This is a genomic window from Terrimonas ginsenosidimutans, from assembly GCF_022012415.1.
Classification (GTDB): domain Bacteria; phylum Bacteroidota; class Bacteroidia; order Chitinophagales; family Chitinophagaceae; genus Terrimonas_A; species Terrimonas_A ginsenosidimutans.
Genome location: NZ_JAKLTR010000026.1, coordinates 1 through 57671 on the forward strand (window position 1 = coordinate 1; position 57671 = coordinate 57671).

51 protein-coding genes and 1 pseudogene (1 of these 52 running past the window's edge) are annotated in these 57671 nt (G+C 46.1%); 31 read left to right on the forward strand and 21 right to left on the reverse strand.

What is annotated here, in order from left to right; all coding sequences use genetic code 11:
- Positions 1–202, forward strand: a 202-nt coding sequence (locus LZZ85_RS26035) for a hypothetical protein (RefSeq protein WP_237876616.1), incomplete at its 5' end; no start/stop codon positions are given.
- A 17-nt stretch (positions 203–219) separates the two neighbouring features.
- Here the strand turns inward: LZZ85_RS26035 and LZZ85_RS26040 are convergent.
- Entirely contained in the window at positions 220–564 is a 345-nt protein-coding gene (locus LZZ85_RS26040) for a HesB/IscA family protein (RefSeq protein WP_237876617.1), read from the reverse strand.
- 193 nt (positions 565–757) lie between these two features.
- Here LZZ85_RS26040 and LZZ85_RS26045 point away from each other — a divergent pair, with 193 nt between their 5' ends.
- From LZZ85_RS26045 to LZZ85_RS26060, 4 genes are all read left to right on the forward strand, one after another.
- Positions 758–1270, forward strand: a complete 513-nt coding sequence (locus LZZ85_RS26045; RefSeq protein WP_237876618.1) for a DUF7935 family protein — start codon at positions 758–760, stop codon at positions 1268–1270.
- Positions 1271–1335: 65 nt separating this feature from the next.
- The gene (locus tag LZZ85_RS26050) at positions 1336–2901 is read left to right on the forward strand and encodes an acyl-CoA mutase large subunit family protein (protein WP_237876620.1); all 1566 of its coding nucleotides are present in this window, start codon (positions 1336–1338) and stop codon (positions 2899–2901) included.
- Between the two features lie 174 nt (positions 2902–3075).
- Complete coding sequence (locus LZZ85_RS26055; RefSeq protein WP_237876621.1) at positions 3076–3288, forward strand: hypothetical protein; 213 nt, start codon at positions 3076–3078, stop codon at positions 3286–3288.
- A 132-nt stretch (positions 3289–3420) separates the two neighbouring features.
- Entirely contained in the window at positions 3421–5235 is a 1815-nt protein-coding gene (locus tag LZZ85_RS26060) for a WG repeat-containing protein (protein WP_237876622.1), read from the forward strand.
- Between the two features lie 138 nt (positions 5236–5373).
- Here LZZ85_RS26060 and LZZ85_RS26065 read toward each other — a convergent pair whose 3' ends face one another.
- The 3 genes from LZZ85_RS26065 to LZZ85_RS26075 form a co-directional block, all read right to left on the reverse strand.
- Positions 5374–7044, reverse strand: a complete 1671-nt coding sequence (locus LZZ85_RS26065) for a glutamine--tRNA ligase/YqeY domain fusion protein (protein WP_237876623.1) — start codon at positions 7042–7044, stop codon at positions 5374–5376.
- A gap of 59 nt (positions 7045–7103) precedes the next feature.
- Positions 7104–8570 carry a M28 family peptidase gene (locus tag LZZ85_RS26070; protein ID WP_237876625.1) on the reverse strand — a complete coding sequence of 489 codons (1467 nt, stop codon included), beginning with the start codon at positions 8568–8570 and terminating at the stop codon, positions 7104–7106.
- Between the two features lie 305 nt (positions 8571–8875).
- A complete protein-coding gene (locus LZZ85_RS26075) occupies positions 8876–9565 on the reverse strand; it encodes a DUF6496 domain-containing protein (RefSeq protein ID WP_237876626.1) in 690 nt (229 codons plus the stop codon).
- A gap of 286 nt (positions 9566–9851) precedes the next feature.
- Between LZZ85_RS26075 and LZZ85_RS26080 the strand changes: the two genes are divergently transcribed.
- The 4 genes from LZZ85_RS26080 to LZZ85_RS26095 all read left to right on the forward strand — a co-directional run bounded on the left by LZZ85_RS26080 (position 9852) and on the right by LZZ85_RS26095 (position 14932).
- A complete protein-coding gene (locus LZZ85_RS26080; protein ID WP_237876627.1) occupies positions 9852–11165 on the forward strand; it encodes an amidohydrolase family protein in 1314 nt (437 codons plus the stop codon).
- 183 nt (positions 11166–11348) lie between these two features.
- A complete protein-coding gene (locus LZZ85_RS26085) occupies positions 11349–13613 on the forward strand; it encodes a cation:proton antiporter (RefSeq protein ID WP_237876628.1) in 2265 nt (754 codons plus the stop codon).
- Between the two features lie 94 nt (positions 13614–13707).
- Positions 13708–14118: a hypothetical protein gene (locus LZZ85_RS26090; protein ID WP_237876630.1), complete on the forward strand. Its 411-nt coding sequence runs from the start codon at positions 13708–13710 to the stop codon at positions 14116–14118.
- A gap of 319 nt (positions 14119–14437) precedes the next feature.
- Positions 14438–14932, forward strand: a complete 495-nt coding sequence (locus LZZ85_RS26095) for an energy transducer TonB (protein ID WP_237876631.1) — start codon at positions 14438–14440, stop codon at positions 14930–14932.
- Between the two features lie 10 nt (positions 14933–14942).
- Here the strand turns inward: LZZ85_RS26095 and LZZ85_RS26100 are convergent, their stop codons facing one another.
- Positions 14943–16271 carry a GntP family permease gene (locus LZZ85_RS26100; protein WP_237876632.1) on the reverse strand — a complete coding sequence of 443 codons (1329 nt, stop codon included), beginning with the start codon at positions 16269–16271 and terminating at the stop codon, positions 14943–14945.
- A 287-nt stretch (positions 16272–16558) separates the two neighbouring features.
- Here LZZ85_RS26100 and LZZ85_RS26105 point away from each other — a divergent pair, with 287 nt between their 5' ends.
- Positions 16559–19474, forward strand: coding sequence for an FAD-binding and (Fe-S)-binding domain-containing protein (locus LZZ85_RS26105; protein ID WP_237876634.1), 2916 nt, complete (start codon positions 16559–16561; stop codon positions 19472–19474).
- Between the two features lie 111 nt (positions 19475–19585).
- On the opposite strand, the pseudogene LZZ85_RS28885 reads toward LZZ85_RS26105, so the two are convergent.
- A pseudogene (locus tag LZZ85_RS28885) lies at positions 19586–19915 on the reverse strand (hypothetical protein); the annotation flags it as partial.
- Between the two features lie 76 nt (positions 19916–19991).
- Here LZZ85_RS28885 and LZZ85_RS26110 point away from each other — a divergent pair.
- The 5 genes from LZZ85_RS26110 to LZZ85_RS26130 all read left to right on the forward strand — a co-directional run bounded on the left by LZZ85_RS26110 (position 19992) and on the right by LZZ85_RS26130 (position 26161).
- On the forward strand, positions 19992–20510 hold the full coding sequence (locus tag LZZ85_RS26110) for an RNA polymerase sigma factor (RefSeq protein ID WP_237876635.1): 519 nt from the start codon (positions 19992–19994) through the stop codon (positions 20508–20510).
- Entirely contained in the window at positions 20507–21082 is a 576-nt protein-coding gene (locus LZZ85_RS26115; RefSeq protein ID WP_237876636.1) for a hypothetical protein, read from the forward strand. The genes LZZ85_RS26110 and LZZ85_RS26115 overlap by 4 nt, the downstream gene beginning before the upstream one ends.
- Entirely contained in the window at positions 21051–22037 is a 987-nt protein-coding gene (locus LZZ85_RS26120) for a DUF4097 family beta strand repeat-containing protein (protein WP_237876637.1), read from the forward strand. Before LZZ85_RS26115 ends, LZZ85_RS26120 begins: the two co-directional genes overlap by 32 nt.
- A gap of 259 nt (positions 22038–22296) precedes the next feature.
- Complete coding sequence (locus tag LZZ85_RS26125; RefSeq protein ID WP_237876638.1) at positions 22297–24240, forward strand: DUF3857 domain-containing protein; 1944 nt, start codon at positions 22297–22299, stop codon at positions 24238–24240.
- Positions 24241–24256: 16 nt separating this feature from the next.
- Positions 24257–26161, forward strand: coding sequence for a DUF3858 domain-containing protein (locus LZZ85_RS26130; RefSeq protein ID WP_237876640.1), 1905 nt, complete (start codon positions 24257–24259; stop codon positions 26159–26161).
- A 69-nt stretch (positions 26162–26230) separates the two neighbouring features.
- Here LZZ85_RS26130 and LZZ85_RS26135 read toward each other — a convergent pair whose 3' ends face one another.
- From LZZ85_RS26135 to LZZ85_RS26175, 9 genes are all read right to left on the reverse strand, one after another.
- On the reverse strand, positions 26231–26620 hold the full coding sequence (locus LZZ85_RS26135; RefSeq protein WP_237876641.1) for a hypothetical protein: 390 nt from the start codon (positions 26618–26620) through the stop codon (positions 26231–26233).
- A gap of 4 nt (positions 26621–26624) precedes the next feature.
- On the reverse strand, positions 26625–26984 hold the full coding sequence (locus LZZ85_RS26140) for a hypothetical protein (protein ID WP_237876642.1): 360 nt from the start codon (positions 26982–26984) through the stop codon (positions 26625–26627).
- Positions 26985–27285: 301 nt separating this feature from the next.
- Positions 27286–28035: a head GIN domain-containing protein gene (locus LZZ85_RS26145; RefSeq protein WP_237876643.1), complete on the reverse strand. Its 750-nt coding sequence runs from the start codon at positions 28033–28035 to the stop codon at positions 27286–27288.
- A 65-nt stretch (positions 28036–28100) separates the two neighbouring features.
- Positions 28101–29939 carry an STN and carboxypeptidase regulatory-like domain-containing protein gene (locus LZZ85_RS26150; RefSeq protein ID WP_237876645.1) on the reverse strand — a complete coding sequence of 613 codons (1839 nt, stop codon included), beginning with the start codon at positions 29937–29939 and terminating at the stop codon, positions 28101–28103.
- Between the two features lie 14 nt (positions 29940–29953).
- Entirely contained in the window at positions 29954–30922 is a 969-nt protein-coding gene (locus LZZ85_RS26155; protein WP_237876646.1) for a FecR domain-containing protein, read from the reverse strand.
- Positions 30923–30968: 46 nt separating this feature from the next.
- Complete coding sequence (locus tag LZZ85_RS26160) at positions 30969–31583, reverse strand: RNA polymerase sigma-70 factor (RefSeq protein ID WP_237876647.1); 615 nt, start codon at positions 31581–31583, stop codon at positions 30969–30971.
- Positions 31584–31763: 180 nt separating this feature from the next.
- A complete protein-coding gene (locus LZZ85_RS26165; protein ID WP_237876649.1) occupies positions 31764–32396 on the reverse strand; it encodes a superoxide dismutase family protein in 633 nt (210 codons plus the stop codon).
- A 34-nt stretch (positions 32397–32430) separates the two neighbouring features.
- Positions 32431–32946, reverse strand: a complete 516-nt coding sequence (locus tag LZZ85_RS26170; protein WP_237876650.1) for an outer membrane beta-barrel protein — start codon at positions 32944–32946, stop codon at positions 32431–32433.
- A 169-nt stretch (positions 32947–33115) separates the two neighbouring features.
- Positions 33116–33571 (reverse strand): DUF1801 domain-containing protein, encoded by a 456-nt coding sequence (locus tag LZZ85_RS26175; protein ID WP_237876653.1) that lies wholly within the window; start codon positions 33569–33571, stop codon positions 33116–33118.
- 487 nt (positions 33572–34058) lie between these two features.
- Between LZZ85_RS26175 and LZZ85_RS26180 the strand changes: the two genes are divergently transcribed.
- The gene (locus LZZ85_RS26180; protein WP_237876655.1) at positions 34059–35408 is read left to right on the forward strand and encodes an OmpA family protein; all 1350 of its coding nucleotides are present in this window, start codon (positions 34059–34061) and stop codon (positions 35406–35408) included.
- 344 nt (positions 35409–35752) lie between these two features.
- On the opposite strand, the gene LZZ85_RS26185 is transcribed toward LZZ85_RS26180, so the two are convergent.
- On the reverse strand, positions 35753–36784 hold the full coding sequence (locus tag LZZ85_RS26185; protein ID WP_237876657.1) for a transglutaminase domain-containing protein: 1032 nt from the start codon (positions 36782–36784) through the stop codon (positions 35753–35755).
- 96 nt (positions 36785–36880) lie between these two features.
- Between LZZ85_RS26185 and LZZ85_RS26190 the strand changes: the two genes are divergently transcribed.
- The 3 genes from LZZ85_RS26190 to LZZ85_RS26200 all read left to right on the forward strand — a co-directional run bounded on the left by LZZ85_RS26190 (position 36881) and on the right by LZZ85_RS26200 (position 39448).
- Positions 36881–38602, forward strand: a complete 1722-nt coding sequence (locus LZZ85_RS26190; protein WP_237876660.1) for an amidohydrolase family protein — start codon at positions 36881–36883, stop codon at positions 38600–38602.
- 203 nt (positions 38603–38805) lie between these two features.
- Positions 38806–39279, forward strand: a complete 474-nt coding sequence (locus LZZ85_RS26195) for a DUF1440 domain-containing protein (RefSeq protein ID WP_237876662.1) — start codon at positions 38806–38808, stop codon at positions 39277–39279.
- Positions 39280–39292: 13 nt separating this feature from the next.
- Entirely contained in the window at positions 39293–39448 is a 156-nt protein-coding gene (locus LZZ85_RS26200; protein ID WP_237876664.1) for a hypothetical protein, read from the forward strand.
- A gap of 257 nt (positions 39449–39705) precedes the next feature.
- Here the strand turns inward: LZZ85_RS26200 and LZZ85_RS26205 are convergent, their stop codons facing one another.
- Positions 39706–40131 (reverse strand): DUF2141 domain-containing protein, encoded by a 426-nt coding sequence (locus LZZ85_RS26205; protein ID WP_237876666.1) that lies wholly within the window; start codon positions 40129–40131, stop codon positions 39706–39708.
- Between the two features lie 211 nt (positions 40132–40342).
- On the opposite strand from LZZ85_RS26205, the gene LZZ85_RS26210 reads away from it, so the two are divergent.
- Together LZZ85_RS26210 and LZZ85_RS26215 are read left to right on the forward strand one after the other, a co-directional pair.
- Entirely contained in the window at positions 40343–40768 is a 426-nt protein-coding gene (locus LZZ85_RS26210; protein ID WP_237876668.1) for an META domain-containing protein, read from the forward strand.
- Positions 40769–40840: 72 nt separating this feature from the next.
- Entirely contained in the window at positions 40841–41257 is a 417-nt protein-coding gene (locus LZZ85_RS26215) for an SET domain-containing protein (RefSeq protein ID WP_237876670.1), read from the forward strand.
- Positions 41258–41259: 2 nt separating this feature from the next.
- On the opposite strand, the gene LZZ85_RS26220 is transcribed toward LZZ85_RS26215, so the two are convergent.
- Positions 41260–41982: a LytR/AlgR family response regulator transcription factor gene (locus LZZ85_RS26220; protein WP_237876672.1), complete on the reverse strand. Its 723-nt coding sequence runs from the start codon at positions 41980–41982 to the stop codon at positions 41260–41262.
- Complete coding sequence (locus LZZ85_RS26225; RefSeq protein ID WP_237876674.1) at positions 41979–43031, reverse strand: sensor histidine kinase; 1053 nt, start codon at positions 43029–43031, stop codon at positions 41979–41981. Before LZZ85_RS26225 ends, LZZ85_RS26220 begins: the two co-directional genes overlap by 4 nt.
- Positions 43032–43232: 201 nt before the next feature.
- Here LZZ85_RS26225 and LZZ85_RS26230 point away from each other — a divergent pair, with 201 nt between their 5' ends.
- The gene (locus LZZ85_RS26230) at positions 43233–43877 is read left to right on the forward strand and encodes a dioxygenase family protein (RefSeq protein ID WP_237876676.1); all 645 of its coding nucleotides are present in this window, start codon (positions 43233–43235) and stop codon (positions 43875–43877) included.
- 33 nt (positions 43878–43910) lie between these two features.
- Here LZZ85_RS26230 and LZZ85_RS26235 read toward each other — a convergent pair whose 3' ends face one another.
- Positions 43911–44558: a YggS family pyridoxal phosphate-dependent enzyme gene (locus LZZ85_RS26235; protein WP_237876678.1), complete on the reverse strand. Its 648-nt coding sequence runs from the start codon at positions 44556–44558 to the stop codon at positions 43911–43913.
- A 96-nt stretch (positions 44559–44654) separates the two neighbouring features.
- Complete coding sequence (locus LZZ85_RS26240; RefSeq protein WP_237876680.1) at positions 44655–45809, reverse strand: acyl-CoA dehydrogenase family protein; 1155 nt, start codon at positions 45807–45809, stop codon at positions 44655–44657.
- 370 nt (positions 45810–46179) lie between these two features.
- On the opposite strand from LZZ85_RS26240, the gene LZZ85_RS26245 reads away from it, so the two are divergent.
- The 9 genes from LZZ85_RS26245 to LZZ85_RS26285 all read left to right on the forward strand — a co-directional run.
- Positions 46180–46605 carry a cytochrome c maturation protein CcmE domain-containing protein gene (locus LZZ85_RS26245; protein WP_237876682.1) on the forward strand — a complete coding sequence of 142 codons (426 nt, stop codon included), beginning with the start codon at positions 46180–46182 and terminating at the stop codon, positions 46603–46605.
- A gap of 42 nt (positions 46606–46647) precedes the next feature.
- On the forward strand, positions 46648–49116 hold the full coding sequence (gene ccsA, locus LZZ85_RS26250) for a cytochrome c biogenesis protein CcsA (RefSeq protein ID WP_237876684.1): 2469 nt from the start codon (positions 46648–46650) through the stop codon (positions 49114–49116).
- A gap of 82 nt (positions 49117–49198) precedes the next feature.
- On the forward strand, positions 49199–49891 hold the full coding sequence (locus LZZ85_RS26255) for a DUF4294 domain-containing protein (RefSeq protein WP_237876687.1): 693 nt from the start codon (positions 49199–49201) through the stop codon (positions 49889–49891).
- 118 nt (positions 49892–50009) lie between these two features.
- Entirely contained in the window at positions 50010–50747 is a 738-nt protein-coding gene (gene bshB1, locus LZZ85_RS26260; RefSeq protein WP_237876689.1) for a bacillithiol biosynthesis deacetylase BshB1, read from the forward strand.
- A 307-nt stretch (positions 50748–51054) separates the two neighbouring features.
- Complete coding sequence (locus LZZ85_RS26265) at positions 51055–52149, forward strand: fatty acid desaturase family protein (protein ID WP_237876691.1); 1095 nt, start codon at positions 51055–51057, stop codon at positions 52147–52149.
- Between the two features lie 1619 nt (positions 52150–53768).
- Complete coding sequence (locus LZZ85_RS26270) at positions 53769–54644, forward strand: carbon-nitrogen hydrolase (protein ID WP_237876693.1); 876 nt, start codon at positions 53769–53771, stop codon at positions 54642–54644.
- Between the two features lie 217 nt (positions 54645–54861).
- A complete protein-coding gene (locus LZZ85_RS26275; RefSeq protein WP_237876695.1) occupies positions 54862–55929 on the forward strand; it encodes an agmatine deiminase family protein in 1068 nt (355 codons plus the stop codon).
- Between the two features lie 178 nt (positions 55930–56107).
- Positions 56108–57169, forward strand: coding sequence for an agmatinase family protein (locus LZZ85_RS26280; protein WP_237876698.1), 1062 nt, complete (start codon positions 56108–56110; stop codon positions 57167–57169).
- Positions 57170–57291: 122 nt separating this feature from the next.
- Positions 57292–57671, forward strand: partial view of a hypothetical protein gene (locus tag LZZ85_RS26285; RefSeq protein WP_237876700.1) — the 5' portion only. It continues 169 nt past the right edge of the window; the window shows 380 of its 549 coding nt (coding positions 1–380); its start codon is at positions 57292–57294; its stop codon lies beyond the right edge, outside the window.

Consider the following 57671-nt stretch of genomic DNA (forward strand, 5'->3'; position numbering starts at 1 on the left):
AAAAGCGCCCTTGCCCGTCCGGCAAAAAAAGTATACGGAGTCTTTCGACCTCCCGTCGAAAGGAGCATTGCCCTCCGGCAAAAAATGCAAACAGAGTCTTCACGGCACCACCTCGAAAAAAAAGCGCCCCTTTGCCCGCCCGGCAAACCTCCCACTCATAACAAGAAAGCCCTCCAATCAAAGACTGGAAGGCTTTCTTTAAAGTAAAACACAATGTTTTTAAACTGCAAAGCTGGTACCGCAGCCGCAGGTATTGCTCGCATTCGGATTTTTAAATGTAAACCCACGGTTGTTCAACCCATCCAGCCAATCAACCTGCATTCCGTACAGGTAAATCTCATGCGAACGGTTCATTACGCACGCTATTCCTTCGATCTCAAACTCCTGGTCATTCTCCTGCTTTTGATCAAACCCTAGTATGTAGGACATGCCTGAACAGCCGCCGCCTTTTACACCAACCCGCAACACCTGGGTTTTATCAAACCCGTCCTCACCCATCAAACGATGTATTTCTTTAATTGCACCGGCAGTAAGGCTTACCGGCGTTATTGTTGTTGACTCCATGGCACAAAAATAGTTAATTAAGCTACGTCGATCACACAAAACGGCCACTGTTAATACCAAACACGCCGTGTTTAACGAATATATGACAGTCGAAACAAGATTTTCTTTTTTAAAACGTTATGGTTCACGCAGTAAGATTATTCACTACATTCATCTTCTGAGTATCTTTATCACCTGTTAAAAACCAATCCCGATGGATCAGAATGCAATCACTCTTCTTGTAGCCGTGCTGGCCCTCTTAATCTCGTTCTATTCTTTTTTTCTTGTAAACAATCTCAGGAAAAAAAATGCGGCAGCAGCAGAGAAAGAAAACTTCTCCTCACGTCCATTACAGCTTCAGGCCTATGAGCGCCTCGTGGTGCTTTCTGAACGGATCTCCATTCCCAATCTGGTAAGCCGCGCCAATCAACCCGGCTTTAATGCGCGTGATATGCAGATGCTGCTGATCGAAAGCATCAAACAGGAATTTGAATACAATGCCTCCCAGCAGATCTATGTAAGTCCTGTCGGTTGGGAAGCGGTGAACAATCTCAAAGAACAGAATATGCTGATCATTAACCAGGTCGGCTCTACCCTTCCCCCTGACGCCACCGGCATCGAACTCAATAAACGCCTTCTTGAATTCGTGATGACACAAAAGAAAGGCACCTTGCATACGATCGTGCTTGAAGCGCTTAATTTTGAAGCGAAGAAGCTGATGAAGTGAGCGTGCATTGACCGTTGACCGTTCAGCGCACACACTGCTAACAATCACTCAGAAACCCTTAACCCATGTCCGAAGAAAAAAAAGTGCAGACTGATTCAGGGATTGAGATTGACCGCCTGTACACTGTCGATTCGCCACATAATAGTCCTCCGGCCGATCAGCCCGGAGAATACCCTTTTACACGCGGTGTTCAGCCAGACATGTATCGGGGTAAGCTATGGACGATGAGGCAATATGCTGGTTTTTCTACCGCTGAAGAAAGTAATAAACGATATCATTATCTTCTTTCACAGGGTGTGATGGGGTTGAGTGTTGCATTCGATCTCCCAACTCAGATCGGGTATGACAGCGATCATGCGCTGTCGGAAGGCGAAGTGGGAAAGGTAGGTGTAGCGATCGATAGCATTGAAGACATGGCAACCCTGTTCAAAGGGATCCGGCTGGAGGATGTTTCCACCTCCATGACGATCAATGCGACCGGCTACATCCTGCTTTCATTGTACGTAGCGCTTGCCAAACAGCAGGGGGCCGATCTGAAAAAGATCTCCGGCACCATTCAGAATGATATCCTGAAAGAATATGCCGCCCGCGGCACTTATATCTATCCGCCAAAACCTTCCATGCGGATCATAACCGACATATTTGAATGGTGCGCATCCGATCTTCCCAAATGGAACACGATCTCTATCTCCGGATATCATATCCGTGAAGCAGGCTCAACAGCCGTGCAGGAGATCGCATTTACCCTCAGTAACGGGAAAGCCTATGTGCAGGCCGCGCAGGAAAAGGGACTTGATATAAATGTTTTTGGCAAACGCCTCTCCTTCTTTTTCAATGCACACAATAACCTGTTTGAAGAAGTCGCCAAATTCCGCGCCGCGAGACGCATGTGGGCAAAGATGATGAAGAGCCTTGGTGCGACCGATCCGAAAGCCATGATGCTGCGCTTTCACACACAGACCGGAGGCAGCACCCTAACGGCCCAACAACCGATGAATAACATTTCAAGGGTAACCATACAAAGCCTCGCCGCTGTATTGGGCGGCACGCAGTCACTTCACACCAACGGGTATGACGAAGCCCTGAGCCTTCCAACGGAAGAGGCTGCACGGATCGCATTGCGTACCCAGCAGATCGTCGCCTTCGAAAGTGGCGCTCCTGACACGGTTGATCCGCTGGCCGGTTCGTATTTCATAGAATCAATGACCAATGAAGTCGAAGAAGCTGCGTGGAAGCTGATCGAAAAGATCGACGCAATGGGCGGAAGTGTGTCTGCCATTGAACAGGGTTTCATCCAGGATGAGATCGCGCGAAGCGCATATGAATACCAACGCCAGATCGAATCAAATGAAAAGATCATCGTTGGTGTAAATAAATTCCAGGTAAAAGAAGACGGCTCCATTCCCATTTTCAAAATTGATGACAGCATAAGAACCTTACAGAGTGAAAAACTTGCACAGTTACGCGCCAATCGCGACAATGCAAAAGTGGATCAGTGCCTTCAATTACTCAATGACCATGTTGTGAGCGGGCAAAACATCATGCCGGCTGTCATAGAAGCGGTGGAAAATAAATGCACTCTCGGGGAGATCGCGGATACGCTGAGGGAGGTGTATGGGGAGTACAGGTGAAGTTTGAGAGTTCAGGAGGTTCCATAAGTTCCATAGGTTTCAGAGGTTCCATACGTTTTATGCCCGGGATATTATTCTCTCATCGGCGCTAAAACTTATGGAACCTCTGAAACTTATGAAACCTTGCAAACCTTTTACGGCTCATCATTTGCATTACCTCCCCAAACTTCTACTATGAAAGCATTTGGCATTATCCTCATCGTTGTGGGTATTTTCATGCTGATCTACCGCGGATTCAGTGTGCAAACTGAAAAGAAAGTGATCGATATCGGGCCTGTTGAAGTGAATAAAAAGGAAAACAAATGGATCGGTTGGCCGGTATATGCCGGGGGATTGGCCATTGTGGCGGGTGTACTGATAGTTGTCGGGCAAAGTAAAAAGAAGTAAGGCCGATCTTCTGGCCAGCATATACCGCTCCGTATCCACGGTAGAGAGCGGTGTTCCTGTTTTTTGATCGTTCGAGGTTATATTTGTCCGGCCCTTCAGGGGTGTTCATCCGTTAATCACAAATTGAATCCCGTGCGTTCAACATTCATCAGCGGCTTTCTTGCTGTCAGCCTTTTATTTTGCGTCAATGCTGAGGCCCAGCTTACTCAATATAAAGACCCGGCAGGCACTTTCCGGCTGACCCATCCGGCTGAATGGAAAACCGGCTCGCCGAAAGGTAATGCCCGCCTATCCTTACTGCTGCCTTCCGGAGAGAGCAAAAAAAGTGATGCACCCATCGTTCAGGTGACGGTTATCAACCTCGGCGCGGGATACGAGGATATTTCAGTGAGAGAGCTTGCATCCATAGAGGAAAAAATGGTCAGATCACAAAGTATCCAGGGAGTGAAAATTGAGGTATTAAAGTCTTCATTTAAAACCATTAATGGCCGCGAATGGTGGCTGCTTGAATACTCACTTCAGAACGGTAAAAAGAATAACAGGAGCGCTGTTTATAAAACGATCTTTAATAAAAATGCGTATGAACTCGTGTACAATGCACCGGAAGATGAGTTCGCTGCTTTTGCCGGACAGGTAAATGAAATACCACAGAGCTTCCTGTTTGGCACCGATGATCTGACAGCATCTGCCGGAAAGACATCTTCACCTGTTCAGGGGACCCCGCTGCGGAACCCGATCATTATTTCGCCGGCGGTGAAGATGATCGATGCTGACAAGGCCAGCCCGTTCGTGTTAGGTTATGCCGTGATCGAAAAAGGAATGGAGCAGGCAGTAATCGACCGCCAGGGCGAAATGATCCTTCCATGGGGCTACTATAGTTTTAACAGCTCTACGATCGGCTATCGCTCAGGCGAAGTACCTCCCACCCACTTTTTCAGCTTCTATGATCTGAAGCAGGGTAAGCTTGGGTTTATCACCAGAAGCGGGCAGGTGGTGAGAACCGACCTCTTTCAATTTGATACTTATTTTAACGCAGAAGGAAAGGCCATCGCCTCTGGCCATCCCTCACAGGGAAATGATAGGTTCATTATCGATTCTACCGGAAAAAAAATACCCTTCCGAAAGCTTGCGCCTGATAGCACAGAGTCAATGTCATGGGACATAAGGGATTTCCGCACGCCGTTCCCCTTCCGCCCGGCAACCACCAAACCGGGTGATAAGAAGTTTGGATATATGGATGTAGTGACCGGAAAATTCATGATCCCTCAAAAGTTTGACACTGCTACGAAGTTTGATGAAGGGCTGGCAATGATTGCCCGGCGTGATCAGGCTGGTAATATGAAATGGGGAATAGTTGATCGTAAAGGCAATATGATCGCAGAACCGCAATACGCAAGCGAGCCCAGGCCCTACTCTTCAGGACTGTCACTCCTTGTGCCGATCGATAAGACCGAATTCTGCGCTGCATTTATTGACGTAAAAGGTGGTATTAAATTCAGGCTGGAAACAAAAGAATACGGAGCGGCTGTTGTAAGATCCTTATCGAATGGCTATACAACCTTCAGGGGACGAAATGAGGAAAGTTTCGTGCTAGATTCCACCGGAACAGTTTACACGATCGATGCGTTTCTGAAAAAATTGAATGTTCCCTCAGATATCCCCCAATTATACATCCATGAATTTGCCAACGACCGGCTTTACCTGATGGTGAATGGTCACTCAGATCAACTTCCCGGCACAATGGTCGTAAATGTTCAAACAGGAAAATACCAGGTGTTTGAGACAAGGCAGATCCGTGGTCATGAATTCGATCCCGAATCCAGGTTGAGGTATTATACGCACTATGAAAGGTCCGCAGACGGCAGGCGTATGGAAAAAATTGCCGAAGGTTATGTAAACGAAGACAATCAGATCGTAATTCTGACAGGTAAGAAAGTTGCCCGGTAATCGGTGAGCGCTCATTCGCGCACCACATACGCATGTTTTAGCGGATCAGCGCAGGCTGCAGCTCCTTTGCTGTGTATCCAACGAAAAAGGGTGTTCCGGTTCACCCTGAAACACCCCTTTCCTATTCTTGACAATTACTTATTTCCCCTGCGGCTTCCAACTGTCTTTCAATCCAACGGTACGGTTGAAAACCATTCCACTCGTGCTGCTATCCTTATCCAGTACAAAATATCCTTTACGGATGAACTGATAAGCTTCATTAAATTTTGCATTTTTCAATGCCGGTTCCGCGTATACAGATTTGACCACCTGCAATGAATCGGGATTGATATAATCTTTAAAGTCGCCTTCTTCATTTGCCGGATTCTCTACCTTGAACAACCTGTCGTACAACCTGATCTCGGCTGTCACTGCATGTTTTACACTAACCCAGTGCAGGGTGCCTTTCACATTGATCCCGGATGTATCCTCCCCGCTTTTACTCTCAGGAATATACGTACAATGCAGTTCGGTCACATTACCCTCAGCATCTTTGATCACCTCTTCACATTTGATGATATAGGCAGATTTAAGGCGTACCATTTGTCCGGGTGCCAGGCGGAAATATTTCTTGGGAGGATTCTCCATAAAATCTTCACGCTCGATGAATATCTCTTTGCTGAATGGGATCTCTCTTTCGCCAGTCGCCGGATCTTCCGGGTTATTCTCACTCTTTAAAAACTCTTCATCCTTTGTATAGTTGGTGATCACCACTTTGACCGGATCAAACACCACCATTCTGCGAAGGGCGCTCTTATTGAGATCTTCTCTCACAAAAAATTCAAGTAATCCTACATCAACAATATTATCACGCTTGGCGATACCTGCGCGATCACTGAAGTCACGGATACTTTGTGCCGTGTAACCTCTGCGTCTCATACCGGAGATCGTGGGCATACGGGGATCATCCCAACCGGACACGTGTTTCTCATTGACCAGCTGCAGCAGTTTACGCTTGCTCATCACGGTATAGGTGAGGTTACGTCTGGCAAATTCGTATTGCTTACTGGGGAAGATCTCCAGTTTATTGATCAGCCAGTCATACACTTCCCTGTGGGGAACGAATTCCAGTGTACAGATCGAATGCGTAATGTTTTCGAGTGAATCACTTTGCCCATGTGCAAAATCATACATCGGGTAAATGCACCATGCATCTCCGGTGCGATGGTGATGCGCATGTTTGATACGATACAGGATCGGGTCACGCATCAGCATGTTTGACGATTCGATATCGATCTTCGCCCGCAGCACTTTTTCGCCGTCTTTATATTTGCCGGCACGCATATCTTCAAACAGTTGAAGGTTCTCTTCAATGCTGCGATCCGCATATTTATTACGATGACCCGGCTGGGTCGGTGTTCCTTTTTGCTGTGCAATTTCTTCCGATGAGCTGTCATCCACATAAGCCAGACCATTTTTGATCAGCTTTACTGCGTATTCAAACAATTGCTCAAAATAATCCGAAGCATACAGCTCATTCTCCCATTCAAAGCCCAGCCAGCGTACATCATCCTTAATGCTTTCGACGTACTCAGTTTCTTCTGTGGTTGGGTTGGTGTCATCAAAACGGAGATTGGTCGAACCGCCATATTTTTTAGCGAGACCAAAGTTGAGACAAATACTGGAAGCATGACCGATGTGCAGATAACCGTTGGGCTCCGGTGGGAACCGCGTCCTTATGGACTTATACTTACCGGCAGCAAGATCCGCTTCTACTATTTCTTCCAGAAAATTGAGGCTTCTTTCTTCTTTCTTTTCTTCGTGTGACATAGGTCTGCAAATATAACAAAAACGCGAATGGAACGCTAATGGCCGCGAATAAACGCGTTCTATTCGCGCCAACGCCATTCGCCAGCAATCTGCAGCGGCTCTTTCAGGTTTGATTTCAGCATCAATTCTTTTGTTTCTGTATCTGAAAGTCTTTTTGCTTCAATTGTTGTTGCGTCGGCAAGGCCGTATACAAGCATCGTATTAAAACGAACCGTATTCTTCATACCTTTTTCATCAACGAGGCTGAAGTTATCACAGTCGGCATGATAGCAAGGTCCGGCATTATTCGGAAGGCTTCCCCCTCCTGCCCCGCCTGTAGGAACACCATGGAGCATGAATGGCTGGTGATCGCTGTGCAGACCCGCGCCCGCCCTGAATGTATTTTTAAAGCTGGTATCGATAGATTGTGCGATGGTTCCGATGGCCTGGAACAATGATTTGCTGGCATCAGTCGTCGCTGAATATCCTTTGGGATCATTGGTCATATCGTAGTTCAGCATGAAGCGGATCTTATCAATGCTTTTGTCTTTTAATGCTTCGCGAACATAACTTTTTGAACCAAGCAGCCCTTCTTCTTCTCCCATGAACATAACAAACTCGATCGTTCTTTCTGGTTGCAGATTGAGCGCCTTGAAAGTCCTGGCCATATCCAGTACGGAGAATGAGCCAATACCGTTATCGATCGCTCCTGTTGCAAGATCCCAGCTATCGAGGTGTCCGCCCACAACGATCTTTTCATTGGGTTTTGTTTTGCCCGGAATGGTAGCGATGACGTTCCTTGCTTTGATCATACCCGAGAAATTCGTAAGCTGGATGCGGGTAGACAGTTTTCCTGTTTTCAGTTTCTCACGAAGCGCGAGACCATCTTCTTTACCGATGCAAACCGCGGGGATCGGGATGAGTTTACCCGTAACAGAGGCCGTGCCTGTGAGCAGTACTCCGTTTGCCGCGGTATTGATGATAATGATCCCTTTTGCGCCATATTTGGTAGCGAGTGCCGTTTTCTCAGAGCGATGCAGGTTCTTCGAACCTTCCGGGGAACCCGGTAGAATACCCAGATATACGAGTGCGATCTTGCCTTTCACTTTTCCCGGGGCAGCAAGATAATCTGCTTCCAGGCCGTTTCCGATCTCTACCAGTTCGCCACTCACGTCGGATTTTACGGGTGCATGTGCCAGGGATACAGATTTCACAGGAGCAAGGCTCTGCGCATCGGGTCCGATCGAAACCTGAATGGTATTTCTGCTCCAGCTTTCCACTTCAAAAGGCTGGAATCTTACATTCTCATATCCATATGATTTCAGCAGGTCAAATGCATATTGTTCCGCTTTTTTACCATTTTCTGAACCGGTAAGCCTGTGTCCGATCTTCGTTATAGCATCGCCCAGTGAGGAATAAGCTTTCGAATTCGTCAGCACCTCCTGGTTGATCTTTTCGAATACCTGGTTCCATTCCGGTTTAGATTGAGCTGTAGCAGTCAGCAGGCCAAAGCACGAAACTGCACCGGCCAGTAATACATTTCTCATGAAGTGGGGTTTAAATGAGGGTCGAATATATTGATAAATGGTCAGTTTTCGTTGCCCCTTATATGTCGGCCACCGGGATGATGCGTTTCCCCGCTAAAGGCTTATATCTTCACATTATCGAAATAAAATACAGAGAACTCCTGTTTACCCCGGACAATGGACAACCCGTCAGCGGTAAAAGAAAAAAGGTTGGTCCGATCCCCAGACCGGCCAACCATCAATCTTACACTGACAAACAATCTCACCGAAAACAGTAGAATTTGCCAATGCTTCGAAAACTTTTCACTCTTTTTTTCACTTGCCCTCTAGTTCCACAGCGGCTTTTTGCCAGAAGGTTTCGGACCTCCTTTGGGCTTTGATGACAGGCGCAGGTGCTGGCGCGGGTCTCCTTTGGAGGTGAAGCGATCGAATGCCTTTTGATCCACTGCGCGGATCGGATCTTCCGATTTCAGCATTTCTGTTTGTACATTATTTTCAGCAACCGGCATTTCCTGTTCAGCCGTTGCGGATCTTAACTGCGTCGTTTCTTTTACCCGTGGTGCCCGTTTTTCAGGAGCCGTCTTCTTTGCTGTGGCTGCTTTCTTTACGGCCTTTGTTGCCGCTTTCTTCGCAGCAGGTTTACGCGTGGTTGTTGTTCTTTTTGCAGTCGCGGATTTTTTAACCGCCGCTTTCTTTACAGCTGATTTTTTACTTGCTGTTGCTTTTTTCTTTGGCGCCGTACGTTTGACTGCTTTTTTCGGTGCGGATTTTTTCACCGCAGATTTTTTAACGGCCGATTTCTTCGCAGCGGACTTTTTAGGTGCTGCTTTTTTCGATGCGGATTTCTTTTTAGGCACTTTCGCGCCCTTTTCTCTTGCTTCTGATAAACCTATAGCGATCGCTTGTTTGGGATTAGTGACTTTCTTTCCGGAGCCTCCGCTGCGGAGTGTTCCGCGCTCCATCCGTTTCATCGCGGACTTCACCCCTTTCTGGGCTCCTTTTGAATACTTTGCCATGATGTTTAATTTAATTAAGGGTTAGAAATAATTGTATTCAGGAATTACGGCCAAAAACTATACCCCGTAGCAAACAACAGGGATACAGGTCTTAAATGGCGGTATATGTTGCGCTATTTCCTCATTTTTACCCAAAGACGTTCTTAGCGGTTGATTCTTACCGGGATGCCCATTCTTCTGCTGATAGCGCCGCCCGTGCAGCTTCAGGCCATCGACTTCTTAAAATTTGGGCAATGATCAGCTGTTCATGGGTAGATGTTTTTTATCTTTCGTCCAAACTACTGCAATGTCAAAATACCGTCTTGTTGCACTCCTGCTTGCTGTTTACTTTTTGGCAAATCCCGCTGCCGCGCAACACTATCTTATCCGTGCAGGTAAACTGTTCAACAGCGAGACAGGGGCGTTTCAAAAAGACATGGCCATACTGGTTTCAGGCACGCGTATCGATACTGTAAAAGCCGGAAAAGATCTTACAGCAGCAGAAAAGGAAAAGTATCAGCTGGTAGACCTGTCTGCCTATACTGTATTGCCGGGTCTGATCGATTGCCATACACATTTGCTGTACAAGGAAAATATCTGGAAGGGAAACCGGGAAGCCAGCCTTGACATGAACAGGATGCTTACACTTGATGGCGATGCTTACCGCGCGATCTATGGCGCCGCCAGGGCAAAGGCCTATCTTGAAGAAGGGATCACAACAGTTCAGGACCTTGGCAATTCCGGGCTCTTTGCAGATATGGCGTTGAGACGGGCGATCAATGAAGGACTTGTTCCCGGTCCGCGAATGCGTTGCTCAGGTCCCGGACTTTCCACCGAAGGCGGTCAGTTGCCTCATACGATCTTCAAACACCAGGAACTGGTTAAAGACGAATATCGCGTGGTAACAGGCGTGGATGACGCTATTCAGGCAGTGAGAGAGAATATAAACCAGGGAGCTTCCGTGATCAAGATCTTTGCAAACAACACCCCGAATAATACGATGCTTCGTGTGGAAGAGATCAAAGCGATCGTAGAAGAAGCGCACCGTTACAACGTCCGCGTAACCGCACATGCTACAAACAGCCGCTCTGTTTACAATGCCGTGATCGGCGGCGTTGATGGCATCGAACATGGTTACCAGATAGAAGATTCAGTGCTGGACCTGATGAAGAAAAAGAACGTATTCCTTGTACCAACAGACCCCGACAGCCTGACGATGATCCAGTATGCGAAACAGGATGATCCGGCGGATACAGCCCAGATCGCAGGCTATATGCAGGGCATGCGCTCACCACAGAACCGCCTGCTGCGTGCCTACAAAAAAGGCGTTATGATCGCAGCCGGCTCAGATGATTATGTAGATTTCAAACTTCCTTTTTCTGCTCCATCCAAACGCACACTGATCGGATACCACCAGGCAGGGATCCCAATTGCTGATGTATTAAAATTTGCAACCATAAATGCAGCAACACAGGTGAACTATCAGAACAGGACTGGTGTTATAAAAAAAGGATTCTGGGCTGATATCATCGCTGTGGATAATGGTCTCGAACAGGATATCGAAGCGATTATGAAAGTCCACTTCGTGATGAAAGAGGGAAAAATAATCCGGAAGGACTAACGCAATACTGTAAATTCGCGCAGAAGCCTGATTGTTCGTAACCATCTGAAATATAAGTGGCAGAGCCTTCGACCTGAATGTATGCTTCGGCCAACGGCCGTCGGTCATCTTCCATCGATACTGATTCCGCCTTTGACATCAAGCATAAACACCGACTAATAACGCTAACCTGGAAGAACAACGATGAGAAAGTACAAAAACCTGCTTTTCTATATAATAACTATCGCCAGCTTTTCGGGAGTAATTTATTATATCATCAGAAAGGGAGCAAAGCTGGAGCAGGGAAAGATGACGGAGTTTGTTCCGCAGCTGAATGCCTCAACCTGGGATCAGTTCAAGGATACATACAGCCATAACGTAACCCATCCGTTGGCAATATTGCTCCTGCAGATCATCACGATCATTCTTACGGCAAGATTATTCGGCTTTATCTTCAAAAAGATCAGGCAGCCTTCTGTGATCGGTGAGATCATAGCAGGTATCGTTCTCGGACCTTCTTTTCTTGGCACCTATTTCCCCGAATTCTCAGGTTTCCTTTTTCCGGCACAATCGCTGAGCAACTTGCAATTCCTCAGTCAGATCGGATTGATCCTTTTTATGTTCGTGGTTGGAATGGAACTGGACCTGAATCTGCTCCGCAATAAAGCCAAAGACGCCGTAGTGGTCAGCCACGCCAGCATCATCTTTCCGTTCACCCTCGGCATTGGACTGGCTTACTATATCTACCATAATTTTTCTCCCGCCAATATCAACTTCCTGGCCTTTTCCCTTTTTATAGGGATCGCGATGAGTATTACCGCGTTTCCTGTGCTTGCGCGGATCGTACAGGAAAGAGGGCTTACAAAAACAAAACTGGGTTCTATCGTGATCACCTGCGCCGCGGCAGATGATATTACTGCCTGGTGTATCCTCGCAGCGGTGATCGCGATCGTAAAGGCGGGATCGATCATAAGCGCCCTGTTCACCATCCTGATGGCCATTGCTTATGTGATCATCATGCTGAGAGTGATCCGGCCCTTCCTGAAAAGGATCGGTGAAAAATATTCCAGCAAGGAAACGATCAGCAAACCCGTTGTGGCCATCTTCTTTATCACATTGCTGGCCTCTTCTTACATGACAGAAGTGATCGGGATCCATGCATTGTTTGGAGCGTTCATGGCTGGAGTGATCATGCCCTCTCGCGTGAATTTCCGGAGCATTTTTATCGAGAAGGTAGAGGATGTATCGCTGGTGCTGCTACTCCCCCTTTTCTTCGTATTTACCGGCTTGCGCACACAGATCGGTTTACTGAACGACTGGGAACTGTGGAAAGTCTGTGGTGCGATCATAGCAGTAGCAGTCATAGGAAAGTTTGCAGGAGGAGCAATTGCGGCAAGATATGTTGGGCAGGACTGGAAGACCAGTTTATCTATCGGTGCATTAATGAATACCCGCGGACTGATGGAGCTCGTTGTATTGAATATCGGTTATGATCTCGGCGTATTAAGCCCATCGATCTTTGCAATGATGGTGATCATGGCACTCGTCACAACTTTCATGACTGGCCCATCCCTTGATATCATTAACTGGTGGTTCAAGGATAAGAAAACGGTAAAAGCAGAGCCTCCTCCCAAAAACAAACCTTATAATATTCTTTTCACATTCCGCTTGCCACGCAAGGGTGTAAGTTTATTGAAACTTGCTAATTATTTTGTAAGGAATTCCATACAGAATTCACGCATTACGGCTTTACATCTTTCTGCAAGTACTGAATTGAATATGTATAACCAGGAAGAGTATGAACGTGAAAGTTTTCAACCCGTGCGTGAGCAGGCGGCTTATCTGAATGTTCCGGTGGCCACTATGTTCAAACCATCTTCACAGATAGAACATGATATTACGCAGACGGCAAATCTGTCGCAAACAGATCTGCTGCTGATCGGCGCCGGCAGTTCCGTATTTGAAGGAAGTCTGCTCGGACGCATTCTTGGCTTAACAACCAGGATCATTAACCCGGAGCGCTTGCTGGATACGATCACCGGTAAGGAAAAACTATTTGAATCGACGGCCTTTGATGAGACCGTTAAAAATATCATGCGTAACACAACGGTTCCTGTTGGAATTTATCTTGACAAAGGTTTGCATGACCTGAAACGTGTTCATGTTTTTCTTGCATCACCAGATGATACATTCCTGGTTGCCCATGCAAAGCAGTTGATCTACCAGCAGGAAGTGCATATCCACGTCATAGACAAAGCAGGTCTGCAGCAGGAAGACAGCGGCAAGCAAATGTCTTCGATACTAAAAATGCTTACTCCCGGCCCCGTTACCATTGAGCAGCAGTTTTCTGTACATGACCCTTCACAGGAGCTGATGCTTATCAGCACCGAAGCCTGGAAAAATGCTGTCGATAACGGAGCAGATTGGTTGTCCGCTGCACCATCAGTGTTGGTAATGAAACACGCATAAGACCCACCCAATTCAGGAGGAAAATTCTTCAATTGATACACGAATCGATCTGCAGCGCGTATCGCGGGCTGTAGCTTAGCGAAAACATTGTCAAATGAAGAAGTTTATTACCACCCTGGTTTTTGCACTAATGATCTCCTGCTGCCTGTACGCGCAGGATGGGAAGCCAGTCACTGCAACGACAAAAGAATTTATGCAGATCAATACGGTTGAATCTGTTTTGGCCGGAGGGCTTGGCCGTTCACGCCTGATCGTCACAAATCCGGACGGTTCGCAAACCGATACTGATCTCGAAAACCTGTTCAGCATGACAGGTATCAATTTCAAGAACATTAAGGAAAACGAAAACAAGCTGGTGAAGCTGTTGAAAAAATATACAGATGAAGGCTGGAAACTTGAGCATGTTACTCCATTGACACTTAGCCAGAATGATACAGGTTCGGGTGGGATCTTTATGACCAGATACCTGTTATCGAAAGAGGCCGCTCCAAAGGAGAAAGCCTGATCGTTCAAACGTTTTATCTTCTGGAAAGCAATACGGTCGGGAATTAAAACACAGAAGAGTTTGTGGGAGCCTGATGATCTCTTTAAAGGTGGTGAATGTGTTCACCACCTTTCTTTATTAACGGTATGATCAACGTTTATACTTTAGCATGCATTCATAGGCGTATATTTTGGACACCTGCAAAGATCAGGAACAAAGTGTTGCATCGTATGCCCTCGTACAGTTTACATTTGTAATTACGAATAAAAACGCTTTGTCAGAAAAGAAAAATGATTGGTTTTTTCTTTTAGATAATTATACTTTAACTTAAATTAATGCCATGGTAGATAGCCGGATCTTATCAGCAACAGCACTTATCATAACGTTTTGGGGAGGATTATTTTTCTCGTCTCATCCATCAGGCATTATTGGAAGACCGGCCCGTTCGATTTCATTCTTCACCGTTGTTGATACCATTCCATCACGTAGTAAATCTTTTGATCAGATCTACCAAGCCGAACAGGTTGACAAACTAGCCCGGTTCAACGGCGGCACCGGCAAGTGGAACAAATTCCTGGAGAGAAACATTAACATGAACGATGTTGTAGACACAGGGTCTGAGCATACAGGTAACATAATAATAGAGTTTGTTGTGACAAAAAACGGGAAACTCAAAGATGTGAGATCGTTGACCGCCGATCCGGATGAACTGGATAACAGGTATATGCAGGCCATAAAAAAATCACCGGATTGGATCCCCGCATCCATAAAGGGAAAGCCCGTCGACAGTTATGTCAGACTCGTATTCCCCTACCCTCATATAACCCGGGAATAACACCATTCTTTTACTTCATCCAGAGGGACAGCATAAAGACCACGATCATTGTAATCAATCCCATCCACACAGAGGCCAAAGAATGAACGCGCAGCATTGTTTTGATATCAATGTCTGAGAATTTGGAGATCACCCAAAAATAAGCATCATTCGTATGTGAGATCATCATGGAGCCGGCTCCCATTGAAAGCACTGTCAGGATCCTTCCGTTCTCGCTATCCAATCCAAGTGCGGGCAGCAATGGAAGAATGATAGATGAAGCCGTAACGATGGCAACAGTAGACGATCCCTGTGCAGTTTTGATGATGAAGGTCAACAGGAATGGAAACCAGATCCCCAGCATTTTCATATCAAGTGTTTCCCCGAAATGCACTCCGATATTGGTGGCGGATAATACAGCGCCAAATGCACCACCGGCGCCGATGATGACAAGAATGCCACCGGCCTTTTCGACAGAAGAAGAAAGGTTCTCACTCAGTGTATGTTTGCGGTCCTTTGTAGTCAGAATTGCAAGCAACACACCTGCTGCCATAGCGATAGAGGGATCACCTGCGACATTGAAGATCTTTGCAAAACTACCTTCGGCATGTTCAAGACCGATCACAGATTTGATCGCCATCAATATGATCGGAACGATCACGGGAAGGAATGCTTTCAGCACGGACGGGCGTCCGGTCGGATCTGTTTCCTCTTCTTCCACTGTTACCGGTTTCGAGATGTTTCCTCTCTTTCCCGCGTATACAGCCCAGGCATGTCCGACGAGCATGGCAGGTACGGCTATCAGGATCCCGCACAGGATCAGCTTCCCGAAATCAACGCCGATGGTGCTTGCGGCCGCTGTAGCCCCGGGATGCGGCGGTAATAAACAATGAACGGCATAAAGACCTGCTCCCAGTGAAACACTCATCGTCGCCACGGCAATCCCCGTTCTTCTGACCAGCGATTTATTGATCCCGTTTAATACGATATACCCCGAATCACAAAAGATCGGAAGACCCACGATAAACCCTGTAATGGCAATCGCAAGTGATGACCGCTTCTCTCCTACCAGTCGCACAATAAACGATGCCATCACCTGTGTACTACCGTTCTTTTCCAGCAATACGCCGATCGTGGTTCCCAGCACTATAATGATAGCGAGTTTGGACATGATATCTCCCAATCCCGCCTTCATCAATGCCAGTATCTCGGGAATTCCCAATTGAATGCCCAGCCCTGTCACAAAACAGGCAATGATCAACGCAAAAAATGGATGGACCTTGAACCGGACAGTCAGAATAATGATCGCAATGATACCGGCAAGCAGGGATACGATGACCTGCGGAAAGGAAGTAGTCATGTTCAAAACTAAGGCAAATTCGCATAAAGAACGTTGTCCGTGGTCCGTTGACCGTTGACCGATCACCGTTGACCGTTGTCCGTTGACCGTTGACCGTTGAATACTGTTTATGCGCGAGGTCTTATAAACCGAGCCGAACAACTGTACGTTTTTATATTAAAAAACATCCACACGACCTTCGGCCCGGCAACGGTCAACGGACAACGGTCAACGGACAACGGACAACGGTCAACGGTGATCGGTCAACGATTTCTCCATCTCTCATGAAGGCCTTAACTTCGTCCACCATGAATGAACTGTTGACGCAGTTGGCCGAATCCCTGGAGGGAACACTGCATTTTGATACGACCATGCGTACGCTCTACGCTACAGATGCTTCTGCTTACCGGGAATTTCCATTGGCTGTCGCCATTCCTAAGACCACAGATGACATTCGAAAACTGATTGCGTTTGCCACAGAACATAAGACCTCATTGATACCGAGAACGGCTGGTACTTCGCTTGCCGGACAGGTGGTCGGCGCCGGTATCGTCGTGGACGTATCAAGAAATTTCACCTCTATACTCGAGCTGAACAAAGAAGAACACTGGGTACGGGTGCAACCGGGTGTGATCCGGGATGAGTTGAATGTGTTCCTCCAACCACATGGCCTGTTCTTCGGTCCCGAAACCTCCACTGCCAACCGCGCAATGATCGGCGGAATGGTGGGCAATAACAGCTGCGGCTCCAATTCCGTTGTTTACCGAAGTACACGGGAACATCTGCTTGAAGTAAAAGCCCTGCTCAGTGATGGAACCGAAGCGGTATTCAATACGGTTGATCTTGATTCATTTCATGCAAAATGCGAAGGCAGTACGCTTGAATCGGCCATCTACCGCAACGTGAGAAGCATGCTCGGCAACTACGATAACCAGGAAGAGATCCGTAAGGAATTTCCAAAGAAGACAGTAGAACGTCGTAATACCGGTTATGCAGTTGATCTCTTGCTGGAAATGGCGCCGTTTACTGCCGGCGGCCCCGACTTCAACTTCTGTTCGCTGATCGCAGGCTCGGAAGGAACACTTGCCTTTATCACCGAGATCAAGTTGAACGTTAGTCCGGCACCTCCAAAAGAAACAGGATTGCTTTGTGTACACTTCAACTCGATCGATGAAGCCCTTCGGGCAAACCTGGTTGCGGTAAAATATCCGATCAGCGCAAGCGAATTGATCGATCATTATATTCTTGAGTGCACCAAAAACAATATCGAACAACAAAAGAACAGGTTCTTCGTACAGGGGGATCCGGGTGCGATCCTTGTTGTGGAGTTTGCGCGTAACACACGCGAAGAGATCATAGCGGACGCGCAGCGTTGCGAAACAGAAATGCGCGCAGCCGGTCTCGGCTACCACTTCCCTCTTCTTTTTGGCAATGACAGCAAGAAGATCTGGACGCTTCGCAAAGCCGGCCTCGGCCTGCTGAGTAACCTTCCCGGTGATGAAAAAGCGGTTCCGGTGATCGAAGATACAGCCGTGGATGTACAGGACCTCCCCGCATATATCCGGGAGTTCAACGAGATCCTCAATAAACATGGTCTGTATTCCGTGCATTATGCCCATGCGGGTTCAGGGGAATTGCACCTTCGTCCCATCATCAACTTAAAAACAGAACAGGGTAATCAGCTGTTCAGAACCATCGCAGAAGAGATTGCGACACTTGTAAAAAAATACCAGGGGTCTTTAAGTGGTGAACATGGCGATGGGCGGTTACGCGGAGAGTTCATCCGTCAGATGGTAGGCGAGAAAAATTATCGTTTGTTAAAGGATCTCAAGAACGTCTGGGACCCTCATCATATATTCAATCCCAACAAGATCATTGATACGCCATCAATGAACAGTATGCTCCGCTATACACCGGGACAGCAAACCCCTGCGTTCAAAACGGTATTCCGTTTTCCCAACCAGGATATCCTGCAGCATGCAGAACAATGCAATGGCAGTGGCGATTGCCGCAAAACACAGATCAGCGGCGGAACGATGTGCCCCTCATACATGGCAACACGAAATGAGAAAGACACCACGCGCGCCCGCGCTAATATCCTCCGCGAATTCCTTACCAACTCTGATAAGCTGAATCGCTTCGACCATAAAGAGATCTATGAAGTAATGGATCTTTGCCTGAGCTGTAAAGGATGCAAGTCAGAATGTCCCAGCAATGTAGATGTCGCTAAACTGAAAGCAGAATTTCTTCAGCACTATTATGATGCGAACGGAGTTCCCTTCCGTTCGAAGCTGATCGCCGGTTTTAGCAAAAGCTCGGCACTGGGCGCTATCTGGCCAGGTCTGTACAATTTCGTAATGACAAATGGCATGATCAGCAGGCTTGTCAAGCAATCAACCGGGTTTGCAAAAGACCGCTCCATGCCCACCCTCTATAAAACCACGCTTAAAAAATGGTTTGCAGGCTGGAAGAAAAATAATACCGTGGTCAAGAACAGAAAAGTATACCTGTTCTTTGATGAGTTCACGAATTACAACGATACAGAGATCGGCATCAAGGCCATTCAACTGCTCGATAAGCTGGGATATGAAGTACTAATGCCGGAACATATCGAAAGTGGCCGCGCATGGCTTTCCAAAGGCCTGCTTCGCGATGCAAAGAAGATCGCCAATAAGAATATCCGCCTGCTTTCTCCATTGATCAATTCAGATACACCGCTGCTGGGTATAGAACCTTCCGCTATTCTGACTTTCCGCGATGAATACATTGATCTTGCTGATGATGACGTATATGAAAGCGCAAAATCGCTGGCGAAGAATGTTTTCCTCGTTGATGAATTTATCGCCGCTGAGATCAGCAAAGGAAATATTACCACGGCGTCTTTCTCAAAAGAAAAAAAACACATCAAGCTGCATGGCCATTGCCAGCAGAAAGCGCTTTCCTCCGTTGACCCGACCAAAACCTTATTATCTCTTCCGGAAAACTACAGTGTGGAAGTCATCCCATCCGGCTGTTGCGGTATGGCTGGCAGCTTTGGCTATGAAAAAGAGCATTATGAACTATCTATGAAAGTAGGAGAACTGGTTCTGCTCCCCGCCGTCAGAAATGCTGATGCGGAGACGATCATTGCCGCGCCGGGCACGAGCTGCCGTCACCAGATCAAAGATGGTACAGGCAGAAAAGCGAAACATCCGGTAGAGGTTCTTTATGAGGCGCTGGTGTAGAGCGGTTGGGTGCGGCGTTGTCCGTTGACCGTTGACCGTTGTCCGTTGACCGACGGCCGATGGCCGATGAGCGATGGCCGATGAGCGATGGCCGATGGCCGATGAGCGATGGCCGATGGCCGATGAGCGATGGCCGATGGCCGATGAGCGATGGCCGATGGCCGATGAGCGATGGCCGATGACCGATGGCCGATGGCCGATGACCGATGACCGATGGCCGATGACCGATGGCCGATGGCCGATGGACGATGGCCGTTGACCGATGACCGACAGAAATCTATCAGACGCAAAATAACCTCTATCAACCAGCATCAATATCTTCAATCCCGATGCGACCATTGTCCATTGAATATCGGCCATTGGCCATCGGACAACGGACAACGGTCCCCCAATTCCCCTGCCACAACTTTTTCCAAAAATATTTGAACGGTTATGCAACATTGCTCCAATATCAATTACTTTATATCAAAGCAATTGCCTGGAGAGGACTTTAACCATACCAACTGCCGATGTACTGGTGGAGCAGTGCATCAAGGGAGACAAGACTGCCTACCGCTTATTATACGAGCGATATGCAAGGGCCATGTACAACACAGCCTACCGGATCACCAATAACACCGCGGATGCGGAAGACATCCTGCAGGAAGCGTTCATCGATGCGTTTCAGCAGATCACCTCTTTCCGCCAGCAGTCTACGTTTGGTGCCTGGCTAAAGCAGATCGTTGTATTTAAGAGTGTCAGCCTGATCAAAAAAAGACGCCTGATGCTGGTAGACATCGAACCGGTCAATCTCGAAATGCCAGAGGAAGAAGAACTGGATGAAGAAACGGTCGCAATGAATGTAAACGCAATTAAAACAGCCTTGCAGTCTTTGCCGGACGGATACCGCGCGGTATTAACTCTTTACCTGCTGGAAGGTTACGACCAGGAAGAGATAGCCAATATTATGCAGGTGGCGCCATCGACGGTGAGAACGCAATATATAAGAGGAAAGCAAAAGCTGGTCGGGCTATTGCAAAAAAGGGAGAATGTATGAGCAGATCATTAAAAGATTTTATAGCAGAAAACCGTCATAGTTTCGATGACGAGCAACCCGGTGAGCAAAACTGGGAGAGGATCGCCAATGCCGTGCCCGCCCTGAGCGGTAAACGGAGTGCGGTGAGAGCCATGCTGCGCTGGTCCGTAGCGGCGGCCGTAGTGATCATAATTGGAGGCGCTTACTTCTTTGTACAAAATAAAAAGGCCCGGGAAGTTGCTGTTGAAACCAGGTCTAACGATATACGAATACTGGCACCAGAATATGCCGCATCTGCTGAGCCGATCTACCAGGCCATAGAACAACAGCAGCGGGAACTGAAAGACTTTTCGGGAACACAACCTGAACTGTATGATCAGTTCACGCAGGATCTCGCTACCCTTGACAGCTCTTATCGTGTACTAAAGGCGCAGGCTTCACGGTCTCCAAACCGGGAAATACTGATCAAAGCCATGATGAACAACCTCCAATTGCAAGCTGAACTCCTCTCCAGGCAGTTGAACATTTTATCAGAGTACAACAAAACAAAACCAGTTGATCATGCAAAAGAAAAAGAATCACGTCGCATTTAGTGCGATCCTGCTTTTACTTTCAATAATAACATTCGCCCAGAAAAATGAAAAAATGGAGTTTGAAAAAGAACGCTCCATTTCTAAAACTTATCCGGCTTCGGGAAACAGCCTTTCTCTCGACAATACTTTCGGGCATATAAAATTAATTATCTGGGACAAGACCGAAGTAAAAGTCGATGTGCAGATAAAAGCAGGTTCATCCGACAGGGAAATGGCAGAAAAAACTTTTGAAGCCATCGAGGTTCAAGAAGGGCTTGCCAATGGTAAGATCAGTTTCAAAACAAAAGTGAATAATAGAAATGAGAAAGGATGCAAAAACTGCAAAACAAACATGCATATCGATTATGAAGTGCATCTGCCTGTCAATATGAAATTAACCATCAATAATAGTTTTGGTAACGTATCGATTCCTGATTACAAAGGCGAGATCTCCATCAACAATAAATTCGGTGCGGTAACTGCCGGCGCATTAGCGGAAGTAAAAACCCTGCATATTGAATTCGGATCAGCAGAGATCAAAAGCCTGACCGATGTTTCTGCGGTATTCAAATTCTCGAAAGTGCAGATCGGCAATCTTGGAGGAACAAGTAAAGTATCGATGGAATTCTGTGACAGCAGCAGGATCAGTATGTCAGGGGACCTTGCTGGTCTGACCCTGAATGAATCTTACAGTACGATCAACCTGCGTCCGGCGGTCAATCTGGGAGCTAGCTATACCGTGAATACGAGCTTCGGAACATTTATTGATCGCAGTAACGCGGGAGTAGTAAGAACAGATACACCAGATCGCTACGGCCCTGACTCCGAACGCAGATATGAAGGCAAAACAGGCACTGGTGCCGTAAAAATAAATGTCAGATCCTCTTTTGGAAAGATCATCCTCGGTGAAGCAACAGAAGGTGATCTGAAAAAAGGTTCCAGGTCATTCAGCAGAAATGCAGGCAGAGTAATCTAGTTTTAGTATCCTCATGTGTTAGTTTAAGTCCCGGTTCCAGCCGGGATTTTTTGTGCTTATTAATGGCGCAGACAGATGAAAAATAAGTGTTTACACTAGTCCGGCAGAGGTGTAAAAACAGGTCAGAAGCTCTTGACTGGTTGAAAAATCTTTTTTATTTTGGCAAGGTAATCTGAAATCCTATTGAAATAAACTGCCTCAAAAAACACCAATCGTCGCCCTCCCGGGCATTTTTAACCACCACTTTATCCAGAACTACATGAAAAAAATCATTGTATTCAATTTCCTGTTGGGTCTCTCCGTGTGTGCTTTTGCACAAAAAAAAGAAGCAGAGCTTCCCGCTTTCGGTAAAGTTGAGAAGGCCGAACTGCAGATGAAAGAATGTCCTTTTGAGGAAAATGCAGAAGCAATGGTCCTGATCGATGAGGCCCAGCTCGACTATGTTTTAGGATCCAGCTTTGACATGAAGAAACGTGTACGGATCAAGATCCTCTCGGAAAAAGGGCTCGACCGCGCAAACGTCCACCTTTCTTTTATCAGCGCAAGAAATGAAGAAGAGATCAGGAACCTCGAAGCCCAGACATACAATCTTGATGATAATGGCAATATCGTCATTACCAAACTGGAGAAAAACCTGATCTATGATAAGAAGCTGAATAAAAGAGAAACAGAAAGAAGCTTCACTTTCCCCGCCGTTAAAGTCGGATCTGTGATCGAGTTCCGGTACAAACATGTCAATGCCGGGCTTGTCGACTGGTATTTTCAGCGATCAGTACCTGTCCAATACAGCCGTTTCAAAATAGATATGCCTGAAGAGATCGAGGTAAGCGTTACCCCGCACACAAACAGGCCCTACGATAAAAAACGTGAAGAGTCCGGCAGACGCTATAAGGATTCCTATTCCATGACGAATGTTCCCAGCTTCCATGATGAGCCATTTATCATCAATGAAGATTTTTACATGGACAGGCTTGAAACAAAGATTACCGCACTGGTGATCGACGGAAGAAGAAAATCACGCACCGTAAGCTGGCTGGATGTGATCAAGTTCCTCATGGAAGATGAAGACTTTGGCGCCCAGATCAAAAAGAATATTCCCAGAACGGCCGATCTTGATGCAAAACTCAAGGATATCAGTATGCCATACGAAAAAATGAAAACCATTTATAAGTATGTGCAGGATAATATGCAGTGGAATGACTACACTGGCATCTGGGCATTTGACGGAGTAAAAAGCGCCTGGAAGGATAAAAAAGGTACATCCGGTGAGATCAATCTGATACTGGTCAACTTACTCAAGGACGCAGGCCTGAAGGTATTCCCGATACTGATGAGTACGCATGCGAACGGACTGGTCAATTCATTTGATGCCGGCACAGTGGACAGGCCCGGCTTCCGCCAATTCAATAAAGTAATGGCCCTGGTTGAACTTGATGGTAAGCCATATGTGCTGGATGCCTCCCAGAAGGGAATTCCTGTACACCTCACTCCCGCCGAGGTCCTTCAAACAGAAGGCCTTGTTATCGAAAAACTGGAAACAGGCGAATGGGGATGGAGAAGCGTCAGACCTCAGGCCCCGTCAAAAAACCTGATCCTGATAAACGGCCTGATCGATGCAGATGGCAAGATGACAGGGCAGGCTACGATCTCCAGCTATGATTATGCACGTCTCTCCCGTTTGCCCGTCGCAAAGAAAGGAAAAGACAAATTCATCGAAACATATGTCTCCGGCAACCAGGGAATGCTGGTGGACGATGTCCTGTTTGAAAACCTGGATAGTGATTCTCTCCCGTTGGTACAAAAGATCCTCTTCAACAAATCATTGAACAATACAGGAGAATACAGTTACTTCTCCTCAAACATTCTTTCAGGACTGGAGAAAAACCCCTTCGTAGCTGACCATCGTTTCTCTGATGTATTCTTTGGCACCAATCAGACCTATACGATCCTTGGCAATTTCACCCTGCCCGAAGGATTTGAATTTGATGCATTGCCTAAAAACATCAAAATGATCATGCCGGATACAAGCATCGTTATGACAAGAGCTGCACAGGTAACAAATGGTATCCTGTCAACAAAGATCCAGGTGGAGTTCAAAAAACCTATCTACGCTGCCGCTGAATATGAAGACTTCCAGGAGTTCTATAAGCGGCTCTTTGAGTTGATCAATGAGCAATATGTTGTCCGGAAAAAGAAAGCATAATCCCAAAAAGTGAAAGATGATAAGGAAAAGCATATTAGTATTGTCAGCAATCCTCTTTGCTAAAGCGGGATTCTCACAAGCTGGATTATATACGCTGGCATCGGTTCCGGAGGCGTTGAAGGCAAAAGCTGTGGTGGTAACGCATCTTGAAGACTATAATTATGAAATAGAATCACTCGATAAAGCCTGGTTGTCTGTACGGAAAGTGTATACAGTCATCAACGAGGAAGGCAAGGGCGCATTATTGTTCAATGAATATTCGTCAAAGGATGTGTTACTGGATGAGGCGGAGATCAAAGTGTATGATGGCTCCGGAAAGAAGATCGGCCGCTATACCAAGAAAGATATGTATACTGTGGCCACCGGTGAAGGGCTGATAGAGGATGGATTCGTTACATATTATATGATCACTGCCCCCTCCTATCCGATAACAGTTGAGCTGAACTATGTTCAGAAATTCAGAAGCACGCTGGTTGTTCCGGATTACAGATTCATATCCCCAAGAGAAAGCATTGTATCATCCAGCTATACAGCTAAGATCCCTGCGGGAATAAGCATCAAATTCAAACCTTTTAATACAGATCTTCAACCAGTGATTGCAGATAAAGGGAAATTTAAAGAATACAAATGGAACGTAAAAGATATCGCTCCACTGGAGTATGAAGAGGGCGCTGTTTCGGCGAGAAGCCGTTATCCGCACATTTCGATCATCGCCGAGCAATTCTCTCATTACGGATTCAAGGGAGAATTATCGTCATGGAAAAGCTTCGGTAACTGGATCGGAGATCTTTATAAAGGCCTGGACGAACTGCCTGCTGCCAGGCAACAATTCTACGCTAACCTGGTGAAGGACATCCCGGAGGAAACGGATAAGATCAGGAAGATCTATGATTACATGCAGAAAAATTTCCGTTACGTAAGCATCCAATTGGGAATTGGGGGGCTAAGGCCGTTCTCGGCGACATTTACTGATCAAAAGAAATACGGGGATTGTAAAGGGCTGAGCAACTTCATGAAAGCCGCTCTGAAATCGATTGGTATTAAAAGCCACGTGGCCATCATTAACGCGCAATATAACGAAGAGCCTGTGGACCCGGATTTTCCGGCAAATAATTTTAATCACGTGATCCTTTGCGTTCCCGGAAAAAAAGATTCCATCTGGCTGGAATGCACAAGCAATACAGCATTCTTCGGAGAACTGGGCACATTCACAGAAAACAGGAATGCACTGCTGATCACAGAAGAAGGCGGTGTACTCGTGCCAACGCCCAAAAGCAAATCAGATGCAAACCTGTTCACAACCCGGACTGTGGTGACCCTGCAGAATGATTTTTCCGGATCAAGTGAAACCCGGATCAACACAAAAGGCGCATTCACGCAATATGTGAACTCTTCAATAAAAGAAAAGAAAGACCGGCAGAAGCAGTTCATCGTAAACTACTGGGGCTTTAAACAGCCGGATGATTTTGTGCTTGCAAAAGAAGAAGAAACTTTTAGCCTGAAAATGGAATATGCCAAGATCCATGAATTTAATTCAGGGGATAAGTTGTTCCTGAGCCCGAGATTACACAAACTCTGGACAGAACGGTTACCTAAAGCGGATAACCGGAAGCTGGACTATTATTTTGAGGAGCCCTTTGAAAAAAGAGATACGACCATTTACAAATTACCTGCCGGCACAAAACCGGATGCATTGCCAAAGGAAAAACAATTAAAATGCGACTATGCCAGTTTCCAGACAAAATGCTGGTATAATGAATCAGAGAACGCTATTTATATAGCAAGCGCTCTTATTTTATCGCAGTATAAGATCCCTGCTGCGAACTATGCATCGGTGAAGAAATTTTTTGAAGAGGTGACGCAGGATGACTCGCAAAAACTGGTTGTCAAGAGAGGGGAAGCTCCTCTCAAAGCATTTTAACTTCTTATCACACGAAACAAAAAAGCGCAGTATGACATGCGCTTTTTTGTTTCGTGAATCCCCATAGAACTATTGTTTCAACCCCAGCGCAGCTGCGGCGGCGGCTTTTTGCTTTGTAATTCTTCTTCCGCGGAAGAACAGATACAAATTGAAGAACAGCATCACTCCAAGATAGATACTGAATCCGCCTACTTTATTTGTAAGTACTTCCATCAGCGTACGCCCGTCTGGAACTTCATAAGTAATTTCCATGATCAGCAGCGCAAAGCCGAGGTTCAGCAGATAAAAGCCTGTTTCAAAAAGCTTGTTCGTAGAATCTGCGATCTCCAGTTTACCACTGAAAATATCATGCATAAAGACCTTGCTATTTTTAAATAAAACGTGGGCAACATACCAGGTCAGGATCACAACTACTGGCAGATAGATAAGATAAGCGGTGAAATTCAGAGAAGTGTTCATGGTCTTAATTTTTATGGTGAGATAAATGTTTTCTTTTATTGCTGTAGTAGAGAATGACGGCCATATTCATATAGTGGATGATCGATAAGATCAGCATGATCCTACCCGTCATAATTCCGATGCTGACAAATATATCCAGCCAGTTGTGCATTGTTGGCCATGAATGGATCATCAGCGCCGCATATCCAAGATTCAAAAGATAGTAGCCCGTAAGAAGCATCCGGTTAATTGCATTTGTCAGGTCTTCTTCTCCCTTTAACAGATCTAGTATGTAGATCCTTCCATTGCGGTAAAATACCAATCCAACATGAACAGTGATACAGTAAGTAAGAGTAAGATAAAGCAGATAGGCGAGCGTGTTCATACCTGTCGGGTTTGGTTAAAAAATGGCCTGCAGGAGAGAGTTAAAAATATACCGGTGTAATGGCTGACCGTTTACAAGCTTGATTGTTCGAAACTTGTCCATTATACGTTATAGTGAGCAGTCACTGACCAGGAAATCAACTCATAAAAATCAAACTGTTTATCCTGCCTCTGTTTGTCTGTCCAAAGGTAATAGACATTTTTAAATTTTCAATAATTTCTGAAAATAAGTTTTACTATTTTTCCGGGCACGAAAAAAGCGCCGTCGGCTGACGGCGCTCAGTTAATTCTTTGCTTGAACCTTATAAAGGTCTTACACTGCCCGATCCGGATACACTTGTTGTTACCTGAGGTGTTCCTAAATAATAGATGGACCCGCTTCCCGAAATACGGGCATTTAGTTTATCGGATGCCTTTACCCTGATATTCCCTGAGCCGCTGATCTCTGCATCCGCCTGCAAAGCTGAAAGTCCTGTGCCATCAATATTCCCGGAACCGCTGATCCGAAGATCCGCCTGCTTCACCGTTCCCTGCCTGACATTGATATTTCCAGAGCCTGTAATGGTTGCCTCCAGTTTGTCTGTTAAGGACGCTTGCTTCACTTCAATATCACCTGAGCCACTTACGCGTAAACGCAACCGGTCTCCCGCAATTGCATCCGGCAAATCAAAGGAAGCATCACCACTCAACGAGACCGATCCGGGTGTGGGGCCACTGATATTGATCACGATCTCTTCATGACTCCGCACATTCACTCCATTTTTGAATTTGATGATCAACTCATCTGCCGATACAAATGTTTCAAGGATATCAAGGATATTCTTCTGTGCCTGCAATTCAACTTTATAGGAGGGACTTACTGTATAGGTTATATGTCCGCTTACTCCCGCTGTTACAGAGTGAAATGGTTGCACTGCCCGTTCCTGTGTTGCAACCGGCCCCTCCCCTTTTATTTTTTCGCAGGAGGTAAATGCAGTACTGACCATTATGAGTGTCAGGGTTATTAACGTAGAAAGATCCGCTTTTACCGTTTTCATTTTGCTTGTTATCATCTTTGATAGATTAAGGTTTAGCTATTTACAACTATCAAAGATGAAACCCCTATCGCAAAAAAGAATCAGAAGAAATTTATCCCGGCATTCCAGCCAAACCAACCAATAAGCCTGTCGCTGACTGTAAAATTCCTGTATCCTTTTGGCGGGCCCGGGGAACGGTAACCTTTAACGGTAAAGTTCTGATCAGATAAATAAAGGGATACCGATGGTCCGGCGAAGAGAGAAATATACCTGCCCAGCTTTACATTAAGGTTTAGCTCGAGACGGTTCAACACATTGGTGTTATCCCATGCACCCAGATACATGGTCTGAGAATACAGTTCAGGATTAACTGTCAGCGTTTTTTTCTTGTTCAATGACAGTTCGGTTCCAAGGCCATAACCAAACACAAATGCTTTTTCAGTCTCGTCGGTTGTAAAACCAGCATGAAGAATACTGTACAGTTTGGAATTGCCTGTTTTAAACGCGACATTCACGTCAGTTAGTTCATTTGAAAAGAAAGTGAGTTTATGATAACCTTTCAATACAATATTGATGAGACCGATACTGTATCCTTCAGATGTATCAGCAATATTGATCAAACCGATCTGTACACCTTTCAATCTTTTTGCGTAGTTGATCATACCAGAGATCTGAACGCCATTCATCTCTTTGTTGCTTACGTTTGCGATACCGGCAACCTGTACACCCGAGATCTTTCGTTTGGAGAAGTTAGCAAGACCGGCAGCCTGTAAACCCTTTACCGTATCAGTAACATGGTTGTATACACCGGCCAGTTGAACTCCCGCGAGTTTTCCCCGCACAAGGTTGCTCACACCGCCGGCCTGTACTCCGACAACCGAATCAAGTACGAGGTTATGTATACCCGCTGCCTGGAAACCTGTCACAGATCCCCCAACGATATTAAAGAGACCGCCTGCCTGGAAATAACGCACCGATTTCTTATCTATATTGAAAAGTCCACCCAATTCCACGCCATTTGTGCCAGCTGTGTAACCTCCTATCGCATTAATAGAAACGTTATTCACCACCTGACCACTCAGCTTACCGTGTGTACCGAGTCCAGGAACAAGTGACATCTGGTAAGGCCGTGAGGTGAAGAACTTCTTCAGGTTGATACTCTGGATCTTCTGTTTGGCGGAAAGCAGAAAGCGGCCGGCCTTTGTGGTCTCCACCTTGCCAGAATCAGCAATGGCCATCACTGGGACGGCCACTACTGTATCAATATGTTCAATGAGAGGAGGAGGAATTTGCGCCACTTCATAGTCTTCCGGACTGATCACCGTTCGTTCCGCTTCATTTTCCAGCGGCATCATCGTGATCGTAAGCTCCTGGCTATGCCGCGGCTCGATTATGACGGAAGTATCTGCATAGAACTCCTTACTCAGTGTCAGTTCCGCCGTACTCCTTCTCCCGCTTTTAAGTTTCAACTTAAAGTAACCATCGCCAGTGGTCATCGTTGAAGCCAGCAACTTTTTTTCGTATACACTTGCGTCACGGATAGCATGACCTGTTTGTTCGTCATATACAAAACCACTGACAGAATAAACCCGTTCTTCCTTTACCGCACGATTGGTCACCACTGTCAGACGTACCGGCGCACGGCGGATAATGATGTAGTTCCCATTCTCGACAAATTCATATCCATTTCCGAAAAGCTGATCCAGTACTTCTTTCAGCGGTTTATTGTAGACATTGATGCTGACAATACTATCTTTTCTGATGATACTGGAACTATAGGAAAAATAGAACCTGCCTTTATTGCTTAGCAGCTCCAGTACGCGATCCACCCGCTGCCGGTTAACATCGATAGAAACATTTTTTGACAGGAGATCCTGAGCATTTAATTTAACCGATGTGACCAGGAAAATAAGAATAAGGTTTAATGCAAACTTTTTCATGTCCGTCTTCGCATCTAATCTTCAATGACGTAGCCGTCATCTGTTTTTGTGATCTCAATATTTAGTGTTGCACTGACCAGTTCCATCACCCGTTCGATTGGCTCATTTTTTAACGTGATATTGATCCGTTGGTTTTTCAGCGCTTCTGCATTTCTGAAATGGATCTTTACCCGGTAAGCTTCTTCAAGCGCTGCCACAAGCTTTAACAGCGGAGTTTCGTCGCAGACAAAAACCCTTGATCTGTAATAGCTGTGCAGATTATCTGTTACAGTCGTTTTATCAAATGTATCGCTGCCTTCTGCATGTAATTGTTCTCCCGGATGCAATTCAACTGTTTTGCCCTTTCTTGTCACCCGAACGATCCCGGTCTCAACGATCACATCCGTGCTGCCATTTTGCTCTTTAATATTGAATGATGTGCCCACCACAGTTACCTCGATATCATTTACAGAGATCACAAACGGCTTTTCCCTGTCAGGCGTTACTTCAAAAAATGCCTCTCCTTTGAGTTTGACCGGTCTTTTATCTCCTTTGAATGCGGAAGGATAAGTGATCGAAGACTGCTTATTCAGCATCACCATAGATCCGTCTGGCAATCTCTCGGTCAGCGTATCACCGGTTGTCTCAGCTATTACAGGCTGAGCTTCAGCTTCGCGGTTATTATAAAGCCAGTATGCTCCTGTAGCTAACCCCATCAGTACAACCACTGCCGCCGCGATATTTTTCCAGGCGAATTGCCTTTGCTTGACAGGAGCCGCAACGGGTTCAGGAATATGCAGTCCCGTACTTCCCTTTTGCACACGCTGCTGAAATCTTTGCCAGGCTTTATTCTCATCAACGGTTGAAGCAGCAGCAAGCCGGAGGCTTGTGTCCCACACTTTTCTGAGCTCATCAAAATAGGCATGGTTTGCAGGATCTGCAAAAAGCCATTCCTGCACAAGCTTTCGCTCTTCGGCAGAAGTTTCTCCAAGCAGGTATTTCACCAGCAGATCATCATTAATATGGTAGAATTTTTCCAGGGTGTGTGTATTAAAGGTTGATCAAAATAAAGAGGATCGGCAGAAACTCCACCAGCTTTTGCCGGAGGATCTTCAATGCTTTCCCCATTTGATTCTCTACAGTTTTTACAGAAATATTCAGTTCATCCGCAATCTCGCGATACTTCATATCACCAAACCGGCTGAGCTGGAAGATCAGGCGGCATTGTTCCGGCAGTTCTTCCAGGGCTTTCTTATACCGCGCCTCCAGCTCCTTTCCCGCTAACTTCCCCTGACCCTGCTCCGACTGGTTCTTCATGCTGTGTGCTACGTATAGCTGGTGATTTGACCTGACTTTCTGATGTTTGATGTAATTGAGGCATTCGTTGTGGATCGCCCTGTAGAGATAGGCGGCTATCGGACCATTGAACGACAGGTTTTCTGCCCGGTCCCATAATTTAAAAAAAACCTGCTGGACCATTTCCTCCGCCTCCGCCTCATCTTTGAGGATGGAACAGGCATAGACATGCAGGTTCTTAAAATATGTCTTAAAAACCTGCTCAAAGGTAGCTTCATCTTTTTTAGCCAGCAACGTGCTGATCGATTGGTCGTCTGTTTCCATTCTAACGGCCCTGTAACCTGTTTCTAAAATTAGTGCTGCGCCCAAAAGTAGTTTTTTAATAGAACAAGCGAAGTACCGTTCACCCCTATTTACGACTGAAAAAATCCCACGAGGAGCAAATGGGTGGCTGCCGGTAAAAGAAAAGAGCCTCCTTAACGGAAGCTCTTTTCTAAATAAATTGCCGGCCAATAGCCCGGACAACGGTTAACGGTCAACGGACGACGATCACTGGATCACTCCGCACCCGATCCTTGAACCCGCGTTACCCGTTGGTTGGGTTTTGTAATCATCAACACCGCTATGGACAATGAGCGCCTTGCCAAGGATACTGGAAGCCGCAGGCCCGCCGAGCGTCCAAAGGTCTGTCTCAACGCTGAGTTTTCCTTTTCCTTTGCCATCGAGCTTCACGTTACCTATATCCCCAAGATGGAAACTGCCTTCACCCCATTTACCGTGCTGGGCGCTGGTTGGATTCCAGTGGCCATGAGATGCATTACCGGAATCACCGCAATCCCCATGCTCATGCAGGTGGACTGCTACCGTAGAATTTGCTTTTTTGGGCACAGTTACCTCCAGTTCCAGTTTCACTTTCCCGTTTGCCACATCAAACTTTGCCAGGCCGCTCACGGTAGTGTCAGCCTTGGTTCCGTTCAGAACTGCTTCGGCATGACTGACCATTGGAGCAGAAGCGGTGTCATGACCGGAATGAGGTACAGAATCCGGGACAGGAGAAAAAGTTGCAGCAGTTGTATCGTCCCCATCTTTGCTACTGCCTTCGTTATTACAGGAAAAAAGAGCAACAGACCCGATGGTCAGGGCGAGCAATAAAGCTCCGGGCCTGTAAAAAGAATGTTTCATAAACGTTGATTTATTGGTGAGTTAAAAAATCCTGCTATAAATTAAGGCCCGCTCTCAGTCCCCAGAAAGCATTGTTCATTCCGTCTTTCAGCCAGGCTTCATATTTCGCCTGCACATCTATTCCCAGAATCCGCAAACCTATTCCCGGAGAAAGAATAAAAGCGGATCCGGATGCTCCACTACCGGTGAAGTTCGCCGCACCACCCTCCAGTTTGAAATAGATCAGTGGAGCCGGTCTGTACTTCAGCCCGGCACGGATAGGAAATGCTTTCAAATCCGGAATATTGGTTTCACCTCCTTCCGGGTTAACCAGCGTTTTACCATTGAACTGCATATAGCCCGCTGAGCCGGTAAGGCCGATCTTGCCGGGAAGACGGATATCTGCAGACACTCCTCCACCAAATCCCTGTTTATGGGTTTCCTTAAGATCGGATAAAGGCCAGCCTGCTTCTACATACGGTCCGATACTGAACCCTTTTAATTGTGCGGATGCCGGTGTCGCGACTGATAGCGTAATCGCCATGATGCAGATCGCAAGAAGATATTTCATAGAAAAAATTTATACCAGCTCTAAGACAAACTTCCTGCCATTGAAATACAGGATACAGGTTTGTTGAAGGAATGTTCGCATTTTTAATAAATTTTTCTGTAAAATGACACATGGAAGAAGTTTCCGGGGCATCTTGCTGCCCGGCTACTGGTACGCCGGCGTCATAGTGTTATTTCCTGAAGCTCTTTTCATATAAAGCGATCCATTCTTTGACTGTCATTTTTGATGACAGCTCTCCTATCAGATCATAAGGTATGATCTCCGGTTTTTTGAAACGGATACAACTCTTGCCCATGTCCAGTTTCGCAGTTACATGTTTTGGATATTCTTCCGTAAACCATTTCATCAGTAAAGGATCAGCGTAAATACCCATATGGTAAACGGCGATAAAATTTTTCTGCGACGCCAGGCCAAGAAATGGTAACGGCTGTTTGGGATCACAATGATAACCGTTTGGATAAAGGGAATGCGGTACCGAATAACCGATCATTCCATACCCCATCCCTTCTTTAAATCCCTCCGGGATATTGCCAGAGATGACTTCGCGCAGCTTTGTCATCGGAGCTTTCCGGTCTGCGGGCAATTCTTTGAGATACTGTGATGGCGTCTTTGCATCAGATGTCATGAGCTTTATATTATTACTGGTTATAGGGAGTATCGTTCGACTGGTTTTTCAATTGGTAGTCTATAATATATTATGAAATGAAATTACCGGATTTGCATGAGTGCGCTGTCATTCAAACATAGTCAACAGATATCCTGCGGTGGAACCCGCGGCCTTTTCTTACGGTTAGCCGGAGTCATCAGCAGAGCCCTCAAAAAAGAGCATTTCCAGTAATAAAAAGCCGCTGCACGTCTGCCCGCGGGGTATAAATTTCCCACCTGTATCCCTTCCTCCATACAAGTTATGCAGAAAAACGCTGTGGAATGAGTTTTGTAATTATGAATTAAAGACACTACAACAGTTTGCCTGATGTATACAACAACGTGTATACACAATAGTGTCTTTGCCAGTATCAGAAAAGCCCCGTCGGACTATTTGCAGAAAAAATCTTCATCTAATATATCTCTCTTGTTCATTCAATCATTCGTAACCTGTTAACTACTAAAACATGAAAAGAATCAGCTCTCTGTTAGTTTGCCTCGGCATGGCTTGCTGTGTCCTGGCACAGGACGACACCACGTCCACTCCCTCCGTCTCCGGTGGGTTTATTGGTGCGGGAAACTACTCCCGTTTTAAAATAACTGATCGCGGCAATCTACCGCTTGAATCTAAATGGAAATGGGGATATGCAGCCGGTATGTATTTTAATTTCCCTGTCAGCAGAGGTTTTTCAATAGAACCACAAGTACTTTTTTCAACAATGGGATCCTATGTTGAAAACAATTCTGTAGAGATCTCCAATCAGCAGATCAATTATCTTTCTGTTCCGCTGTTAATGAAATTTCATCTCGGTCACTACGTAGCACTGGCTGTTGGTCCTCAGTTTGATTTCAGCCTGTGGGCAAAAGAACGTAGAACGAAAGTCGATAACAAAGACAATTTCAAAGGAACAAGCATTGGCGCTACCGGCGGTATTGAATTCTTTCCTCACGGACGGGTCAGCCTGTACGGACGCTATACCCACGGTCTTACAAAGATCCAGGAACCGAGCAATAATCCTCCTTATGCTTATAACCAGTTATTCCAGGCCGGTCTTAAGTTCAAGCTGTTTGGTAACGCGAAAAAACCAGCACCTTTGCCTCCACCACCGCCAGCTCCGCCCGTTATTGTGGACTCTGACAATGATGGTGTAGCAGATTCTCTCGATAAATGCCCTACTGTACCAGGTATCGCGAAATACAATGGCTGTCCTATTCCTGACAGTGACGGCGATGGTGTAAATGATGAAGAAGACAAATGCCCTCAACAGGCAGGCTCTCCAAGATATAACGGATGCCCTGTTCCAGACAGTGATGGTGACGGCATTAATGATGATGAAGACAAATGCCCTAAAGAAAAAGGTGTGGCAAAATATAATGGCTGCCCTGTTCCGGATGGAGACAAAGATGGTATACCGGATTCTGAAGATAAATGTCCTGGTATTGCCGGCGTACCTGAAAATGGCGGTTGCCCTGCTATTCCGAAATTCAACGCAAACAATATCCAGTTCGTCACCGGAAAAGCAACGCTTACCGCGGCGGCTGTTCGTGAACTGACAGAGATCGTCGAGTATCTGAATAAATACCAACAGATCAAACTCGAGATCGATGGTCATACGGATAACGTTGGTAAGGCTGCAAGCAACCAATTGCTTTCCGAAAAGCGCGCTGCTTCTGTCAAAGCCGCACTGGTAAAACGCGGTATTGCCAGCGACCGCCTGACAACCGTTGGTCATGGTATGGATCAACCCATTGAAGATAATTCAACTCCCGCAGGTCGTGCCCGCAACAGACGCGTAGAGTTCAGATTCGCAGAATAAGCTGGCTATGGTTAATGTGTAAGAAAGCCGCCTCTCTATGGGGCGGCTTCTTTTTTAAAAAGAATACAATGCCTGAGCGGTAAACTGTTCAGGAGGTCAGCGTAACAGACCAGCAAACGACGTTTAAAAGTTTAATAGTTTAAAAGTTTAATAGTTTCACCAATACTTGTCGGATCGGCACTCGTTCATATATATATACTGATAATTTGAATGATCTCATGCAAGGATTGTTGCAGCATAAATTTATTTTTTTCTATAACGATCAATTAAACTATTAAACTATTAAACTATTAAACTATTAAACTATTAAACTTTTAAACTTTTAAACTTTTAACCTCTCCCCCCTACTCCATCGCCGCCAGCAGCGAAATCTTTTGCGTTGGCCGAACACTCACCCTGTAGCGTAACACCACATCATCATTATAGAGGAGATATAACCATTGCGTGGAGGCTGAGCTGACAACATACCGGTAGGTGGTTGAATTATTCTTCGTTGCCTGGGGTTTGATGAGGGCAGATTTTTCAGAATAGTAAAGTGATTGATCCAGGAAAGGATTGGCGCTAACATTCTTATCCGCTTCCCAGTCGGTACTGTTCAGTTCAAAACGCAGCGTGTCTCCTACAGCGGCATTGATCATTCCGGTAGATGGCAGATAACGGTTGATATGATACTTGACGAATGCTCTTTGTTTATAAGGAGAATGTAGAAATTCAGGGATCACTGGAGGATTCTCCATCAGGGTCCACTGGATCTCATCCGGATAGTGTTCCCGGATAAAGTCTTCCGGCCTGCTAAGAAAATACTGCTCATCAAAATGCTGCACATAACGATCCGTTCGATCGTCAATAAATCCGCTTGCCCATGTTACATCCAGCAGATACCATGCGCTGTCTGCATAAACGGCATTCCAGGAATGGTTGGATCTGAACCGCTGGATGCGCTTAAAAGTTTCTGTCCGTGCATAGCCTAACACCACCTCACTCCTGATCCCGGCCCTATCGCAAAGTATTTTGAACAGCCTGGAATAACCATCGCACAATGCCAGCCGGGTCCTGAACACAGACTCAGCAACCCTTTCATCAACCGGCTTCAGGATACTGGTGTCTTCATCATTACTGGCATAAATATCATCATGCTTATTGCCGGCATTGAACCTGGTACGGTAAGAAATGTTCGCCGTGATCCACCGGAAGATCGCTCTTGTTTTTTCTTTTTCCGATAAATAACCACGTGTTAGTTTTTGTGAGAGTTCGTTGAGACTGGTCGCTTCAACCGTGAGTGCATGCCGGTCGACATAAAAAAAGTCATCGCTGACCGACTGCGCGATAGCCGGTATAGTGATCAAAAATAAACATACGGCCAGCAGTGTTTTCATAATTAAATGATCGTTAAGGTACGAACAAAACGAATGTCCGCAAAAACGGGTAACTCCGGTTTCCGCAAATTGCTTATCTTAATGCAAACTACTGCTATGCGCTACTTTCTGTTACTGGTAAGTCTGTTATCTTTCTTTGCAGGCAACAGCCAGATCCTGATCTTCAATACCAATGTGCTGGATGTTGAAAAGAAAAAGGTCCTTGAAGGGTATTCCGTACTGGTGAATGACGGCAAGATCGTCTCGGTTGATAAAGCAGGTAAAGGCAAAACTACACCAGGCATCACCGTAATAGACGGCACGGGGAAATTCCTGGTTCCCGGCTTCGTCGATGCGCACGTACACTTCTTTCAGAATGGCGGCCTGTTCACAAGACCTGATGCTATAGACCTTCGTAAAGATCATCCTTACCAGCAGGAACTCAAATGGACACATGATAATATGGAAGATTATCTGCGCCGTTATATGAGTGCCGGCATTACCTCCGTGATAGATGTGGGCGCCAGCTTTAACTTTCTTTCACAACGCGATTCATTCCGTAATAAGCCATATGCGCCGGAAGTGTATATGACCGGACCACTTCTTACTACGTTTGTCCCCCCTGTATACAAAGGGTTGGATAAGGAAAGCCCGTTTATTGAGATGACCTCAGAAGAAGCTACCCGAAAGGGGATCAGAGATCAGTTGCCCTATAAGCCTGATTTTATCAAGATCTGGTATATCGTTATGGGTGCTGATAAGGAAGCCGCGGCGCGCAAAAGCCTTCCGCTTGTTCAGGCAGCGATTGACGAAGCCCATAAAAACAAGCTGCGCGTTGCTGTTCATGCTACAGAAAAGATCTCTGCACAACTCGCGGTAGAAGCCGGCGCAGATTTCCTGGTCCATAGTATTGATGACCCGATCGACGATCAGTTTGTTCAATTACTAAAGAAAAAAGGAACCGTGCTTTGCCCAACGCTGATCGTTGGAAGTGGATATGGAAAATCATTCGGTCACCGCTATACATTCACTACAGACGAGCTACAGCTCTCCAACCCGACCAATGTTGCCAGCATACTGGACTTTCCCTGGCCTGATACAGCGATCGCACGCAGGTATATCAAAGCCTCTTCCGGACCGGCTGCTGAAGCAAGAGAAAAAAAAGGAGATTCCATACTCGCATCCAATCTGAAGAAACTGATCGATGGCGGTGTGATCATCGCTGCAGGTACAGATGCTGGTAATATCGGTACACAACATGCCGGTTCCTATTTCCCTGAACTGAAAGCCATGCAGGATGCCGGTTGCACAACATGGGAGATCTTACAGGCTGCTACCATCAATGGAGCCAGGGCACTGGGCCGCCAGGATGAATGGGGAAGCATCAGCAAAAATAAAACTGCAGACATGGTATTGCTGAATGCAAATCCCATCACATCACTTGCCAACTGGAGAAATATTGATGTCGTGCTCTCCAGGGGGATCGTACTCAGACCGGATTCCCTTGTATACAACACCCCTGAAATGCTGGCTCAGCAACAACTCAATGCCTATAACGCGCATGACCTGGAAGCATTCCTCGCACCCTATGCAGATAATGTGGAGATCTATGATTTTCCTGGTAAATTAACAAGTAAGGGAAAAGAGGAAATGAGAAAGAATTACCAGTTCATCACGAAAACGAAAGGACTTTACTGCCGATTGCTGAACAGGATCGTTCAGGGAAATATGGTGATCGATCACGAAGAGATCTACTCCGAAGGCAGAAAACCGTTTACAGGAGTGGCTATCTATATTATGGAAAAGGGAAAGATCAGTAAAGTTTATTTCCCTGAGTAGGACCTATTACTTCTGTAAACATTCGTATCCGCGAATCATAACGCTGATTAACAGATAAGTTTCGAATAGCCGCAAATATCAGCAGATGAGCGCATTGATCTCCGCTCATCTGCGGGAGATTTCGTATCCCTTTCCATGGATATCATCGCCTGGCCCGACAGCCACCCGCCCGGAGATCAAACAATGATCATTTAACAACGCTTATGCCATACCAGTCAAAAGCAAGCGCCATCTTCAAAGCCGGCCTTCTCGCCGGGACGATGGACATTCTTGCCGCATTCATCAAATATTCCCTGGAAGGGAAAAAAGATGTGACCGTCATCCTGCGATACATCGCTACCGGGGTGCTCGGAAAAGAGGCTATGAAAGGAGGCCCTGGCATAGCACTGTTCGGACTGGCACTACACTATTTCATCGCATTTGTGTTCACTATTCTCCTGTTCCTGCTATACGAAAAAATGCGCCTGACGCGTTATCACCCATTATTAATAGGTTTCATGTATGGGATCTTCACCTGGCTGGCCATGAACCTGGTCATTCTGCCGCTGAGCCATGTACCCGGAGGAAGAGGGCCAATTAACTGGGAACAGGCCGTTATTGGCTCGTTAATATTGATCGCCTGTATAGGATTCCCCGTTTCACTCCTCGCAAGGAAGTATTATCTTTATAAAAAATAAAATAGAATAGCCTATGTCACTGCTCAACCAGAAAAATAGTAAAGACAAAAAGAAGGACAATAAGAAAGCGACAGCCAATGGCGCCCAGGGTTCTAAATTTATGCAGAAGCCTAAGTCGACCGGTTTTGTAAGCAAACAATCCAATACCGGCTCACAACGCGGCAGTTAAGCTGAAAATAGCGATATCGCCTGCCCGGATCCCCGCGGCGGGCATTTTTTTTCCGTGAAGGCCCATCCCGGAAAAATGCCGGTTGAGATGAATACCTGAACGGCGTTTTCTTTATGATTTTGGGTATATAACGACAGGATCGTCTACAGTTACGTATCCCCTAAATACCTGCTGCCTACCCGGAACCTGCTGAATTGCTTCCGGCACGAAAGTTCGGGCAATTATAAGACCCATGAGGCCATACTGCACTCCCAGCCTTACCCCTTCAGTTTAATGGTAATTGAGTGCTCATTCCCTCCCACTTCAAACGCTGATTCTTTAAAGGTAGCGGCCCGTGTCAATGGGTATTTATTGTTTGAAAAACCATACTTTTCCTTCGGAATACCCAGCATATTCGTGTCCATTTTGCCGTTATCATTCTTATCCAGGAATATTGCCACGGCATAGGTTCCCGGAGATATATTTTCAAATGGAATGTCTACAGCTTCTTTTCCGTCAACCTCCACGATCCTCTGGTACACCGCCTTGTCTGATTTGCGGAAATCATCCGCCGATCTATACCAACCGATATAAAGCTTGCCTTTTATCTTCTCCAGGTTGCTTACAGTCAACACAAACTTAGTTTCCGCGCTGCGGAAAGATATCAGCGGAAGAAAGATCAATAGGGTAAATAACTTTTTCATTGCTTTTGAGATTACGCAGCAAGATCAATGCCAGCGGACGCCTTGCCGGCAAAGGTAGAAGGTTTGAAAGTTTTACCGGTGACGGAGTTTACCGCATTAAGTCCGGATCTGTGGAACTTTCCAATCCTTAAACTTTTAAACACTTAAACATTCTAAGTTTTAAACGGTTCAAAACCCGCTCCTCCGTAACTTTATGCCCAAACCATTTTATATGAAAAACATCATTCTGTCAGTTATTCTTCTGTCCTTTATGGCGTGCAACAGTAGCAAAAAAGCCGCAAAAGAAGGCGATCCTTCACAGCTTGATGGCACCTGGGTGCTGAATTATATTTCTGGTCCGCGCATTGCCTTTGAAGGATTATACCCCGATAAGAAACCGCAGCTTATTATTACGGTGGAAGATAAACGCGTCAGTGGAAATACGGGATGCAACTCTTTTTCCGGACCATTGGTTGTAGATGGCAACAAGATCAATTTCGATCAGCCATTTGCCCTGACAAAAATGTTCTGCCCGGGCGAAGGCGAAACTGTTTTTCTTGAAACATTGAAAAAGGTAAATACCTGGTCTGTGTCCGGCGGAAACACGCTCAACCTGATCATGGGAGATATCGCTGTCATGCGTTTCAGCAAAAAGTAAGTTTGTTTTGATATCCCGCTTTTTGTTCATTGTTTTGTGATCATTTGCTGATCAAAACAAGCCTGTCCCCGTATGACCAAAGCTGAACTGCTTCATGAATTGTCACAGGAAACCTATGCTGCCCTGAAACCATCCGCTGTTCACGGGATCGGTGTATTTGCCATCCGTGATATTCCCAAAGGCTGTAAAGACATATTTTCAAAAAACGTGGGGGAATGGATCAAATTACCGATCGCTGAAGTGGAAAAATTACCTGACCATTCCAGGCTCATGATCGAAACATATTGTGTGTATGATGAACAGGATTACTACGTGCCGGATTATGGGTTTAAGGTCGTGGATATGGTAAACTACCTGAATCATTCATCTGACCCAAACCTGATCCCGGTCAATGATGGAGAATACTTCGAAGCCATCAAAGATATCCCTGCGGGATCAGAGCTATTTGTGAACTATGGAACTATCGTTGACGTAGAAGGTTATGATTGATCTTATCGCTTAAGGAACTTTCCCTTCAGTAATTGCTCCATCACCTCTTCTTTCAGGTTTCGGCTGATCGGAATATCATACGATCCTATCCTGATATTATTTCCCTCGATCGTGTCTATCCTGCCCGCCGCCACAATGAAAGACTTATGCGTTTTAATAAAACCTGCGCCTGTCAGATATTCTTCAACAGATCTGAAAGTGAGATAAGTGATGAATTTCTTTTCGGGTGTTTGTATCACTACATAGTTCTGTAATGCCTCCACAAACAGGACATCACGCAGGAAGATCTTCACCAGCTTATTATCTGCCTTGATAAAAAAGTGATCATTTCCCTGGGAACGATCTGTCCGGTTACTTTCCCGTACCTCATAATATTCTTTCGCGCGGAGTGCCGATTTGTAAAACCTGTCGAACGAAATGGGTTTCACCAGGTAGTCCAGGACGTTCAGTTCAAAACCATCCAGCGCAAACTGAGGATACGCCGTTGTCAAGATCACAGGAATGGAGGGTTGTACGGAACGCAGAAAGTCCAGGCCCGAAAGCTTTGGCATTTGTATATCGAGAAACAGCAATTGTATATCCTGCCTGCGGCTGAGCTCTTCCATTGCTTTCACCGGATTATCAAACTCTCCGGCAACAGAAAGGAAATCGATCTCTCCCACATATTCGCGCATGCCTTTACGGGCAAGCGGTTCATCGTCTATGATCAATGACTGGATTTTCATAACAAAGTCTTTTGCAGGTTTGGTGACTGATCCGTTTGTAAACGAAGTTCAACAACAAAACGATCTCCTTTACGCTGTATGGTCAGCGCATGGCTTGCAGGATAAAGCAGTTCCAGCCGCCGCCTGACATTTTTCAAACCAATGCCACTGTGCGGATCCGTCACTATCCTGTTTTCAGTTGTGTTTTCTATTTTGAAGATCAGCCAGTGATCTTTATGATCAAGATCTATATGGATCAGATTGGGCTGGTCACTATAAGCCGATACATGTTTGAATGCATTTTCAATGAAAGGGATCAGCAGCATTGGCTCTATCGTGAAATGGCGCAATGAAGCCGAATGATTGAAAGAGACTTCATACAACTCATCTTTCCGTAATTTTTGAAGATGAAAATAATCCTGCAGGTAGCGTAATTCCTTTTCGATCGGTACGCGCGATCCATTCATCTCATACAACTGATACCGCAGCATATCTGAAAATTTATGAAGCGATTCCCGCGCCTCCTTGTTTTGTTTATCGATCAGGAAATACACCGAATTGATCGAATTAAAAAGGAAATGTGGATTGATCTGGGATTTCAGGAAATTCAGCTCCGCCTCTGCCCGCTCCTTCGCGATCTCAGCCATCCTTTTTTGCAAACGGAAATAATCGATCATCAATTGAATTGCTGCTCCCGCAGTAACTAAAAAGAAATGAGGAATAACGTTATCGTATATACGCGTCTTCAGATTCTGTGAAAATGACAGCATCGCGGGAGCATTCATCACTTTTGCCAGTATCAGCATTTTGAGAAAGCTGCTGGTGACGATCATCAGTATAAAAACACTTGTAAAGGTGACATATTTTTTGCGGTAGAGTAACCGCGGTATCAACAGGTAATTGGTGATATATACCATTAAAGCCAGATCAAGGACTTTGATGAGCGTTACCTTAAAGGCAGTCGCCGCCCTGCTATAATCCTGGTGACGCAGAAAATACCAGGCACCGAAGATCAGCATCCAGAAGATGAGATGATGAAGTTTATATTTCAGGATCCAGGACCGTTGCATAGCCGAAATAAAATTACGTTTTCCTCCCGGTAAAAAGGTTTACATGAACGGCAGGTTTGAAGCGATGAAAAGAAGGTTTGCCAGGTGTGGGAGATTGGAAGAACGGAGGTTTCCCGGCGCTTTTCGTCATCACCCGCATGCATTTGGTGTAATTTTTTTTCCGGAAGATCCTGACCCCGGCAATTTGCAGAAAAGTTTTTTATGAATAAGCCTTCCCTTTTTTCAGTACTGTTTTTGTTGGTGACCTTGGCCGGCTGTACACAACAGACCGCACCGAAAGAGCAAAAGGTGGGTGGCCCCTGTGAGGGTTGCGAAGCGATCTTTGAAAGCCCCCAACCATTTGATTCGTTGAAGGAAATGGTGTGGCTGAGTGACTGGGATCAGCATCATCCACGCCGGCTGGCAGTGAACGGCGTTGTGTTTGACGCTGAAGGGAAGCCTGCCGGTGGCGTGATCATTTACATTTATCACACTGATACAACTGGATCATATCCTAAAAAAGGAAATGAGCAGGGATGGGCGCGCAGGCATGGTCATCTGCGTGGCTGGATGAAAACAAATGAAAAGGGCGAATACAAGTTTTTTACACTTCGCCCCGGATCTTATCCCGGAACCAATACCCCCGCACATATTCATGCAACGATCAAAGAACCCGGGAAAACGGCGTACTGGATAGATGATTTTGTGTTTGATGATGATCCCTTTCTTACTGCTGAAGAAAGAAAAAAATGCACGGACCGGGGCGGAACTAGTATTCTTAAAACAAAGATCGGCGGCAGTATGGTGAAGCGTGAACGGAATATTTATCTCGGAAAGAATATTCCGAACTATTCCCTGGCGAAATAGTTTTTTGTTTGTGATCATGCCCTGGAGTTCCGGTTATCTGTTTCCGAACAGCAGGCTGCCTATTCTCACCATGGTCGACCCTTCCTCTATGGCAAGTTTATAATCTCCGCTCATGCCCATTGAAAGCGTGTTAAATCCGGGTTTCAGGAGAACAGCCTGATCGAACAGTTTTTTCAGCGTCGCGAACTCAGTACGCACCTGCGTAAGATCTTCCGAGAAAGAGGCCATGCCCATCAAACCAATGATATTTGCATGGGTGTACTCATTGTTTGAAAGGATGGTTTCAATTTCATTTGCGTCAAAACCAAACTTCGTTTCTTCCTGCGCTATATGCACCTGCAAAAGACAATCGATCACCCGGTTATTCTTCTGTCCCTGTTTATTGATCTCCTTTAATGTGCTCACGCTGGTAACACCATGGATCAGGTGAACGAACGGCGCGATGTATTTTACCTTATTACTTTGCAGATGCCCGATAAAATGCCAGCGGATATCTGTTGGCAGTAATGATTGCTTCTCTACCAGTTCCTGCACATAATTCTCCCCAAAATCATGCTGCCCGAGATCATACAATTGCTGTATGTCACCGGCTGGTTTTATTTTGGATACGGCAACGAGCGTTACGTTCGATGCACCGAGCTCCTGCCGGATGCTGGCGTAGTTCTGTTTATTGACGGACATGTCCCATACGTTTTGTGGCGTAGTGTTCCCGCAGATTTAGGCAGATCGAAACGGATACACAGATAAAATCTGCGGGAACACTACGCAAGTCTATTCTTATTTCAGGATACTTCTGCTGATCACGATCCGCTGCACCTCACTGGTTCCCTCGTAGATCTGTGTGATCTTCGCATCACGCATCAGGCGCTCGACATGATATTCTTTTACATAACCATAACCACCGTGCACCTGCACTGCTTCTGTGGCCGTCCACATCGCAGTTTCCGAGGCAAATACTTTGGCCATGGACGAGCTGAGTGTATAATCGATCTTGTTATCTTTTTCCCATGCCGCTTTCAGACATAAAAGGCGGGCTGCTTCAATACGGGTAGCCATATCCGCCAGTTTGAATGCGATCGCCTGGTGATTCCTGATCTCCGTTCCGAAAGCTTTTCTTGTTTTTGAATACTCCTTTGCCAGTTCATACGCTCCACTCGCAATACCGAGCGCCTGTGAAGCGATGCCGATACGGCCTCCCGCCAGCGTTTTCATCGCAAAAGTGAAACCGAACCCATCTTCCCCTATCCTGTTCTCTTTTGGCACTTTTACATCGGTGAACATCACGGTATGCGTATCGCTTCCGCGGATCCCCAGCTTATTCTCTTTAGCAGCCACCGTTACACCCGGCCAGTTTTTTTCAACAATGAATACATTGATGCCTTTGGACTTTTTCGCCGCATCCGTTTGGGCGATCACCAGGTAAACAGAAGCGGAACTACCATTCGTGATCCAGTTCTTGGTGCCATTCAGCAGGTAATGATCACCCTTATCTTCCGCAGTGGTGCGTTGAGAAGTGGCATCACTACCGGCTTCGGGTTCGCTAAGCATAAAGGCGCCGATATACAGTTCGCCGTCCTTACGTCCCTGCGCCAACGGAGTCAGGTACTTTTGTTTTTGTTCCTCGCTGGCATACTGCTGCAGGCCATAACAAACAAGGCTGTTATTAACGCTCATGCATACGCTTACGCTGGCATCGATCTTGGAGATCTCCTCCATGGCGAGGACATAGCTGACTGTGTCCAGCCCACTACCTCCATAGGCAGTATCCACCATCATTCCCATAAAACCGAGTTCCGCCAGTTTCATGATCTGCTCTTTGGGAAATTTCTGATGCTCGTCTCTTTCAATTACGCCGGGAAGGCATTCATTGCGGGCAAAATCACGCGCCGCCTGTTGGATCATTAATTGTTCTTCTGATAATTCAAAAATCATATAGCTAAGAGTTTAAACGGGTATGAAGAGTTTACAGAGCCCGGAAAAGAAGTAGTGTTTAATCTTTAGCATACCAACATTAAACAACAGAACCTCTTTTCCCTGCTTTTTCTCTTTGTTCCTCGTAGCCACGAAGATAGACGGGTTTTTTTCAAAAAAATATCCATTCTGCCGAACAATCAATTCATGCAGTTGTTCTTTGGAGAAATCACCGTTCGTGACGGTATTTTGACATAAATTTGCGGCTCAGCCGAACCTTAGCCAGGGCCGCCAAAGCCATGGTGCAGGGGGACTCCCGCTACCGGCGCATACGAAGCCAGATTGCCGGGGTCTTAGAAAGGTCAAAAAGAAACGAACTAAATCAAACCGGATGAAGAAGATCCATATCATTTTACTTGTGGGAATTGCAGCCACCATTGCAGTGTTGATCAGCTTTTTACAAAATACAAGCACTTATGATACGGTAGACACAGCGATGTCTAAACCGGGTAAGTTCGTCCACCTGATGGCCCGTTGGGATAAAGACTCGCCTCTTGAATACGATGCCCTCAATAACCCTAATTACTTAAGCTTTACTGCGGTTGATACATTAGGAAAATCTGTAAAGGTGATCTATCATCAGCCAAAACCTGAAAACTTTGAGATCAGCGAAAGACTGGTCTTAAAAGGGAAATACCAGGACGGCATTTTTGATTGCCAGAGTATACAGACCAAATGTCCTTCCAAATACAAAGATGATATGGAAGCGGCTAAGAAAAATGTCCAGATGTCACAGGCTATCGAACCAAAGCCTTAAGGTTACAAACACTATCGCGTTCACATAAACCGAATATTCCCGATGGATTACATTGGAGAGCATCTCTTACCCGGGCAGCTGGGCCATTTCTTTATCACGCTTTCATTGGTTGCTTCTATTGTGGCCAGCTTTGCTTACTTCAAGGCTACGCGCCATGTTGATACGGTCGCCGGCGATTATTACTGGAAAAAACTGGCACGCATCGCCTTCCTGATCGAAGTGGTTTCGGTGTTCTCTATTTTCATCATCCTGTTTTATATAATCTATAATCACCTTTTCGAATATAAATATGCCTGGCAGCATAGCAGCCGCTCACTGGAATTCAAATACCTGCTGAGCTGTTTCTGGGAAGGCCAGGAAGGCAGTACCCTCCTCTGGAGCATCTGGCATTGTGTACTCGGCCTCGTGTTGATCAAAACAGGCAAAACATGGGAAGCTCCTGTAATGTCTGTAGTGAGCTTTGTACAATTCTGCCTGGCAACAATGCTTACCGGACTCTATATTTTTGAATGGAAGATGGGTTCAAATCCATTTACGCTCCTTCGTGATTCCGGAGTACTGGATAATGCAGTCGGAATGCACATGAACGCTGATATCACGCAACCACTGCGGCCGGATTACCTGAATTTCATTAAAGATGGTAATGACCTGAACCCCTTGCTGCAGAACTACTGGATGGTGATCCACCCACCCGTTCTGTTCCTCGGATTCGCCTCTACCCTTATCCCATTTGCATTTGCCATCGCCGCCTTGTGGACCAGGAGATATACTGACTGGATCAAACAGGTTCTGCCATGGTCATTGTTCTCCCTTGCCGTACTTGGTGTGGGGATCATGATGGGAGCAGCATGGGCATATGAATCACTCACATTTGGAGGATACTGGGCCTGGGATCCTGTAGAAAACGCCTCCCTGGTGCCATGGCTGATCCTCGTGGCAGGCGTTCACACATTACTGATCTATAAGCATAGCGGACACTCGCTCAAGTCGACGTTCCTCTTTATGATCCTTACATTTGTGTTCATCCTCTACTCTACTTTCCTGACCAAAAGTGGTGTACTGGGCGAATCTTCTGTACACGCATTTACCGATTCAGGAATGAATGTTCAACTGGTATCATTCCTGGCTATATTCTTTATACCATCCATTATCCTTCTGATCAATCGTTCGAAAGAAATTCCCGCGATCAGAAAAGAAGAAGCGACTTCATCCCGCGAGTTCTGGATGTTCATCGGTTCACTTGTTTTCTTTTTGACAGCTATCGTGATCAGCGCAAAAACATCTTTGCCTGTATTCAATAAGATCTTTGGTACAAAGATCGCCGCTCCCGAAGATGAAGAATTTGCCTATAACCAGATCCAGATCCACGTGGCGATCATTATCGGCATCCTGACCGCTATTGTTCAATACCTCCGCTATAAAAGCACTACCGGCACAGCATTCTGGAAAAAGATCTGGATCCCAACGATCATTTCTATTCTGGCGGCAACTGCCATCCTGTATTTTGGCGATATCAATTACCAGACGCATGGCGCAGGTTATCTGGGTGCGATCTGGCTGGCCATCATTGCAGCCGTATATGCGATCATCGCAAATGCTGCCTATATCTGGGTTGGCGTGAACGGTAAACTGAAATTATCCGGCGGTTCTATCTCCCACCTGGGCTTCGGATTGGTATTGCTGGGAATACTGCTCTCCTCTTCGAAGAAGGAGATCCTGTCAAGAAACTCCAGCGGTATTGCGATCGACTTCGGTAAAGAAAGCAAGGAAAAAGCCGGAGAGAACCTTACACTGGTGAAAGGCTTTCCTATGAAGATGGGTAAGTTTGATGTGACCTATGAAAAGGATTCCGCACATCCGAAAAAGCAGCAGTGGTATTACTTCATTCATTTCAAGAGCCGCACCGATAAAGAAGAATTTACACTCAAGCCAAACGCCTTCGTGAATTATAAAGGGAATGAAGGCCTGATGGCGAACCCGGATTCAAGACATTACCTCGATCACGACGTATTTACCTATATTTCCGCACTTCCCAATCCTGAAAAAAATAAGGATACGGCCACCTTCAAACCTAACCCGGTCAGGACAGGCGACAGTATCTTCTATTCCAAAGGCTACCTGATCGTGGAGAAAGTAGCTACGAGGGACAGCCTGCCATTTGATGGTTTCCGTCCCGGAGATAAAGCAACAGTAGCAACGATCGGCGTCCATTCACTGACGCGCGGAAATTATACGGCAGAAGCATTGCTTATTGACCAGGGAGGAAAACAGTTTGCCGTTCCGGACACGATCATGCCTGAGAGCCTGATCCTCCAGTTGAACAGCGTAACCGGCGATTCGCTGAATATCGGTGTAAAAGAATCCAACACCATCCTGGAATATGTGACCCTGAAAGCTTATAAGTTCCCGTATATTAATGTGTTATGGATCGGCATCATTATCACTGCCATCGGGATCCTGATGAGCATGGTCCGCCGTATACAGCTGAACCGCCAGCTTAAAAAAGCATAACAGCTCCTTTTTAAGAGGCAACGGAAAGCTGTTTTCGGCAGTCTTGGCAGGCATAACATTGTTTTGTACTTTTATAAGAGCCATGTTACGTCAGACCTCATACCGTTTACTGTTATTCTTCCTTACCGTACCGATCTTCTTTGCAACAGAGTCGCGTGCGCAGGATACGGTGCCTGCCGGTACTGACACCATTCCTCCCATGCCTTCTTATGCCGAGCGCTCCAAAAAATGGGGCCCGAATGATACCATTTTTGTTGATGCGATCTGGTACAACCGGGAAATGCTCACCTACCAGGAAGAAGAAATGGTTTGGATCTCCAATCTCTCGCCTGAAAAACTGGAGAAATACAAACAGAAGTGGACACGCCTTCGCAATGCGGTTTATGTAACTTATCCTTACGCACGCGTAGCCGGCGCTACGATCAATGATATCAATGCAAGATCTGCGTCGATGTCGAAGAAGGAAAAGAAACAGTATATCAAGTCGCGCGAAAAGGAGATGCGCAAACAATTCACCGACCCGCTTTCCAATCTCTCCGTTTACCAGGGCAAGGTCCTGATGAAACTCATCAACCGCCAGACCGGCAATAACTGTTATGAGATCATCAAAGAATACAAAGGCGGCGTAAATGCCCGCCTCTACCAGACAGTCGCTTTCTTCGTTGGTGGCAACCTCAAGCAAAAATGGGATCTTACTGATAAAACTGATCGCCAGATCGAGAGTTTTGTACAGGAGATTGATGCGTCCTGGTATGGAAATCCTTACAGGAAGTAAGAAGTCAAAATCAAACAGTAAAAAAAGATGTTGAGATTGGATAGTTCACTTCCAATTCTCAACGCCTTTTACTTTTTTACTTTTTAATTTTGACTTTTTACTTATTTATCTTGCATTCATGAAAACAGACATTCTCGCAATTGGTGTGCATCCCGACGATATAGAGCTCGGTTGTTCCGGCACGCTGATCAATGAAATCAAGAGTGGAAAAACGGCAGCGATCGTTGATCTGACACAAGGTGAACTGGGTACGAGAGGAACGGTGGAAACACGTTACACGGAAGCGGCCGATGCTGCGCGGATCATGGGGGTGGCAGAAAGGGTGAACCTGAAAATGAGAGACGGCTTTTTTAAAAATGATGAAGCACACCAGCTGGAGCTGATCCGTGAGATCCGTCATTATCGCCCGGAGATCGTATTGGGGAATGTATTGAATGACCGTCACCCTGATCATGGCCGCGCGGGCCACCTCATCAATGATGCCTGCTTTCTTTCCGGGTTGGCAAAGATCGAGACCACCGGAAGAGACGGCAGGCCGCAGGAGAAATGGAGACCCCGTTATTTTCTGCAGTATATGCAGGACTGGTATCATGAACCGGATCTGCTGATGGATATCAGCGAGGTCTTTGAGCAGAAAATGCAGGCAATACAGGCTTATGCCACACAATTCCATACCAATACCACAGGCGGCGATGGACCGCAGACCTATATCTCCACCCCCGATTTCCTGGATAGCGTGATCGCCAGGGCAAGAATGCTTGGCAAAAGGATTGGTGTAAAGTATGCCGAAGGGTTCACTACAGACAAAAAGATCGGGATCAAAAGCCTGGATGCGCTCATTCAGAATGAAACCTGATGATTTTTGTGTGGCGTGGGAGTACCGCAAAGAGCGCAAAGTAAACACAGAGTAAGCAACGTTCTTAGCGCCCTCTGCGTTCACTTTGCGCTCTTTGTGACACTTCTACGCCAGTTATTCCGCCTGATTTTTGTAACTATACCACCTGTAGGAAATCATTGGCAAAATCCTAACGTTTCACCACCTTCGAACCCGTCCCAACACATTTATACACAATGCGAACGCTCGTTATAAGGTTTTACATGTTTGTGAATGTTTTGTGATGAAGTTGCTCTACCTTTGCATTCTAAATCCATAAAATTCAATCATGTCTAGTCCAAAGTTCCCAAAGATCCCAGTGTCCTTCCACGGAGAGTTAAAGAAGAGGATCGCGGAGTACTTCAAAACAAAAGGAAAAGCTCAGACGGGTAACTTCCGTTTATACCTGAAAGCTGGTATCCTTGTGACGTTATTGCTTGCAACATACGTGCACCTGGTGTTCTTTACACCGGCAGCAGTATGGGCAATAGCAGAATCTATTCTCATGGGCGGTCTGATCGCTTCGATCGGTTTCAACGTGATGCATGACGGTGCGCACGGCAGCTTCAGCAAATACAAATGGGTAAATAATATGGCATCGAATATTGCTAATTTTCTCGGTGCCAGCCAGCACATGTGGAAAACAAAGCATAATGTGATCCATCATACGTACACAAACATCCATGGTGTTGATGACGATATTGAAGCCCGTCCATTTCTCCGTCTTTGTGCAGAACAGGAGCATCTGAAGATCCATAAATATCAGCATGTGTATTTCCCTGCGGCATATTCACTGCTTTACATCTGGTGGATCTTTGTAACAGATTATAAAAAATACTTCACCCTGCGGATCGGTGATACGCCATTGAGGAAAATGACGTTGAAAGAGCATTTGCTTTTCTGGTTCTACAAGCTGGCCCATATCACCATTTTCGTGGCTATTCCGATCTATATGGTTGGATTCGTTCCCTGGGTGATCGGTTTCTTCACCATGGCGCTTGTCGCGGGTTTTGTATTGAGTATCGTGTTCCAGCTGGCACACACGGTAGAACATACACACTTCCCCCTTCCTGATGACGCTACCGGTAAAATGGAAGATGAGTGGGCTATCCACCAGTTAAAAACAACTGCAAACTTCGCTACACGTAACAAGGTAGTGAGCTGGCTGGTTGGCGGACTGAACTTCCAGGTAGAACACCACCTGTTCCCGAAGATCTCTCACGTTCATTATCCTGCGATCAGCAAGATCATTAAAAAGGCTTGCCAGGAATACGGCGTTCAGTATATCGAATACAGACGTGTCCGCACGGCTGTTGCTTCGCACGTTTCGTTCCTGCGTCAGATGGGACAGACGGGGGATCATTCGCATCCGTTCGCACACTGATTTTTCTGAATAATTTATAATGCGAAAAGCAGGCGTTAATGCCTGCTTTTCGCATTATAAATTGTTCAGAAACTCGCCCGTTAAGGTGGTAAGGTTCTTTACGCAGGAATAAAGCGAAGTTCTTGATAGCCGGAAGTCCGGCGGGTTTTAGGTTTTGGTGAAGGTTTTTTTTCGACGGGAGTGTCGAAAGACTCTGTGTACTTTTTTGCCGGCGGGCAAGGGCGCTTTTTTCGACGGGAGGTCGAAAGACCCTGTTTACGTTTTTGCCGGACGGGCAAGGGCGCTTTTTTTTCGAGGGTTGCCTTGAAGTGACTTTCTACTTTTTTTGCCGGCTGGCAAGGCGTTTTTTTTCGACGGGAGGTCGAAAGACCCTGTTTACTTTTTTTGCCTTGATGCAAAAAAAGTAACAAAAAAAAATCAAGGCTGGGAAAAAATGGCTAAAAATGGGAGGATGTCACCTGCACCAAAAAAAACTCGCCGGAAGAGTGTTTGGGGTTGATTGGCGTGCCGGCTCAGACAGTTTTTTGGCGCCTTCGCACACCTTCGGTGTGGCTCAGACGGTGCCAGCCTCCCATTTTCTTAACGCCATTTTTTCCAAGGCCGGGGGCGTTGAGAGAGGAGGATTCGGTTGCGAGGAAGATTCGTTATAGTTCCGATCCTGTATTATAATTTGATGCTGACATTCTTTTTATAGATGCGTTATGGAATAAGAGAACAGAAAAGCTACTAGAACCGTAAGGTTACAATCCAGTCAAGGCCTTCTGCCTGCTTTGAGAGCGGCGGCCTAGCGCAAATGGCGTTAAAAAAATTATGGGCGTAACCGACGAGCCGAAGGCGAGGGCGCTAAAATATTGTCTGAGCCAACACGCCACTCAACCCAAAACCCTCCTCCGGCGAGTTTATTTTAGTGCCAGGTGCAGCCCATAATTTTTAGCCATTTGCGCGTAGCCTTGATCTTTTTTTGTTACTTTTTTTGCATCAAGGCAAAAAAAGTAAACGGAGTCTTCGAGGCAAACCCTCGAAAAAAACGCCTTGCCCGTCCGGCAAAAATGTAAACAGAGTTTCCGAAATAAGGAAGATTCGTTGTCTCTCAGTTGCAGTATTACAAATTGACGTGGTTCTATTCCTGATAACAGAAAACAAAACTTGCAAGAACCGTAAGGTTACAATCCTGTAAAGGCCTTCTACCTGCTTTGAGAGCGGGGGCCTAGCGCAAATGGCGTTAAAAAAATTATGGGCGTAACCGACGAGCCGAAGGCGAGGGCGCTAAAATATTGTCTGAGCCAACACGCCAATCAATCCAAAACCCTCCTCCGGCGAGTTTATTTTAGTGCCAGGTGCAACCCATAATTTTTAGCCCCCGCATCGAGTGCGGGGCTGGCTATTTGCGCGTAGCCTTGATCTTTTTTTGTTACTTTTTTTGCATCAAGGCAAAAAAAGTAAACGGAGTCTTCGAGGCAACCCCCTCGAAAAAAAGCCCCTTGCCCGCCCGGCAAAATACGGTCAAAGACCCCGAGGTTCTCACCTCGAAAAATCCTTCAATTTTAACTAAAGCGGAGACCGTTTTTAAAAAACGATCCCCGCTTTTTTTCCTAATTTTGCACATTAATTTTTTCAGCATGTCAAAAGTAAACGTTGGTCTTGTTCAGATGAGCTGTTCTGGTGATAAAACAGCAAACCTGCAGAAAGCAATCGATAAAACACGCGAAGCAGCGGCGAAGGGTGCTCAGATCGTTTGTTTGCAGGAATTGTTTACATCACTCTACTTCTGTGATGTCGAAGATTATGAAAATTTCAAGCTCGCTGAAGCGATCCCTGGCCCCTCTACGGCGTCTTTGAGCGAAGTGGCAAAAGAGCTCGGCGTAGTGATCATTGCGTCTTTATTTGAAAAAAGAGCTGAAGGGCTATATCACAATACCACGGCGGTGATCGATGCAGATGGCTCCTATCTTGGCAAATACCGCAAGATGCACATCCCTGATGATCCCGCTTACTACGAAAAATTCTATTTCACTCCCGGTGACCTGGGCTATAAAGTTTTTAAAACAAAATTTGCGACCATCGGGATCCTCATCTGCTGGGATCAATGGTATCCTGAAGCTGCGCGCATCACTTCGCTCATGGGCGCACAGGTGCTGTTCTACCCTACCGCTATCGGTTGGGCCACCAGCCAGGACGATAAAACAAACACCGAACAATACAACGCATGGCAGACGATACAGCGCAGCCACTCTGTCGCTAATGGACTCCATGTCGTAAGCGTGAACCGCGTTGGCCTTGAACAGGACGGCGCCATGAAGTTCTGGGGCGGTTCATTCGTCTCCAATCCATTTGGCACAGTCGTTTACCAGGCTTCACACGACAAGGAAGAGATCCATGTCGAAGAACTTGACCTCAGCATCTCTGACAAATACCGCACACACTGGCCGTTCCTCCGCGACAGAAGGATCGATTCCTATGGGCAGATTACAAAGCGGTATATAGATGAGGATTAAGAGTGCAAGAGTTTAAAAGTTTAATAGTTTAATAGTTTAAAAGTTTAATAGTTTAGAAGTTTAATAGTTTAAAGGTTTAATAGTTAAGGTTGGTAGTTGAGATTTTAGAATTAACCGGTCAATTTGAAACTTTTAAACATTTAAACTATTAAACTTTTAAACTTCTAGCTTCTAACCCGACCTTTCAACCATTTCCTTACTTCAAAACCCTGTACTTGTGAGTTCACTTTCACGCAACCCCAATGATCTTTCCACTCCGCGGGAGCTGGGCTATTACTTTCCTGCGGAGTTTGAAAAGCACGTGGCAACCTGGTTAAGCTGGCCTCATAAGGAAGCTAGCTGGCCTGGCAAACTGGATACTGTGTATCCGGGTTATACTGCGTTTATCAAGGAGCTGACACGCGGAGAGCTGGTGCGGATCAATGTGGCGGATGAAAAGATGAAGCAGTTCGCCATCGGTCATCTTGAAAAAGGCGGTGTGGATCTCTCTAAAGTGGAATTCTTTTTTCATCCTACCAATGATGCCTGGTGCCGCGATCATGGCCCCGCATTCCTGGTGAATGAAATGGCTGGTAAAGGAAAAGCGATCGTCGACTGGGGCTACAACGCCTGGGGTGGAAAATATCCTCCGTACGATCTCGATGATGTAATTCCCACACTCATTGGCAAACACTATGACCTTCCTGTTTTCAACCCGGGTATCGTCATGGAAGGCGGCTCCGTTGAATTTAACGGTAAAGGCGCCCTGCTGACATCTACAGCCTGTCTCCTGAACCCCAACCGCAACCCTCACCTCAACCAATGCCAGATCGAAGAGTACCTGCGCAACTTCTATGGCGTAGAACAAATTCTTTGGGTAGATGAAGGCATTGTCGGCGATGATACGGATGGACATATCGATGATACTATCCGTTTTGTGAACGAAGACACCGTCCTCACCGTGATCGAGGAAAACAAGAATGACGAGAACTACGACCTCCTCCAGCACAACCTCAAACAACTGAAAGAGATGCGGCTGCTGAATACCAAACAACTGAACATCGTGGAGCTGCCTATGCCAGACGCCGTGATCTTCGACGACCAGCGCCTCCCCGCATCTTACGCCAACTTCTATATCGCCAACAGATCCGTCATCGTTCCAACCTACCGTTGCGACAAAGACGATAAAGCCCTGCAGATCATCCAAACCTGCTTCCCCGACCGCGAAGTGGTCGGCATCGATTCCACAGACATCATCTGGGGACTCGGCAGCTTCCACTGCCTCAGCCAGCAGGAACCGGGGTAAGAAATTTCGGTGGTTTGGAGGGTTTGGGAGGTTTCATAGGTTCCAAACCCTCCAAACCTCCCAAACCCTCCACCCTAAGCCCCTGACTATCCGGCCCTTACCTCCGCTGTTTTTCCTCCTTTTTCTCTTTCAACTCTTAGTCTTAACTTGCACCGTTTTTTCAATACAAGGAAGAGAAATGGTAGATCTAGCTAATTACGACCCCAATTGCGTCAGCAATCCTAATAACAACATATTCGGACTCCCCACTTCGGAAGATGATGCACGACTGGTGATCCTCCCCATTCCCTGGGAAGTGACCGTGAGCTATGGAGCTGGAACCGCCCGCGCCCCCGAAGCCATCTTTAAAGCGGCCCTGCAGGTCGACCTGTTCGACTCTGAAGTTCCTGAAGGCTGGAAACACGGATACTATATGCGTCCGATCGACCGGAAGCTGCTGATGAAAAGCGACTATCTCCGCAAAGAAGCTGAGCTCTATATCGATTATATCTCCCGTGGTGAAGACGTATCAGCCAACCAGTTCATGAGCAAGACCTTCCGGGAAGTGAATGAAGGCGGCGAATTCCTTACCCAGTGGGTATATGAACAAACAAAAGTGCTGCTGAACAATGGTAAACTGGTCGGTGTACTCGGCGGTGATCACAGCGTGCCCTTAGGTTACTTTAAAGCAATTGCAGATAAATATGCCGACTTCGGCATTTTGCAGATCGATGCACACTGTGACCTTCGCGTAGCATACGAAGGGTTCAACTACTCGCACGCCAGCATCATGTATAATGCCCTCACTCAGATCCCACAGTTAAGCAAACTCGTTCAGGTAGGTGTTCGTGATTATGGCGGTGACGAATGGGAGTATCTTAAAAATAACAGTGACAGGATCAATACATACTTCGACCGCGATATTAAATACCGCCAGTATGAAGGCGAAACCTGGAAACAGATCGTGGATGAGATCGTGAGCAAACTTCCACAGAATGTCTATATCAGCTTTGATATCGACGGACTCGACCGCAAACTTTGTCCGCATACAGGCACACCCGTTCCCGGTGGCTTTGAAACGGAAGAAGTATTCTATCTCTTCCGTAAAGTAATGGAAAGCGGCAGGAAAGTGATCGGCTTCGATCTTTGCGAAGTAGGCGTGAGTGATACAGACTGGAATGCAAATGTTGGCGCACGGGTACTGTTCAAACTCTGCAATACGTTGATCGCAAGCAATAGCGACAAAAGTTTAACTGTTTAAATGTTTAAGGTTTAAAAGTTGCCACTCGTTCAGACCAACTACTTCATTTTTATTCTGGTAAACTATCAATCCGAAAAACTTTTAAACTATTAAACCTTTAAACTTTTAAACCCATTTCCTCCATGGCGAAGTTTGAGATCATATTACGGAACGATAAGGTAAAACAGTATAACAGCATGGCGCTGTTCATTGTCATATTGAATATCGGGCTTTTTATTCTGACGGCTTTCTATAGTACAGATCAGTTCATCCGGAATGTTGCGTTGGCCGTGGCTGTGTTATCAGCTGTTTCACTTGCGGCGGGCTGGTGGCTGGCCAGAAAAGGCAAGGCCGTTAATGCCTCGCTGAAATACCTGCCGCTGATCATTATCACGATCGGGTGGGCAATGATCGGCAATTGGTGGGCGGCTGTACTTTGTGCAGTGCTGACATTTCTGTTCGCCACGTCCCAACGGCAGCTGCAATTGGGCGTTGATAAAGGGGAAGTCATCTATCCATCTTT

Excerpts from the sequence above, each read along its gene's own strand:
- LZZ85_RS26280 (WP_237876698.1), top strand. The coding sequence starts at position 56,108 with ATGGTAGATCTAGCTAATTACGACCCCAATTGCGTCAGCAATCCTAAT.
- LZZ85_RS26265 (WP_237876691.1), top strand. The coding sequence starts at position 51,055 with ATGTCTAGTCCAAAGTTCCCAAAGATCCCAGTGTCCTTCCACGGAGAG.
- LZZ85_RS26120 (WP_237876637.1), top strand. The coding sequence starts at position 21,051 with ATGCAAAAGAAAAAGAATCACGTCGCATTTAGTGCGATCCTGCTTTTA.
- LZZ85_RS26140 (WP_237876642.1), bottom strand. The coding sequence starts at position 26,984 with ATGAACACGCTCGCCTATCTGCTTTATCTTACTCTTACTTACTGTATC.
- LZZ85_RS26190 (WP_237876660.1), top strand. The coding sequence starts at position 36,881 with ATGCGCTACTTTCTGTTACTGGTAAGTCTGTTATCTTTCTTTGCAGGC.
- LZZ85_RS26170 (WP_237876650.1), bottom strand. The coding sequence starts at position 32,946 with ATGAAATATCTTCTTGCGATCTGCATCATGGCGATTACGCTATCAGTC.
- LZZ85_RS26230 (WP_237876676.1), top strand. The coding sequence starts at position 43,233 with ATGAATAAGCCTTCCCTTTTTTCAGTACTGTTTTTGTTGGTGACCTTG.
- LZZ85_RS26150 (WP_237876645.1), bottom strand. The coding sequence starts at position 29,939 with ATGAAAAAGTTTGCATTAAACCTTATTCTTATTTTCCTGGTCACATCG.
- LZZ85_RS26095 (WP_237876631.1), top strand. The coding sequence starts at position 14,438 with ATGGTAGATAGCCGGATCTTATCAGCAACAGCACTTATCATAACGTTT.
- LZZ85_RS26235 (WP_237876678.1), bottom strand. The coding sequence starts at position 44,558 with ATGTCCGTCAATAAACAGAACTACGCCAGCATCCGGCAGGAGCTCGGT.
- LZZ85_RS26165 (WP_237876649.1), bottom strand. The coding sequence starts at position 32,396 with ATGAAACATTCTTTTTACAGGCCCGGAGCTTTATTGCTCGCCCTGACC.
- LZZ85_RS26065 (WP_237876623.1), bottom strand. The coding sequence starts at position 7,044 with ATGTCACACGAAGAAAAGAAAGAAGAAAGAAGCCTCAATTTTCTGGAA.
- LZZ85_RS26075 (WP_237876626.1), bottom strand. The coding sequence starts at position 9,565 with ATGGCAAAGTATTCAAAAGGAGCCCAGAAAGGGGTGAAGTCCGCGATG.
- LZZ85_RS26210 (WP_237876668.1), top strand. The coding sequence starts at position 40,343 with ATGAAAAACATCATTCTGTCAGTTATTCTTCTGTCCTTTATGGCGTGC.
- LZZ85_RS26205 (WP_237876666.1), bottom strand. The coding sequence starts at position 40,131 with ATGAAAAAGTTATTTACCCTATTGATCTTTCTTCCGCTGATATCTTTC.
- LZZ85_RS26185 (WP_237876657.1), bottom strand. The coding sequence starts at position 36,784 with ATGAAAACACTGCTGGCCGTATGTTTATTTTTGATCACTATACCGGCT.
- LZZ85_RS26175 (WP_237876653.1), bottom strand. The coding sequence starts at position 33,571 with ATGACATCTGATGCAAAGACGCCATCACAGTATCTCAAAGAATTGCCC.
- LZZ85_RS26115 (WP_237876636.1), top strand. The coding sequence starts at position 20,507 with ATGAGCAGATCATTAAAAGATTTTATAGCAGAAAACCGTCATAGTTTC.
- LZZ85_RS26225 (WP_237876674.1), bottom strand. The coding sequence starts at position 43,031 with ATGCAACGGTCCTGGATCCTGAAATATAAACTTCATCATCTCATCTTC.
- LZZ85_RS26100 (WP_237876632.1), bottom strand. The coding sequence starts at position 16,271 with ATGACTACTTCCTTTCCGCAGGTCATCGTATCCCTGCTTGCCGGTATC.
- LZZ85_RS26200 (WP_237876664.1), top strand. The coding sequence starts at position 39,293 with ATGTCACTGCTCAACCAGAAAAATAGTAAAGACAAAAAGAAGGACAAT.
- LZZ85_RS26070 (WP_237876625.1), bottom strand. The coding sequence starts at position 8,570 with ATGAGAAATGTATTACTGGCCGGTGCAGTTTCGTGCTTTGGCCTGCTG.
- LZZ85_RS26180 (WP_237876655.1), top strand. The coding sequence starts at position 34,059 with ATGAAAAGAATCAGCTCTCTGTTAGTTTGCCTCGGCATGGCTTGCTGT.
- LZZ85_RS26050 (WP_237876620.1), top strand. The coding sequence starts at position 1,336 with ATGTCCGAAGAAAAAAAAGTGCAGACTGATTCAGGGATTGAGATTGAC.
- ccsA (WP_237876684.1), top strand. The coding sequence starts at position 46,648 with ATGGATTACATTGGAGAGCATCTCTTACCCGGGCAGCTGGGCCATTTC.
- LZZ85_RS26135 (WP_237876641.1), bottom strand. The coding sequence starts at position 26,620 with ATGAACACTTCTCTGAATTTCACCGCTTATCTTATCTATCTGCCAGTA.
- LZZ85_RS26045 (WP_237876618.1), top strand. The coding sequence starts at position 758 with ATGGATCAGAATGCAATCACTCTTCTTGTAGCCGTGCTGGCCCTCTTA.
- LZZ85_RS26090 (WP_237876630.1), top strand. The coding sequence starts at position 13,708 with ATGAAGAAGTTTATTACCACCCTGGTTTTTGCACTAATGATCTCCTGC.
- LZZ85_RS26220 (WP_237876672.1), bottom strand. The coding sequence starts at position 41,982 with ATGAAAATCCAGTCATTGATCATAGACGATGAACCGCTTGCCCGTAAA.
- LZZ85_RS26145 (WP_237876643.1), bottom strand. The coding sequence starts at position 28,035 with ATGATAACAAGCAAAATGAAAACGGTAAAAGCGGATCTTTCTACGTTA.
- LZZ85_RS26255 (WP_237876687.1), top strand. The coding sequence starts at position 49,199 with ATGTTACGTCAGACCTCATACCGTTTACTGTTATTCTTCCTTACCGTA.
- LZZ85_RS26130 (WP_237876640.1), top strand. The coding sequence starts at position 24,257 with ATGATAAGGAAAAGCATATTAGTATTGTCAGCAATCCTCTTTGCTAAA.
- LZZ85_RS26105 (WP_237876634.1), top strand. The coding sequence starts at position 16,559 with ATGAATGAACTGTTGACGCAGTTGGCCGAATCCCTGGAGGGAACACTG.
- LZZ85_RS26245 (WP_237876682.1), top strand. The coding sequence starts at position 46,180 with ATGAAGAAGATCCATATCATTTTACTTGTGGGAATTGCAGCCACCATT.
- LZZ85_RS26240 (WP_237876680.1), bottom strand. The coding sequence starts at position 45,809 with ATGATTTTTGAATTATCAGAAGAACAATTAATGATCCAACAGGCGGCG.
- LZZ85_RS26085 (WP_237876628.1), top strand. The coding sequence starts at position 11,349 with ATGAGAAAGTACAAAAACCTGCTTTTCTATATAATAACTATCGCCAGC.
- LZZ85_RS26125 (WP_237876638.1), top strand. The coding sequence starts at position 22,297 with ATGAAAAAAATCATTGTATTCAATTTCCTGTTGGGTCTCTCCGTGTGT.
- LZZ85_RS26055 (WP_237876621.1), top strand. The coding sequence starts at position 3,076 with ATGAAAGCATTTGGCATTATCCTCATCGTTGTGGGTATTTTCATGCTG.
- LZZ85_RS26040 (WP_237876617.1), bottom strand. The coding sequence starts at position 564 with ATGGAGTCAACAACAATAACGCCGGTAAGCCTTACTGCCGGTGCAATT.
- LZZ85_RS26270 (WP_237876693.1), top strand. The coding sequence starts at position 53,769 with ATGTCAAAAGTAAACGTTGGTCTTGTTCAGATGAGCTGTTCTGGTGAT.
- LZZ85_RS26195 (WP_237876662.1), top strand. The coding sequence starts at position 38,806 with ATGCCATACCAGTCAAAAGCAAGCGCCATCTTCAAAGCCGGCCTTCTC.
- LZZ85_RS26215 (WP_237876670.1), top strand. The coding sequence starts at position 40,841 with ATGACCAAAGCTGAACTGCTTCATGAATTGTCACAGGAAACCTATGCT.
- bshB1 (WP_237876689.1), top strand. The coding sequence starts at position 50,010 with ATGAAAACAGACATTCTCGCAATTGGTGTGCATCCCGACGATATAGAG.
- LZZ85_RS26080 (WP_237876627.1), top strand. The coding sequence starts at position 9,852 with ATGTCAAAATACCGTCTTGTTGCACTCCTGCTTGCTGTTTACTTTTTG.